At 63.6% G+C, this 57671-nt stretch carries 48 protein-coding genes (1 of these 48 running past the window's edge); 29 read left to right on the top strand and 19 right to left on the bottom strand.

Features of this window, described 5'->3' with window-relative positions; genetic code table 11:
- Positions 1–1546, top strand: partial view of a PHA/PHB synthase family protein gene (locus AC1RQC_RS21945; RefSeq protein WP_492884622.1) — the 3' portion only. It extends 230 nt beyond the left edge of the window; 1546 of the gene's 1776 nt are visible here — the last part of the coding sequence; its start codon lies off the left edge, out of view; its stop codon occupies positions 1544–1546.
- Positions 1547–1866: 320 nt separating this feature from the next.
- Here the strand turns inward: AC1RQC_RS21945 and AC1RQC_RS21940 are convergent, their stop codons facing one another.
- Positions 1867–2289 carry an Hsp20/alpha crystallin family protein gene (locus AC1RQC_RS21940; protein ID WP_043346129.1) on the bottom strand — a complete coding sequence of 141 codons (423 nt, stop codon included), beginning with the start codon at positions 2287–2289 and terminating at the stop codon, positions 1867–1869.
- Positions 2290–2668: 379 nt separating this feature from the next.
- Here AC1RQC_RS21940 and AC1RQC_RS21935 point away from each other — a divergent pair, with 379 nt between their 5' ends.
- On the top strand, positions 2669–5398 hold the full coding sequence (locus AC1RQC_RS21935) for a bifunctional acetate--CoA ligase family protein/GNAT family N-acetyltransferase (protein ID WP_492884620.1): 2730 nt from the start codon (positions 2669–2671) through the stop codon (positions 5396–5398).
- A gap of 101 nt (positions 5399–5499) precedes the next feature.
- Here the strand turns inward: AC1RQC_RS21935 and AC1RQC_RS21930 are convergent, their stop codons facing one another.
- The 4 genes from AC1RQC_RS21930 to AC1RQC_RS21915 form a co-directional block, all read right to left on the bottom strand.
- Positions 5500–6162, bottom strand: coding sequence for a phosphoribosyltransferase (locus AC1RQC_RS21930; RefSeq protein WP_492375055.1), 663 nt, complete (start codon positions 6160–6162; stop codon positions 5500–5502).
- A gap of 121 nt (positions 6163–6283) precedes the next feature.
- The gene (locus AC1RQC_RS21925; protein WP_492810301.1) at positions 6284–6787 is read right to left on the bottom strand and encodes a BCAM0308 family protein; all 504 of its coding nucleotides are present in this window, start codon (positions 6785–6787) and stop codon (positions 6284–6286) included.
- Between the two features lie 83 nt (positions 6788–6870).
- Positions 6871–7251 (bottom strand): TraR/DksA family transcriptional regulator, encoded by a 381-nt coding sequence (locus AC1RQC_RS21920; RefSeq protein ID WP_492375057.1) that lies wholly within the window; start codon positions 7249–7251, stop codon positions 6871–6873.
- Between the two features lie 276 nt (positions 7252–7527).
- A complete protein-coding gene (locus AC1RQC_RS21915; RefSeq protein ID WP_492375058.1) occupies positions 7528–8358 on the bottom strand; it encodes a universal stress protein in 831 nt (276 codons plus the stop codon).
- Between the two features lie 197 nt (positions 8359–8555).
- Between AC1RQC_RS21915 and AC1RQC_RS21910 the strand changes: the two genes are divergently transcribed.
- From AC1RQC_RS21910 to AC1RQC_RS21890, 5 genes are all read left to right on the top strand, one after another.
- Positions 8556–9563: a zinc-dependent alcohol dehydrogenase family protein gene (locus AC1RQC_RS21910; RefSeq protein ID WP_492810345.1), complete on the top strand. Its 1008-nt coding sequence runs from the start codon at positions 8556–8558 to the stop codon at positions 9561–9563.
- 226 nt (positions 9564–9789) lie between these two features.
- The gene (locus AC1RQC_RS21905) at positions 9790–10776 is read left to right on the top strand and encodes an HlyD family secretion protein (RefSeq protein ID WP_492375059.1); all 987 of its coding nucleotides are present in this window, start codon (positions 9790–9792) and stop codon (positions 10774–10776) included.
- 4 nt (positions 10777–10780) lie between these two features.
- On the top strand, positions 10781–13561 hold the full coding sequence (rbbA, locus tag AC1RQC_RS21900) for a ribosome-associated ATPase/putative transporter RbbA (protein ID WP_492884618.1): 2781 nt from the start codon (positions 10781–10783) through the stop codon (positions 13559–13561).
- A gap of 15 nt (positions 13562–13576) precedes the next feature.
- Positions 13577–14704 carry an ABC transporter permease gene (locus tag AC1RQC_RS21895; protein WP_492884616.1) on the top strand — a complete coding sequence of 376 codons (1128 nt, stop codon included), beginning with the start codon at positions 13577–13579 and terminating at the stop codon, positions 14702–14704.
- A 6-nt stretch (positions 14705–14710) separates the two neighbouring features.
- Positions 14711–16252, top strand: a complete 1542-nt coding sequence (locus AC1RQC_RS21890) for an efflux transporter outer membrane subunit (protein ID WP_492884614.1) — start codon at positions 14711–14713, stop codon at positions 16250–16252.
- A 33-nt stretch (positions 16253–16285) separates the two neighbouring features.
- Here AC1RQC_RS21890 and prpR read toward each other — a convergent pair whose 3' ends face one another.
- Entirely contained in the window at positions 16286–18232 is a 1947-nt protein-coding gene (prpR, locus tag AC1RQC_RS21885) for a propionate catabolism operon regulatory protein PrpR (protein WP_492884612.1), read from the bottom strand.
- A 204-nt stretch (positions 18233–18436) separates the two neighbouring features.
- On the opposite strand from prpR, the gene AC1RQC_RS21880 reads away from it, so the two are divergent.
- Positions 18437–19324, top strand: coding sequence for an isocitrate lyase/PEP mutase family protein (locus tag AC1RQC_RS21880; RefSeq protein ID WP_492375063.1), 888 nt, complete (start codon positions 18437–18439; stop codon positions 19322–19324).
- 40 nt (positions 19325–19364) lie between these two features.
- Here the strand turns inward: AC1RQC_RS21880 and AC1RQC_RS21875 are convergent, their stop codons facing one another.
- Together AC1RQC_RS21875 and AC1RQC_RS21870 are read right to left on the bottom strand one after the other, a co-directional pair.
- Positions 19365–21641, bottom strand: a complete 2277-nt coding sequence (locus AC1RQC_RS21875) for an FdhF/YdeP family oxidoreductase (protein ID WP_492375064.1) — start codon at positions 21639–21641, stop codon at positions 19365–19367.
- 72 nt (positions 21642–21713) lie between these two features.
- Positions 21714–24494, bottom strand: a complete 2781-nt coding sequence (locus AC1RQC_RS21870) for an ATP-dependent Clp protease ATP-binding subunit (RefSeq protein ID WP_492884610.1) — start codon at positions 24492–24494, stop codon at positions 21714–21716.
- 562 nt (positions 24495–25056) lie between these two features.
- Between AC1RQC_RS21870 and AC1RQC_RS21865 the strand changes: the two genes are divergently transcribed.
- On the top strand, positions 25057–25863 hold the full coding sequence (locus AC1RQC_RS21865; RefSeq protein WP_492810283.1) for a family 1 encapsulin nanocompartment shell protein: 807 nt from the start codon (positions 25057–25059) through the stop codon (positions 25861–25863).
- 83 nt (positions 25864–25946) lie between these two features.
- Here the strand turns inward: AC1RQC_RS21865 and AC1RQC_RS21860 are convergent, their stop codons facing one another.
- A complete protein-coding gene (locus AC1RQC_RS21860) occupies positions 25947–26144 on the bottom strand; it encodes a hypothetical protein (RefSeq protein WP_492375067.1) in 198 nt (65 codons plus the stop codon).
- A 97-nt stretch (positions 26145–26241) separates the two neighbouring features.
- The gene (locus tag AC1RQC_RS21855; RefSeq protein ID WP_416048501.1) at positions 26242–26397 is read right to left on the bottom strand and encodes a DUF2474 family protein; all 156 of its coding nucleotides are present in this window, start codon (positions 26395–26397) and stop codon (positions 26242–26244) included.
- Positions 26398–26602: 205 nt separating this feature from the next.
- Between AC1RQC_RS21855 and AC1RQC_RS21850 the strand changes: the two genes are divergently transcribed.
- Entirely contained in the window at positions 26603–27661 is a 1059-nt protein-coding gene (locus AC1RQC_RS21850; protein ID WP_492884608.1) for a Dyp-type peroxidase, read from the top strand.
- A gap of 80 nt (positions 27662–27741) precedes the next feature.
- Here AC1RQC_RS21850 and AC1RQC_RS21845 read toward each other — a convergent pair whose 3' ends face one another.
- From AC1RQC_RS21845 to AC1RQC_RS21835, 3 genes are all read right to left on the bottom strand, one after another.
- Positions 27742–28662: a bestrophin family protein gene (locus tag AC1RQC_RS21845; RefSeq protein ID WP_492884676.1), complete on the bottom strand. Its 921-nt coding sequence runs from the start codon at positions 28660–28662 to the stop codon at positions 27742–27744.
- A gap of 125 nt (positions 28663–28787) precedes the next feature.
- Positions 28788–29795, bottom strand: a complete 1008-nt coding sequence (gene cydB / locus AC1RQC_RS21840; protein ID WP_492375081.1) for a cytochrome d ubiquinol oxidase subunit II — start codon at positions 29793–29795, stop codon at positions 28788–28790.
- A 4-nt stretch (positions 29796–29799) separates the two neighbouring features.
- Positions 29800–31200 carry a cytochrome ubiquinol oxidase subunit I gene (locus AC1RQC_RS21835; protein ID WP_492827056.1) on the bottom strand — a complete coding sequence of 467 codons (1401 nt, stop codon included), beginning with the start codon at positions 31198–31200 and terminating at the stop codon, positions 29800–29802.
- Between the two features lie 481 nt (positions 31201–31681).
- Between AC1RQC_RS21835 and fdhD the strand changes: the two genes are divergently transcribed.
- From fdhD to AC1RQC_RS21815, 4 genes are all read left to right on the top strand, one after another.
- The gene (gene fdhD, locus AC1RQC_RS21830) at positions 31682–32551 is read left to right on the top strand and encodes a formate dehydrogenase accessory sulfurtransferase FdhD (RefSeq protein WP_492884606.1); all 870 of its coding nucleotides are present in this window, start codon (positions 31682–31684) and stop codon (positions 32549–32551) included.
- A gap of 283 nt (positions 32552–32834) precedes the next feature.
- Complete coding sequence (moaA, locus tag AC1RQC_RS21825) at positions 32835–33893, top strand: GTP 3',8-cyclase MoaA (protein ID WP_492884674.1); 1059 nt, start codon at positions 32835–32837, stop codon at positions 33891–33893.
- A gap of 46 nt (positions 33894–33939) precedes the next feature.
- A complete protein-coding gene (locus tag AC1RQC_RS21820; RefSeq protein WP_492810341.1) occupies positions 33940–34518 on the top strand; it encodes a molybdenum cofactor biosynthesis protein MoaE in 579 nt (192 codons plus the stop codon).
- Between the two features lie 43 nt (positions 34519–34561).
- A complete protein-coding gene (locus AC1RQC_RS21815; protein ID WP_492884604.1) occupies positions 34562–34819 on the top strand; it encodes a MoaD/ThiS family protein in 258 nt (85 codons plus the stop codon).
- A 74-nt stretch (positions 34820–34893) separates the two neighbouring features.
- Here the strand turns inward: AC1RQC_RS21815 and AC1RQC_RS21810 are convergent, their stop codons facing one another.
- Positions 34894–36318, bottom strand: a complete 1425-nt coding sequence (locus tag AC1RQC_RS21810; protein WP_492375074.1) for an aminotransferase-like domain-containing protein — start codon at positions 36316–36318, stop codon at positions 34894–34896.
- Here AC1RQC_RS21810 and AC1RQC_RS21805 point away from each other — a divergent pair.
- Positions 36318–36626 (top strand): hypothetical protein, encoded by a 309-nt coding sequence (locus tag AC1RQC_RS21805; RefSeq protein ID WP_492884602.1) that lies wholly within the window; start codon positions 36318–36320, stop codon positions 36624–36626. The two genes, AC1RQC_RS21810 and AC1RQC_RS21805, sit on opposite strands and share 1 nt — an antisense overlap.
- A 400-nt stretch (positions 36627–37026) precedes the next feature.
- Here AC1RQC_RS21805 and AC1RQC_RS21800 read toward each other — a convergent pair whose 3' ends face one another.
- From AC1RQC_RS21800 to AC1RQC_RS21785, 4 genes are all read right to left on the bottom strand, one after another.
- Positions 37027–37371, bottom strand: coding sequence for a DUF2950 family protein (locus tag AC1RQC_RS21800; RefSeq protein WP_492884600.1), 345 nt, complete (start codon positions 37369–37371; stop codon positions 37027–37029).
- A 219-nt stretch (positions 37372–37590) separates the two neighbouring features.
- Complete coding sequence (locus AC1RQC_RS21795) at positions 37591–37890, bottom strand: SMR family transporter (protein ID WP_492884673.1); 300 nt, start codon at positions 37888–37890, stop codon at positions 37591–37593.
- Between the two features lie 45 nt (positions 37891–37935).
- Positions 37936–38328 carry an RT0821/Lpp0805 family surface protein gene (locus tag AC1RQC_RS21790; RefSeq protein WP_150985900.1) on the bottom strand — a complete coding sequence of 131 codons (393 nt, stop codon included), beginning with the start codon at positions 38326–38328 and terminating at the stop codon, positions 37936–37938.
- A 240-nt stretch (positions 38329–38568) separates the two neighbouring features.
- Entirely contained in the window at positions 38569–40284 is a 1716-nt protein-coding gene (locus tag AC1RQC_RS21785) for a hybrid sensor histidine kinase/response regulator (RefSeq protein WP_492884671.1), read from the bottom strand.
- Positions 40285–40698: 414 nt separating this feature from the next.
- On the opposite strand from AC1RQC_RS21785, the gene AC1RQC_RS21780 reads away from it, so the two are divergent.
- On the top strand, positions 40699–40905 hold the full coding sequence (locus AC1RQC_RS21780; protein WP_492884598.1) for a hypothetical protein: 207 nt from the start codon (positions 40699–40701) through the stop codon (positions 40903–40905).
- 208 nt (positions 40906–41113) lie between these two features.
- Positions 41114–41239, top strand: a complete 126-nt coding sequence (locus tag AC1RQC_RS21775; RefSeq protein WP_492375077.1) for a hypothetical protein — start codon at positions 41114–41116, stop codon at positions 41237–41239.
- A 429-nt stretch (positions 41240–41668) separates the two neighbouring features.
- On the opposite strand, the gene AC1RQC_RS21770 is transcribed toward AC1RQC_RS21775, so the two are convergent.
- A complete protein-coding gene (locus AC1RQC_RS21770) occupies positions 41669–42334 on the bottom strand; it encodes a response regulator (RefSeq protein ID WP_492375078.1) in 666 nt (221 codons plus the stop codon).
- Between the two features lie 435 nt (positions 42335–42769).
- Here AC1RQC_RS21770 and AC1RQC_RS21765 point away from each other — a divergent pair, with 435 nt between their 5' ends.
- The 12 genes from AC1RQC_RS21765 to AC1RQC_RS21710 all read left to right on the top strand — a co-directional run bounded on the left by AC1RQC_RS21765 (position 42770) and on the right by AC1RQC_RS21710 (position 57652).
- Positions 42770–43924 carry an EAL domain-containing response regulator gene (locus tag AC1RQC_RS21765; RefSeq protein WP_492375079.1) on the top strand — a complete coding sequence of 385 codons (1155 nt, stop codon included), beginning with the start codon at positions 42770–42772 and terminating at the stop codon, positions 43922–43924.
- Positions 43925–44570: 646 nt separating this feature from the next.
- A complete protein-coding gene (locus AC1RQC_RS21760; protein ID WP_492376524.1) occupies positions 44571–45227 on the top strand; it encodes a response regulator in 657 nt (218 codons plus the stop codon).
- Positions 45228–45461: 234 nt separating this feature from the next.
- Positions 45462–46013 (top strand): fimbrial protein, encoded by a 552-nt coding sequence (locus tag AC1RQC_RS21755; protein ID WP_492376523.1) that lies wholly within the window; start codon positions 45462–45464, stop codon positions 46011–46013.
- Positions 46014–46126: 113 nt separating this feature from the next.
- Positions 46127–46906, top strand: coding sequence for a fimbrial biogenesis chaperone (locus AC1RQC_RS21750; protein ID WP_492884596.1), 780 nt, complete (start codon positions 46127–46129; stop codon positions 46904–46906).
- 177 nt (positions 46907–47083) lie between these two features.
- Entirely contained in the window at positions 47084–49708 is a 2625-nt protein-coding gene (locus tag AC1RQC_RS21745) for a fimbria/pilus outer membrane usher protein (protein WP_492884595.1), read from the top strand.
- 306 nt (positions 49709–50014) lie between these two features.
- Positions 50015–51076: a fimbrial protein gene (locus tag AC1RQC_RS21740; protein WP_492884593.1), complete on the top strand. Its 1062-nt coding sequence runs from the start codon at positions 50015–50017 to the stop codon at positions 51074–51076.
- Positions 51077–51158: 82 nt separating this feature from the next.
- Positions 51159–52271: a fimbrial protein gene (locus tag AC1RQC_RS21735; protein ID WP_492884591.1), complete on the top strand. Its 1113-nt coding sequence runs from the start codon at positions 51159–51161 to the stop codon at positions 52269–52271.
- A gap of 64 nt (positions 52272–52335) precedes the next feature.
- Positions 52336–53424 carry a fimbrial protein gene (locus AC1RQC_RS21730; protein ID WP_492884589.1) on the top strand — a complete coding sequence of 363 codons (1089 nt, stop codon included), beginning with the start codon at positions 52336–52338 and terminating at the stop codon, positions 53422–53424.
- An 84-nt stretch (positions 53425–53508) separates the two neighbouring features.
- Positions 53509–54546 (top strand): fimbrial protein, encoded by a 1038-nt coding sequence (locus AC1RQC_RS21725; protein WP_492884587.1) that lies wholly within the window; start codon positions 53509–53511, stop codon positions 54544–54546.
- Between the two features lie 87 nt (positions 54547–54633).
- On the top strand, positions 54634–54981 hold the full coding sequence (locus AC1RQC_RS21720; protein WP_492884585.1) for a hypothetical protein: 348 nt from the start codon (positions 54634–54636) through the stop codon (positions 54979–54981).
- A gap of 255 nt (positions 54982–55236) precedes the next feature.
- Complete coding sequence (locus AC1RQC_RS21715; protein WP_492884583.1) at positions 55237–56235, top strand: fimbrial protein; 999 nt, start codon at positions 55237–55239, stop codon at positions 56233–56235.
- A gap of 442 nt (positions 56236–56677) precedes the next feature.
- A complete protein-coding gene (locus AC1RQC_RS21710) occupies positions 56678–57652 on the top strand; it encodes a fimbrial protein (protein WP_492884581.1) in 975 nt (324 codons plus the stop codon).
- The last annotated feature ends 19 nt before the right edge of the window (positions 57653–57671 follow it).

The raw sequence follows: 57671 nt of genomic DNA, 5'->3' as shown, positions 1-57671 counted from the left end.
CGCGACCGGCGGTATGTTGCCTGGTCCGGCCACTGCGCAACCAGCGCCCGGCGCGACGGCGCCGCCGTCCGACCTGCGTTTCGCCGACCCCGCCTGGTCGCAGTGGCCTTTCCGCTTCTGGCGCGATGCCTTTCACAACAACGAGGCGCTATGGGCGTCGCTGACGCATGGGCTGCGTGGCGTATCCCCGCACCATGAGCGGATCGTGTCGTTCTGCGCGCGGCAGATGCTCGATACCGGCTCGCCCGGCAATGCCTGGTGGCTGAATCCCGTGGTGCTGCAGGCCACGGCTGCCAGTGCCGGCGGCAATTTCCTCAACGGGGCCCAGCACTGGCTGCACGATATGCAGGACGTGGTGGCGGACCTGTCGCGCGACCCGAAGCTGCGTCGCCCGCCCACCTTCAAGGTAGGACGGGATGTCGCCGTTACGCCCGGCAAGGTGGTGTTCCGCAATGCCCTGATCGAGCTGATCCAGTACGCGCCAGCCAGCGCCGAGGTATGGCGGGAGCCAGTGCTGATCGTGCCCTCCTGGATCATGAAGTACTACATCCTGGACTTGCAGCCGCGTGACTCGATGGTGCGCTTCCTGGTCGAGCAAGGCCACACGGTCTTCATGATCTCGTGGAAGAACCCGGGTGCCGATGCGCGCGACCTCGGGCTTGACGATTACCTGCGCCTCGGCGTGCGGGCCGCCTTGCACGCGGTGCAGGAGCGCTACCCCGATACGCGCATCCACGCCGCCGGCTATTGCCTGGGCGGCACGCTGCTGTCGATCTGCGCAGCGGCGCTTAGCCGCGACGACAGTGGCTTGCCCCTGCAAAGCCTGACCTTGTTCGCCAGCGAAACGGACTTCACCGAGCCAGGAGAACTCGGCCTGTTCATCGACAGCAGCGCCTTGTCCACGCTGGACGCGATGATGCGCCAGCAAGGTTACCTGGACGGTCCCCAGATGGCAGCCGCTTTCCAGATGCTGCATTCGCGCGACCTGGTCTGGTCCCGCATGATGAGCGAGTACCTGCTCGGCAAGCGGCTGCGCCCGAACGACCTGGTGTCGTGGAACCGGGACGTCACCCGCCTGCCCTTTCGCATGCATTCGGAGTGCCTGCACAAGCTGTTCCTCAACAACGACCTGGCGGAAGGACGCTATTGCGTGGATGGCCGCCCCGTCGCCCTGTCGGACATCGGCATGCCGATCTTCGCGGTCGGCACGGAGCATGACCATGTCTCGCCCTGGCGCTCGGTCTACAAGCTGCATTTGCTGACGTCGGCGCCGTTGACGTTCCTGCTGACCTCGGGCGGCCACAATGCCGGCATCGTGGCCGACCCTTCGCATCCCGGCCGCCGATACCGGGTGGAAACGCGCGCGGCGCAGGCAACCTATGGCAGCCCCGAACGCTACCTCTCGACTGCGCAACGGCATAAGGGATCCTGGTGGCCCTGCTGGCAGGGCTGGCTGGCGTCGCACTCCACTGGACGGGTCCCCGCGCGCGACGCGGCGCACGGCGCGCTCGCCGACGCCCCCGGGAGCTACGTGCTGGAGGGCTAGGAATAAGCGTGCCTCCCGGCTTGAGCACACGCAACGCGGCCTCAAAGGTCCCTTGCATGCCCGGTGCCTCAATGTGGCCGCGTCGACGCCCCGTTCACCGGTCAGCCTCAGGATCCCGCAGCAACTCTCGCTCGATCCATTGCCGCGGGGGGCGCTCGCAGCCGGCTCGACATGCGCCACAAAGTGCCGTGGATGCGCAGTCGGGATCCACGCCGAGCGCGACCAGCACGGTCCGGTGGTCCATGATGTGCTCTGTGCATCGGCTGCATCGGCTGCGTTGGCTGTATTAACGCCCGTGGGCGGCCCCGGAAAACACCATGTCAGCGGATCGTCACACGCTGTTGCGGCGAGGCTTCTTTCTTGGGCAGTACCACCCGAAGGACACCGTTCTCGTAGCTGGCATCCACCTTGCTTTCGTCCACGGAGCTGTCCAGGGTAAAGGCGCGTTGCATCGAGCCACTGTAGCGCTCACGCCGGATCACACGTTCGCCTTCCTTCTGCTCGGAAGACTTTTCCACCTTGGCCGAGATCATCACCGTGCCGCGATCGACGGACACCTCGATATCTTCCTTCCTGGCGCCGGGAATCTCGGCGACCACGTTGTAGGCCTTGTCAGACTCGGTCACATCGACCTTGAACGCGAATCCTCCTTCATAGTTGCCGCGAAACGCGCGCAACATGCCTTGCAGCATGTCCCCAACCGGTTCGATCGACAGCGGATCGTGAATCCTGAGATTGCTCATTGTCGCCTCCTTGGAGTGAAGGGCCCGCATGAGGAGCGGACCGCCACTTCATGGTGGCACAGCGCGCCTGCCGCATCTTGTCCCAGATCAAGCGCGGTGTTGCCCGGCAGAGAGAGATCGTGGGGGGGCCGGGGGCTGGCCCGCAGCGCCAGGTGCCAGGTAGTAGAGGCTTTGGAAATCCCGGTCCATTGATACCTCTGCTGCCCGATCGGCAGCATCCTTGTCCTGCATCAAGACCGATGCCCCCAAGCTGAACAATGCTGGCATATTGGCGTCCACGCGATGGCGCATCCGGCCTGACGCGCAGCCCGCCTTGCAGCCCGCCTCGCAGCCGGATACGGAACTGGCGCCCCCTCCCACCCCGACGACCCCGAGCACGATGAGTATTCGTAACCTGGAACATCTGTTTCATCCGCGCTCGGTCGCGGTGATCGGCGCGTCCGCACGACCGCACAGCGTAGGGGCCACCGTGTTTGCCAACCTCCGTGCCAGCGGCTTCGCCGGCCCGGTGTATGCGGTGAACCCAAAGTACCGTGCGCTGGAAGGTCGGCCTTGCTATCGCTGCGTCGCCGCGCTGCCCGATGCGCCCGAACTGGCAGTGATCTGCACGCCGCCCGATACGGTGCCGGGCCTGATTGCCGAACTGGGCGAACGTGGCACCCTGGCCGCCGTGGTCCTTACCGCGGGCATGGCGCGAGCGGATGGCGCGGGCGGGCAAACCCAGCAGGATGCAATGCTTGGCGCCGCCAGGCCATATCTGCTGCGCATCCTTGGTCCCAACTGCGTGGGGCTGCTCGTGCCAGGCCTGGGGTTGAACGCCAGCTTTGCGCACGCGCCCCCCCTGCCCGGCAAGCTGGCCTTCGTCTCGCAGTCCGGCGCCCTGACCACGGCGGTGCTGGACTGGGCAAGATCGCGCCAAATCGGCTTTTCTCACTTCGTCTCGCTCGGGGACAGCGCCGACGTCGACGTGGCGGACGTGCTCGACTATCTCGGCAGCGACCCGGGCACCCAGGCGATCCTGCTCTATGTGGAAGCGGTCAGGTCCGGGCGCAAGTTCATGTCCGCCGCGCGCGCGGCTGCCCGCAACAAGCCAGTGCTGATCATCAAGGCCGGCCGGGTGCCAGAAGGCGCGAAAGCGGCAACCTCGCATACCGGTGCCCTGGCAGGCGCCGACGATATCTACGACGCGGCGATCCGCCGGGCCGGCATGTTGCGCGTGGGCACCACCGAAGAGATGTTCGACGCAGTGGAAACGCTCGCTCGCGCGCGAGCGCTCGCCGGCGATCGACTGGCGATCATGACCAACGGCGGCGGCGCTGGCGTGATGGCCACCGATGCCTTGATTCTTGGCGGCGGCCATCTGGCCACCCTGGGAGACGCCACGCTGAAGCTGCTGGACGCGGCCTTGCCACCCACCTGGTCGCACGGGAACCCCGTCGACATCGTTGGGGACGCTCCCGTCGAACGTTACGTCGACACCTTGAAGCGACTTGCGGCGGACCCCGGCAGCGATGCGATCCTGATGATCCACGCGCCCACGGCGATCGTGCCAAGCAGCGACATCGCCATTGCCCTCACCAGCGCCATCACGCCAACTGCGCCGGCCACACCGTCGACGGTATCGCGCCCCGTCTTCACAAGCTGGCTCGGCGGCGACTCGGTGACCCGCGCCCGCCAGATCTGCCGGCATGCGGGCCTTCCCACCTACGACACGCCGGAACAGGCCGTGCGCGGCTTCCTGCAGACCGTGGCCTACCGCCACAACCAGGAACTGCTGATGGAGACGCCGCCATCGGTTCCGGCCGGCGCCGAGCCCGACAGCGAACGTGCGCGACAGTGCATCCGCGACGCGCTCACCACCGGCCGTTCGATGCTGACTGAGCCCGAAGCCCGCACGGTCCTGACCGCCTATGGCATCCCTGTGGTGGAGACCCGGACCGCTGCCAACATCGATGCCGCCGTCGCCGCTGCCGAAGGCGTCGGCTTTCCGGTTGTCGCCAAGATTCTGTCGCGGGACATTACGCACAAGTCCGATGTCGGTGGCGTGGCGCTGGACCTGCAGTCTGCCGGCCAGGTGCGGCAGGCCCTGGAGCAAATGGAAGCCCGCATTCGCAGCGAACGGCCCGGGGCGCGCCTGGATGGCTTCACGGTCCAGCGCATGATCAGCCGGCCGGGTGCTTTCGAATTGATCCTGGGCGCGACCACCGATCCGGTGTTTGGCCCTGTGGTGCTGTTTGGACACGGGGGTACCGCCGCCGAGTGCATCGCCGACCGTGCCATCGCCCTGCCGCCGCTGAATGTCAACCTGGCAAGGGATCTTGTCGCCCGCACGCGCGTTGCGAAGCTGCTTGCAGGCTATCGGGACCAGCCGCCGATCTGCCATGACGCCCTATACCAGGTCCTGATCCGGCTGTCGCAACTGCTATGCGACCTGCCGGAAATCACCGAACTCGATATCAATCCGCTGCTGGCCGACGGCGCGGGCGTGCTGGCCCTGGACACGCGCATCGGCGTGGCGGCGGCTACGCAGCCAGGCGCCGCCCGCCTTGCCATCCGGCCCTATCCCAAGGAACTGGAGGAGACCGTGGCGTGGCACGGCGCACCGTTGCTATTGCGCCCGGTGCATCCCGAAGACGAGCCCGCCTACCAGGCCTTCTTTGCCGCCATGACCCCGGATGACATCCGCATGCGCTTCTTCTGCATGATCCGCCAGCCGCCGCACAGCCAGCTCGCACGCATGACCCAGATCGATTACGCCCGTGAGATGGCATTCGTCGCCGTCGGCGCGGCAATCGGCGAGCAGCCGGCCATCCTGGGCGAAGTGCGGGCCGTAGCCGACCCCGACAACCTGCGCGCTGAGTTCGCCGTGGCGGTGCGCTCCGATTGCAAGCGCCAGGGCATCGGCAGCCTGCTGCTGGGCAAGATGGTGGCCTACTGCCGCGCACGCGGCACGCGGGAGCTGGTCGGGACCACGCTGGCAACCAACAGGGCGATGCTCAGGCTCGCCGAAAGCAGCGGTATCCACGTTCTGCGCACTGGCCAGCCTGCCAGCGACGGCGTGGAACTCCGCCTCTTGCTGACGGGGTCGAACTCAGGCAATGGGCCATGACATTGCGCTAGCCGCCCGCCTTTCCCTAACTGGCCAGGCTGCCAGAGGCTGGCAGCAGCCGGAAAAGACCAAAAGCACCGCCTCCAGAACGCCCACCCCTACTACCGTCCCGCCAAACGCCCCACCCCGTGCTGCCCCGGATCGCCCTCCAGGCAAGCCACCACTTCCTCATCCTCAACCTGCGGAAACTCCCGATAATGCTCACCGACAGCGGAAAAATTGGCCGGCGATCGCAGGCAGACCACCTCGTCCGCGTAACGCCGCACCTCGGCGAGCGAAGCCGGCGCGGCCACGGGCACAGCGCATACCAGCCGGGCAGGATGCTGCTGCCGCACGGCATGCAATGCGGCAATCATGGTGGCGCCCGTGGCAAGCCCATCGTCCACCACGATCACCGTGCGCCCGTCCAGCGCACGCGCGGCGCGCCCCGGCGTGTATTGCTTGCGGCGGCGGCGCAGCAATGCAAGCTGTTCGTTGCGCTCCTGGTTGAGATAGCTGGAGTCGGCGCCAACTCGTGCCGCGTAGGGCGTCACGTAGACCCAGCCGCTTTCATCGACCGCGCCGACCGCCATCTCGCGGTCGAATGGCGCCCCTAGCTTCCTGACCAGGACCACGTCCAGTTCGCCGCCGAGCCGGTCGGCGAGTATCTTGCCCATCGGCACGCCACCCCGTGGAATGGCCAGCACAAGGGGATGGGCGTCGCCGTACCCGGAGAGCGCTTCGGCTAGCCGCTCGGCGGCCTCGTTCCTGTCCTGGAAAGTCATGACATCACCTTTTGCCGGTGAGGGACCAGCTAGCTGGCTAGCCGGCTAGCGACTTCCATCGACGCCGTAAGGCGAGGTGTCTGTCAGACTGGACGGCCCCCAATGCGCGCCATGACGGTCCTCAAGCGCGGTGCCAATGAACATAGAGGGTCTCGTCGGCGTCGGGATAGTCGATTTCCAGCTTGCCACGATACGCATGATGCACGGCAGAGCCGATATCGCGTGCCAGGTGAAAGCCCGTGGTCGTGATGGTGATGCGATCCTCCTGAGTCTGCGTCGCCATGATGCGCTCCATCGGATGACTCTCTCTCATCAGGGCTTCGCGGTGCCGCACCAGCCCGAGAATCTCATCCCGGTGCTCCCGCTGGAACGCCCCATCCAGCGTCAACTGCGCCGCGGGCACATGGTCGGCGATGCGGTGGCAGGCCGGGCACATCAGCGCCTTGGCGCCGGGCGGCACGGCCCGCCATTGCCAACGTCCTTTCAGGAGGACCGCGTGGCAAGCGGGACAGGAAGCGATGGCGGGCGCCTGCTCCGGCTGCTTGTAGGCATCGTGGATGGGATCCTGGGGAAGCCGGTCCCAACGGGCCGGCCTGACCTGGCTCGAACGCTCACGGACTTTCATGTCTGGCTCCTGAAATCGAATCGGGCAGCGCCCACGCGGCCTGCCTGCAGTATTGCGGACTCACCTGGCGAGCCCGCCCATGCTCATCGCATACCGCTCGGCGCCCCGAACATGTGCTCGTGCTTGCGCTGGCACGGGGTGCAGCGTTTGGCCGTGGGATACGCTTGCAGGCGCGGATAAGGAATGGGCTCGCCGCAGTCCACGCACACGCCGTAGCTGAGCCTGGCGATCCGCTTGCGCGCCACCGCTATGTCGGCCAGTTCCATGCGGTAGTGTTCGGCCACGGCATCGTCCATGCGCTCCTCGGTGCCATGCTCAGCGAGATCCGCGTCGTCGCTCGCTTCGCGCTCGGCGGACACAGTACGGGAAACGGCTGCGGCGTCCATCTGGCCACGGATTCTCTGCTCTCTGCTGTCCAGCAAGGCGACGAGGCTGGAGAGCTGCTCTTTCGTTAAATCGGACATCGTCGACTCCCGGGCGCGGCAAGGTGGATCCACATCCATGATGCGATGACATCGGGCAGGCCGCTTGCGCCAGATCAAGTGATGGGCCGCCGGCACGAAGTGCCTGCGGCGTGGCGCGCTGAACCCTCGTTCCGCTTCAAGCTTCAATATAGGTGGGTGGTTGCCGGTTAGCATGATCTGCGTCAATCTCACTTCCGGCCATGCGCGGAGCCGGCCGCAGCCATGGTGCGCGCGGGCGCGGATATCGCGCCCGCGCCATGCCGGCAGTTGATGTGACTAGTGTGACATCAGGACGGGCACCGTCATGGTGTCCAGCAAAGCCCTGGTGACGCCACCCAGTACCAACTCGCGCAGGCGGCCGCGCCCGTAGGCGCCCATCACCACCAGATCGGCGCCAAAATCCGCCGCGCGCGAGAGCAAGGTTTCCCCGATGGCGATGTCCGATCCTTCCTGGCAGTGTTCAAACTCTGCCTGGACGCCATGGCTTGCCAACGCGGCCATGGCATGGCCCGGCAGGCTCGCATCGGGCCGCGCGCCGGTACCTTGCGCGCAAAGCACCTTGGCCTGCCCGCCGCAGATCAAGGGCATGGCGTCGTGCAAGGCGCGCGTGGCCTCGCGTCCGCCGTTCCAAGCCACCATGACACGTGCGCCGGGGACAGCGAACTGGCCTGCGAATGGAATGACAAGAACCGGCCTGCCACCGTCGAGGATGAGGGTTTCCAGGAACTGGGTCGCGACAAAGCTGTCTGGGTCGGCCGGATCGTATTGCCCGGCAACCACAAGGTCGGCCTCGCGCACTTCGCGCAGCGCCATCATCAACGGATCGCCATCCACTGCCCGCCACTCGGTTTCGATCCCCAGGTCCTGCGTTGCCGCCAGGAAGCGCCGGTGCACCGCCTCGCGCGCCTCACTGCGCCGCTGGCGGTCCTCGTTGATATAGGTCGCGGCACCCTCCATCAGGTAAAACCAGGCGACATCCGGCATAAAGCCGGCAAACAGCCCGATCAGCCGGGCATGGCGTGCCACGGCGAGCCGGGCAGCGATTTCAAGCCGGTCCAGCGCGCGTGGGCTGGTGTCCAGGTGGACCATGATGCTGGCGTATTCCATAACATTCCTGTGCGGTTTAGGTTTGGGTTTGGGAGCCTGAATCCAGTCTAGGAAGCGTTTGGACGTGGCTATTGACTCAGGTCAAGCCGATACCTTCTGCACAGGGGCTGGCGCCTCGCGTACGCCATGGATACGGATCAAGCGGCAACCGTCAGCGTGACCTAGGCTAAATGCTGGGCACCGCCGAGGACGTCACCATGCACGAGACGATGCGCGCCATGATTTTCGACGGCACCGGGCCGGCCTTGCGCCTGGCGCGCGTCCCCGTGCCAGACCCCGGCCCAGGCGAAGTGCGTATCGCGGTGAGCACCTGCGGCGTCTGCCGCACCGACCTGCACATTGTCGACGGCGAACTCGCGCACCCGAAAGCCGCCCTCATTCCCGGACACGAAATCGTTGGCAGGGTCGAGTCCTGTGGCGCAGGCGTGACGGGCCTTGCCCCGGGCGACCGGGTCGGCGTGCCGTGGCTCGGGCAGACCTGCGGGCACTGCGGCTATTGCGCGGCGCGTCGCGAAAACCTGTGCGATACGCCGCAGTTCACCGGCTATACGCGCGACGGCGGCTACGCCGAGTACGTAGTGGCCGACAGCCGCTTTTGCTTCCCCATCCCGGAGCACTACGACGACGAGCATGCGGCGCCCTTGCTGTGTGCGGGCCTGATTGGCTACCGCACGCTGCGCATGGCGGGGGACGCCCGCAAGGTCCGGTCTATCGGCATTTACGGATTTGGCGCCGCGGCCCACCTGGTGACGCAGATCGCCGTCGCCCAGCAGCGCGAGATCTTTGCCTTCACGCGCCCCGGCGACACCGCCGCCTGCCAGTTCGCGCGTGACACCGGGGCGTGCTGGGCCGGTCCAAGCGACCAGCCCGCACCGCAGCCGCTCGATGCCGCGCTGATCTTCGCGCCGGTGGGTGCGCTGGTGCCGATGGCGCTGCAAGCCGTCGCCAAGGGCGGCACCGTGGTTTGCGGTGGCATCCACATGAGCGATATTCCGGCCTTCCCCTATCGCCTGCTCTGGGAGGAGCGGTCGATCGTGTCGGTGGCCAACCTCACGCGCGACGACGGGCTGGAACTGATGCGGATCGCCCAGGCCACGCCGCTGCGCACCACCACCACGGTCTATCCGCTGGAGCAGGCCAATGCCGCGCTGGCCGACCTGCGCGCGGGCCGCCTGGCCGGCGCGGCGGTACTGCGCATCGCTTAATCGCCTAATTAGAACTCCCCCTCCAAAAAGTGCCCCCTTCGGCACCAACTTGCGCTAGATCAAGTCCACGCCCCACCCCGCCGGATAGCATTGGACCCTACGCCGTCGCCCCGCGGATCAAGGTCTGTCTTTGTCGTCTCCCCTTCCCCCCTTTGCCCGACACCCTGAACCCCCTGGCGCGCCCGGCGGCATTCCATCATTCAGCGCACAGGTGCACAGGTAGCCGATGAAACTCAAACCAGGCTGGGGTATAGCGGTATTGTTCGTTGCTGGCGCCATTGGAGCCGCCGTGTGGTGGCTTGGCAGCCAGCGCGACCCGTGGCCGGCGGATGTGGCCCACAGCAATGGGCGCATGGAGATCGGCCGCCTGGACGTGGCGGTGAAGTATCCGGGCCGCGTCATCGATCTGCCGGTTCGCGAGGGCGATGCCCTGGCTGCGGGCGCCGTGGTGGCCCGGCAGGATGACGCCGAATTATTGACTCAACTCAGCCTTGCCACCGCAGCCCGCGAGCGTGCCGTGCAGGCGGCGTCGCGCGCGCAGGCGGAGATCGAGGGGCGCGCGAGCCGCCAGCGGTTGGCGCGGCTGGAGTTGACCGAGGCGGTCAAGCTCTACCAGGACCGCCAGATTTCTGCCGTCGAGCGCGATCGCCGGCAGCTTGGCCTGGATGGCGAGAGCGCGGGCGTGACCGGCGCGCGCGCCGCGCTTGGCGAGGCTAACGCGGCGATCGCGGAGGCCGATGCCCAGATTGCCCGCCTGAAGATCCTGCAGGATGAGGCAACCATCCGTGCCCCGGTGGCCGGGCGTGTGGAGTATCGCGTGATCGAGGTCGGCACGGTGCTGCCGGCGGGCGGCCGCGTGGCGTCGCTGCTGAACCTGGCCGATATGTATTTCACGGTGTTCCTGCCCGCGGGTGCTGCCGGCAAGCTGGCTATCGGCGACGAGGCGCGCATCGTGCTGGACGCAATGAAGGACGAACCGATCCCGGCCCGCGTCAGCTTTGTGGCCAGCGAGGCGCAGTTCACCCCCAAGTATGTCGAGACCGATGCCGAGCGGGCCAAGCTGATGTATCGCGTCAAGCTGCAGCTGGCGCCCGAGGTTGCCCAGCGCTACGCGGCCAAACTGAAGGCCGGCATGACGGGCGATGGCTTTGTGCGCCTGGATGCCAGGCAGCCCTGGCCCGCCGCGCTGACGCTGCCCCCGCAGCCGGCCTGACGCCATGCCGAGTCCGCACCCCGACGGTGCCGCGGCCATCCGGATCGATGGCTTGTCGCACCGCTACGGCGCCAGCGTGGCCCTGGACAATGTGTCGCTCACGCTGCCCGGCAATGCCACCATCGGCCTGATCGGCCCCGATGGCGTCGGTAAATCGACGCTGCTCGGCGTGATTGCAGGCGTCAAGCGTATCCAACAGGGCCATGCCACCGTGCTGGGCGCGGACTTGCGTGACCGGCAAGCGCGCGAGGCGCTGTTGCCGCGCGTGGCGTTCATGCCGCAGGGGCTGGGACGCAACCTGTACCCGACGCTGTCGGTCTACGAGAACGTGGACTTCTTTGCCCGGCTGTTCGGCCTGGGCGGCACGCAGCGGCGCCAGCGCATCGAGCGCCTGCTCGCGGCCACCGGCCTGGCGCCTTTCCCGGACCGTCCGGCGGGCAAGCTCTCGGGCGGCATGAAGCAGAAGCTGGGCCTGTGCTGCGCGCTGGTCCACAACCCGGACCTTCTGATTCTCGACGAGCCCACCACGGGGGTGGACCCGCTGTCGCGGCGGCAGTTCTGGACCCTGGTGGAGGACCTGCGCGCCGAGCACAGCAATATGACGGTGATCGTCGCCACCGCGTATATCGAGGAGGCGCAGCGCTTCGAGCATCTGGTGGCCATGGATGCAGGCAAGGTGCTGGTGTGCGACCGTACCGCCGATGTGCTGGCGCGCGCGGGCACCGGCGACCTGGAGCAGGCCTATATCTCGCTGCTGCCGGCGGCCCGGCGCGGCGATGCCACGGGACTGGTGATCCCGCCCCGCCCGCCGGATGGCGACGAACCCGCCATCGAGGCCGAGGGGCTGACGCGGCGCTTCGGTGCCTTTACCGCCGTGGACAATGTGAGCTTTCGCATCGAGCGCAGCGAGATCTTCGGCTTTCTCGGCTCCAATGGCTGCGGCAAGACCACCACCATGAAGATGCTGACCGGGCTGCTGGATGCCACCAGCGGCACCGCGCGCCTGCTCGGCCAGACCATCGACGCCGGCGATATGCGTACCCGCATGCGGGTGGGCTATATGTCGCAGGCGTTCTCGCTGTACGAGGAACTGACGGTACGGCAGAACCTGGACCTGCATGCCAGGCTCTACCGGATGGAGGGCGAGCGCGCGCAAAAGGCGGTCGGGCAGGCCCTGCTCGATTTCGAGCTGGACCAGCATGCCGATGCGCGGCCCGCCGCCCTGTCGCTCGGCATCCGCCAGCGCCTGCAGCTGGCTGCGGCCTGCCTGCACCATCCGGAAGTGCTGATCCTCGACGAGCCCACCTCCGGCGTGGACCCCGGCGCGCGCGACATGTTCTGGCGCCATCTGGTCCAGCTGTCGCGCCGGCAGCGCGTCACGATCTTCGTTTCCACGCACTTCATGAACGAGGCGGCGCGCTGCGACCGCATCTCCTTCATGCACCGCGGCCGCGTGCTGGCGGTGGGCAGCCCGGACGCGCTGCGGCAAAGCTGCGGCGCGCGGACGCTGGAGGATGCGTTCGTCAGCTACCTGGAGCAGGCGGAAACCCCGGAGAACGGCGCAGCCGCCGCGGTCGCCGCCGCTTCGGCTGCGGCGGCCGCGCCCGCGCAACCCGCGCCGCCCCCCGCGCCGGTCGGCAGGCCAGCCGCGCATGCCGGCGGCTCGCGGCTGGCGCGGACCTGGGCGTTCGCCAGGCGCGAGGCCATGGAGCTGGCGCGCGACCGGCTCCGGCTGGCATTCGCCATCCTTGGCCCGATCGTGCTGCTGTGCGCCGCGGCGTGGAGCGTGTCCTTCGATGTGGAGAACGTGCGCTTCGCCGTGCTGGACCGCGACCAGAGCCATGCCAGCCGCGAGCTGGTGGAGCAGTTCTCCGGCTCGCGCTACTTTGTGCAGACCGATGGCGTGCACAGCGAGGCGGACGCGGACCGGCGCCTGCGCGCCGCGGCCGATATGCTGATCGTCGAGCTGCCGCCCGGCTTCGAGCGCGACCTGCTGGCCGGGCGCCAGCCGGAGCTCGCATTCCGCGTCGACGGGTCCAGCCCGTTCCCGGGCGCCACCACGCGCGCCTATGTGAGTGGCGTGCTGCTGGCCTACGCCAATGCGCAGATGCGCGCGCAGCCGGAGCGCCCGGCCGCGCTGCCGGTGTCGATCGAGACCCGCTTTATCTACAACCAGGAGTTCCGCAGCATCTACGCGATCACGCCGGGCATCATCATGCTGGCGCTGATCCTGATCCCGACCATGCTGACCGCGCTCGGCGTGGTGCGGGAGAAGGAGATGGGGTCGATCACCAACCTCTACGCCTCCCCGGCCAGCGTGGGCGAGTACCTGATCGGCAAGCAACTGCCCTACGTGGGGCTGGCGATGATCAGCTACCTGACCCTGGTGGCGCTGGCCATCGTGCTGCTGCAGGTGCCGCTCAAGGGATCCTTCCTCGCCTTGTCGATCGGCGCCGTGCTGTTCGTGCTGGCGGCCACCGCGCTCGGGCTGCTGATGTCGACCTTCGTGCGTTCGCAGGTGGCGGCCATCTTCGGCACCGCGATCCTGTGCCTGATTCCGTCGGTCAACTTCTCCGGCCTGCTGTATCCGGTGTCGACGCTGACGGGCAGCAGCTACTGGATCGGCCTGGGTTTTCCGTCGTCGTGGTTCCAGCTGGTCAGCCTTGGCAGTTTTACCAAGGGGCTTGGCGTGGGCAGCTTCGGCACCATGTACCTGGCCTTGCTGGGTTTCGCGCTGCTGTACCTGGCGGGCGCGCGTCTGCTTCTGCGCAAGCAGGAAGCGTAGCCGGGAGATGCCGCGATGAATCAATGGTGCAAGAACGTGGCCAGGCTGTGCGGCAAGGAGTTGCGCAGCCTGTTCAGCGATGTGACGCTGATGGCACTGATCGTCTTTGCCTTTACGCTGGCCGTGCATTCGGTCGCCAAGGGCATCAAGGCCGAGGTGTCGAATGCATCGGTGGCCATCGTGGATGCCGACCACTCCGAGCTCTCGCGCCGCCTGCGCGATGCGATCCGGCCGCCGTATTTCAAGACGCCGGTGGATGTGGACCGGCACGCCGTCGATGCGGAGCTGGACCGGGGGCGCTACATCTTCGCCATCGAGATCCCGCCGCGCTTCGAAGCCGACGTGCTGGCGGGAAGAACGCCGGCGGTGCAGGTGCTGGTCGATGCCACCGCGATGACCCAGGCGGGCCTGGGGGCCAGCTACCTGCAGCAGATCTTCACGCATGAGGCGCTTGAGTTCCTGCACGCGCGGGGCATCGAGGCGCAGCTGCCCGTGCGTGCGCAGAGCACGGTGCTGTTCAATCCCAATACGGAGTCGCACTGGTTCACGTCGACCATGCAGATCGTGGTGAATATCACGGTGCTGGCCATCATCCTGGTAGGCGCGGCGGTGATCCGCGAGCGCGAGCACGGCACCATCGAGCACTTGCTGGTGATGCCGGTGCGCGCCAGCGAGATCGCGGTGGCGAAGATCCTGGCCAATGGCGCGGTGATCTTCCTGGCGTCCCTGCTGTCGCTGTGGCTGGTGGTGCATCTGTGGCTGGATGTGCCGCTGACCGGTTCGATGGGGCTCTTTGCGCTGAGCACCGCGCTCTACCTGTTCTCGGTGACGGCGCTCGGCATGTGGCTGGCGACCATCGCGCCGGCGATGCCGCAGTTTGGTTTGCTGGCGGTGCCGACCTATGCCGTTGCCTACCTGCTGTCCGGCGCCGCCACGCCGGTGCAGAGCATGCCGCAGGCCATGCAGCACGCGGTGCAGTTCCTGCCGACCACCCAGTTCGTCACGCTCACGCAGGCCATCCTGTTCCGCGGCGCGGGCGTGGATGTGGTGTGGCCGCAGTTGCTCGGCGTCACAGCCGCGGGCGGGATCTTCCTGGCCCTGGCGCTGACACGGTTCCGCTCCATGCTGGCGCAGCAAGGATAGACCGCCATGCCTGACCACACTTACCACGCTTACCACGCTTACCACCCTTACCACGCCCGCCTTTCCTCCAGCCCGCCCACCCAACGGATTTCCGCCTTGAGTACCTATCCACGACGCGGCATCCTCGCCGGCCTCATTGCAGGCATCGCAAGCATCGCCGCGGCCGGCCTGGCCGGCTGCACCACGGTCGACGTCGCCGTGCCCGACAGTATCGCGGCGCCGGCCGCGTTCAGCGAAGCCCCCGCCGAGGGCACGCCGGCCGCGGCGCAGGACCTGGCGCAGTGGTGGCAGAACTGGAACGACCCGCAACTGACGCAGCGCGTGACCGAGGCGCTGGCGGCCAATCTCGATCTGCGCGTGGCCCAGGCGCGCGTGGCGGAGGCACGCGCGATCGGGCAGGTTGCGGATTCGGCGCTCTACCCGACGCTGTCGGCGCAGGCGCGCGCGGCGCGCGGCGTGGCCGACTTGCGCAGCCCCCCGGGCCTGCCGGATACCTCGCCCGGCCTGGACGGCCATCTTGCCGGACTGACCGTGGCCTGGGAGGTCGACGTCTTCGGCGCCCGCCGCAGCGACGCGCAAGCCGCAGCGGCCGTTGCCCTCAGCGCGCAAGAGCGCCTGCGCGGCACGCGCCTGGTGATCACCGCCGACGTGGCCGAGAACTACCTGGCGGCGCGCGGCCTGCAGCGCCGCCTGCAGCAACTGGACCGGAGCACGGAGATCGTCGCTCAGTTGCTGAGCTATACCCGCGCGCGCTATGCGGCCGGACAGGCGCTGTCCTACGATGTCGACCGCGTGAGCGAACAGCTTGGCGCGTTGCAGGCGCAGCGCCCGGTGCTGACGAGCCAGATCTCGATGCGGGAACGCCGCCTTGCGGTGCTCGCCGGCCAGGTGCCGCAGGCCGCGGCGGCGCTTTCGCCGCCGCCCGCGTACTTCGTGCCGTCGCCGCCCGCCGGGCAGGTGCCGTCGGACGTGATCGAGCGGCGCCCGGATGTGCGCGCCATGGCCGCGCTGGTACGCGCGCAGGCTGCCAGGCTCGGCAGCGCCAAGGCGGAACGGTTTCCCCGGTTTTACCTGACGTTCCTCGGCCAGGACGGGCGCCTGCACGTGGACGGGCTGCCGGCGCTGAGCGGCACCGGCGGGCTGGTGGGCGTTGGCGTGCAGTTGCCGATCTTCACCGCGGGCCGCGTCCAGGCCGGCATCGATGCTGGCGACGCCCGCCTGCAGGCCGCGCAGGCCGAATACAACCAGACGGTACTGCGCACGCTGGAGGAAGTGGATAACGCCTACAGCCAGCGCAGCAGCCTGGACCAGCGCGGCGCCCGGCTGGCCGACGTGGTCGCCACCGCGCAGCGCAACAGCCAGAACGCCACGCGCCTCTACGAAGGCGGACAGCGCACGCTGCAGGATGTGCTGGACGCGCGCGTCGGCGCGCTGCAGCGGGCGGACGAACTGATCCAGACGCAAACGGCGCAGGCGCTGGCCGCCGTGCAGCTGTATCGGGCGCTCGGCGGAGAATGGCCGGGCGATCCGGAGTCAGCCCGGCATTGAGCTTGATGCATGCGCGTCCGGCGCGGAATCCGCCTACCCTCCCGTTTTCAGCATCCGCCACAGCGTGGTGCGCCCGATCCCCAGTTGCCTGCTGGCTTCGGCGCGGTTGCCGCCGGCTTGTTCGAGCGCAAGCAGTACGTCGGCGCGGGTCAGCGCAAGCCGCTGTGCATCGCTGCCAAGCGCCGGCGGCTCCGGGCGCATTCGCTCGAATTCGGGAAAGACAGCGCGAATCTCCTGCATGGATCCGGCCTGGGGATCGCCAAGGTAGATCGCCGCGCGGGTCAGCAGATTTTCCAGTTCGCGCACGTTGCCGGGCCATGCGTAGCCGTGGAACAGGGGGGCCAGCAGTTCCAGCGCACGCGCCATGACTTCGTCCGGCAAGCCATATTGCGCGATGCTCCGCTTGACCAGGTGGCGCGCCAGTTCCGGTATATCGCTGCGCCGCTCGCGCAACGCCGGAAGCGCGATCTGCAGCAGGTTCAGCCGGAAGTAAAGGTCTGCGCGAAACAGGCCCTTTGCCACCAGGGCGTGCAGGTCCCGGTGCGTCGCCGCGATGACGCGCACATCGATCGGCGTGGCGCGCCCAGAGCCTAGCTTCATGACCTCGCGTTCCTGCAATACGCGCAACAGCCGGCTTTGCAGGGCCGCCGGCATCTCCCCGATCTCATCGAGGAAAATCGTCCCGGTGTGGGCGGTCTCGAACAATCCAGGCCTGCCTCCGCGCCGCGCGCCCGTGAACGCACCCTCTTCATGCCCGAACAGTTCACTCTCTATCAGGCCTTCCGGCAAGGCCGCGCAATTGAAGGCGACGAAGGGGTTGCCGCGGCGGCCGCTCGCGTTGTGAATGCCCTGCGCGACCAACTCCTTGCCTGTCCCGCTCTCGCCCGTCAGCAGTATGGTCGCGTCATGCGCCGCGCCGGCACGGGCGAGGCGCCGCACCCTGTCCAGCACGGCGGAGCTGCCGCTCAGGTCGTCCAGGCTGTGCCGTGCGACCAGTTGCGTCGGGCGCTGGGTGGTCCGCAATGACCGGTCGATGCGCTGCGCGGCCTGCGCGTCCTGCACCGTCACCACCGAGCCGGTACGCAAGCCATGCTCGACGATGGGCAGGCAGGTCACGATCAGCGCCCGCCCGCCGATGCGCGCGATCCGTTCTTCCAGCGGGCCTTCGGTGCTGATGGATTCGCGCAGGAAGGGCCCCACCGCAGCCGTCAGTTGACGCGGGATATCCCTGTCGCCAGCCAGCCCGAGCAGGCCGACCATGGCGGGATTGACGGCTTCGAGCTGCCCGGCGTCGTCGAACGCTGCCACGCCATCGCGCAGGTGCGCCACGATGGTGTTCAAGCGCACGCGCTTCGACTCCTTGTGCCGGCTGACCCTTGCCAGCTCGATAGAGCGCTCGAAGGCTTCCTCGACCGCCCCAAGGGAGTACAGGAACACGCTTTCGAGGCCGGCCTGCTGTGCGAAGTCGCACGCCATGCCGGGTCCGATGATGACAGTGCAACCCTGCGCGGCAAGCGATGCGACCGCGGTCCGTACCTCGTCGATCGAGCGATAGGCGCGTTGGAGCAGATCCACCTTCAACCAGGCCCGCAGATCGTCAAGCTCATGCGAAACCGTCTCATGCAGGACGAGCCCGACCCGCTCTCCCGGCCAGGCCGAAGCGGCTTGCGCGATCGCGCTGAGCACGTCAAAGCCGTTTACCTTGACCATCACCACGGGCACGCTCAGGTGATCGCGCAGATAGGCCCCGTTCGAGCCCGCCGCAAGCACGACATCCACGGTGCCCGCGTCGACGTATGCCTGCAGCGCGGCGACCGCGGCGCCATACCCTTCTCGTACCGCAAGTATCTTCGCCCGGTCGCTGTAGCGCGGCGCCACGGTTTCGCACAACGCTTGCAGGCGGCTGATGCTGACCAGGGCAATGCCGGGCCGATGCGCGTCGTGCCGCGAAACGGAAGTGAATGGAGAGAGCGTCGGCACGAGAGGTTTCCTCCAGCTGGTGTGAGATGTTCCACGAAACGTTTCGCGAAACGTTCCAAAAAATGAAGGAACATTCTCGCACGAATCATTCGCTGGAGCGCGCGCGTAAGTTATTGATTTATCGGGAGATATGAAAAAGCCAGCCTTTGGCATGGATTGTGCTGAAAGGGTGTCTCCATTATTCAGAGTCCAGAGGTAAGTGCCATGTCATCTCATTCAGCCATCCGCCGCGCGGCATTGCGCCGCAAGGTCGACGAGCGCAGGGGCCTGCTGGTGCCCGGCGCGTTCAACGCGCTAAGTGCCCGCATCATCGAGGACGCCGGCTTCGAGGCGCTCTACCTGACGGGTGCAGGCGTGACCAATATGTCGTTCGGGCTGCCCGATCTGGCCTTTATCGGGCTGCAGGATATCGCCGAGCATACGGCCCGCGTGCGCGATGCCGTTGACCTGCCGCTGATCGTGGACGCGGACACGGGCTTCGGCAATGCGCTGAACGTCCGCCACGCGGTGCGCACGCTTGAGCGCGCAGGTGCCGACGCCATCCAGATCGAGGATCAGGTGCTGCCAAAGAAATGCGGCCACTTTGCCGGAAAGGCGGTGATTTCGACCAGCGAGATGATTGGCAAGCTTCACGCGGCCGTCGATGCGCGGGAAGACAGCAACCTGCTGATCGTGGGCCGCACCGACGCCTGCGCCGGGCACGGCATCGAAGCCGCGATCGAGCGCGGCCATCGTTTCGTCGAGGCCGGTGCCGATGTTCTCTTTATCGAGGCGACCGAGTCGCTCGCCGATATCCAGCGCCTGCCCGCGCTGTTCGATACACCCCAACTGATCAATGTCGTGATCGGCGGCAAAACGCCGACCCTGCCGCGCGACGAACTCGGCAAACTGGGCTATGGCATCGTGCTGTACGCGAACGCGGCGCTACAAGGCGCGGTCCACGGCATGCAGCAGGCGCTGACCGTGCTGCGCGACAGCGGGCGGCTGGACGAGGATCCGTCGCTGGTCGCATCGTTCAGCGAACGCCAGCGACTGGTGAACAAGGTGCTGTTCGACCGCCTCGAGCAGCAATACAAGGCGGGCGAGGAATAGCATCGGCGCCAGGCTATGCCCGGCGCATCCATCGTCAATTTCAATTGCCAGCCGCACGTGTCACGCGAACGGGAATGGATTTGTATGACGGCGTGCCGCTCTCCTTGTCGATGTAATCGAGCGGCACCAGTACGTTCGCCTCCGGATAGTAAGCAGCCACCGATCCCCGCGCGATGCTGTAGGCGATCGCCGTGATGTTCTTGAGCCGCAGCGGCCTGTCCGAGACGATGGTTTCGATGTCGACCAGGTCTCCGTGTTCCAGCCCATGCGACGTCAGGTCAGCCTCGTTCATGAACAGGACGTCGCGGCGCCCGAACACACCACGATAGCGATCATCCAGAGCGTAGATCGTGGTGTTGTACTGGTCATGGCTACGGATCGTGATCAGGCGCAGCACGTTCTCACCCCCGAGAACCACGGCATCCTCGTGCACGCCGCCGTACACGGAGAACTCGGCCTTTCCCGAGGGCGTAAGCCACTTGCGCTCGGTCGGCGGCAATGGAAGGCGGAATCCGCCCGGCGTGCGGATGCGTTCATTGAAGGCTTCGAACCCCGGGATGGTCCTGTCGATCAGGTCACGAATCTTGTCGTAGTCGGCAATCAGCTCCAGCCATGGCACCTTGCTGTCCGGCAAGGTGGCGTGCGCGATGCCGGCAACGATGGCCGGCTCCGAGCGCAACTGCTCGGATGCGGGAGCAAGCTTGCCGGCGGATGCGTGGACCATGGACATCGAGTCTTCCACCGTGATCGATTGCGGCCCGCTCTGCTGCACATCGAGCTCGGTACGGCCAAGGCACGGGAAGATGTAGGTTTCCTTCGCCACCAGGAGGTGCGTGCGATTGAGCTTGGTGCCGACGTGCACGCTCAAGTCGAGCTTTGCCATCGCCGGAAAGGATTGCTCGGGATCCGGAAGTGCCACGGCGAAATTCCCGCCCAGACAGATCAGGGCCTTCGATGATCCATGGATCATCGCTTCCATGGCATTAACGGCGTCGTGGCCGTGTTCGCGGGGAAGCTGGAAACCGAAGACGCCTTCGAGCCGCTTGAGGAAGTCCTCCGACGGCTTCTCCGTGATGCCGACCGTGCGGTTTCCCTGGACGTTGGAGTGCCCGCGCAGCGGGCATATGCCAGCGCCAGGCTTGCCGAAGTTACCCCGCAACAGCAGCAGGTCGGCGATCAGGCGGACATTGGCCGTGCCCTTGTTATGCTGGGTGACGCCCATGCCGTACGTGACAATCACGGCGTTCGACTTCGCATAGGCAATGGCCACCTGTTCGAGATCGGCTTGCAATAGTCCGCTCGCCTTTTCGATGTCCTCCCATGTCGTGGCCTCCAGATCCGCAGCGAAGGCGTCGAAGCCGGTCGTGTGCGCGGCGATGAATTCACGGTCAAGCACGTTGCCCTGTTCCGCCTCCATCGCCATCAGCGACTTCATGATGCCCTTGAGCGCGGCCGCGTCGCCGCCGGCATTGACCTGGAAATAGGTCGAGGCAATCCGGGTCGAGCCGTAGGTGGCCATCTCAAGCCAGTTCTGCGGATCGGCGAAGCGCTCCAGGGCACGTTCGCGCAGCGGATTGAAGACAATGATCGGCACGTTGCGCCGTGATGCCTCGTGCAGCGTGCCCATCATCCGCGGATGATTCGTGCCCGGGTTGTGGCCGATCGCGATGATGAGATCGCACTTGTCGAAGTCGTCAAGCGATACCGTGCCTTTGCCGATACCGATCGATTGCGGCAGCCCGACACTGGTCGGCTCGTGACACATGTTCGAGCAGTCAGGGAAATTGTTCGTGCCGTACTCCCGCACAAAGAGCTGGTACAGGTAGGCGGCCTCGTTCGACGCCCTGCCGGACGTATAGAACTCCACCTGGTCCGGCGGCAAGCTGCGCAGGATCTGCCCGATCCGGCCGAACGCCTCCTCCCACTCGACAGCCCGGAATGTATCCGTGGCGCGGTCGTACACGAGCGGATGCGTCAGCCGGCCCATGTCCTCCAGCTCGAAATCCGACCGCTGCAGCAGCGATGACACGGTGTTGTTTGCAAAAAACTCCGGGCGCACGCGCTTGGTTGTCGCCTCCCACGTGACGGCCTTCGCGCCGTTCTCGCAGAACTGGAAGTTGGAGCGATGCTCCTTGTCGGGCCAGGCGCAACCCGGGCAATCAAAGCCGTCGGGCTGATTGGTCCGAAGCAGCGTGATCGGGGCCTTGATGGTTTCCATCTGCAGCCGGATGGCCTGGGCCGTCGCTCGCAGCGCTCCCCAGCCGCCAGCAGGGCCGTCGTATTCCCTGATGCCGGGCACTTCGCGTCGATTGGTCATTTGATCAACTCCATGGATGAAAACTGTGGCGCTACGCAATCGAGCCGATTTGACGCGCCTCGCTGTCTACGACTATGCGGCCGACTTCTTCGGCCTTGATCCGGCACGACGATCCGGATCCGCGTCCTTCGACGTGGTTCCATCGGAAGGCGGGATGTCCTTTGCCTTGGGCTCGGCCGGGAGCTTGTCGAACCGTATGTCGCCGCTGTCGTTGTCGTAGTCGATCATGGCGCTGTCGCCCGACTTCAGCGCGTCACCGAGAATCTCCTTCGCGAGACGCGTTTCGATGATCTGGCGAATCTGGCGCTTCAGTTCGCGTGCGCCGAACTCGGGCTGGTAGCCGACGTCGACCAGATGGTCGACGAGCGCCTCGCCAAAGCTGAGCGTGATGTCCTGTGCTGCCGCGGTACGCACGATGCGATCGAGCTGGATGTGCACGATCGCGCGGATATTCTCCTTGGCCAGTGCGTTGAACACGATGATCTCGTCGATCCGGTTCAGGAACTCTGGACGGAAGTGCCCCTTCAGCACGTCCATCAGCGCCTCGCGGACTGCCTTGTCAGGTTTGCGCGCGGCCTCGGGCCGCGCCAGGTTCTCCATGATGATGGAGGCCCCGAGGTTGCTGGTAGCGATCAGGATCGTGTTGCTGAAGTCGACCACGCGGCCTTTGCCGTCGGTGAGCCGCCCGTCGTCAAACACCTGCAGCAGCACGTTGTAGACGTCGGGGTGCGCTTTCTCGATCTCGTCAAGCAGGATCACGCTGTAAGGACGCCGCCGCACGCGCTCGGTCAGCTGGCCGCCCTCTTCGTAGCCCACGTAGCCCGGTGGCGCACCGATCAGGCGCGCTACCGCGTGGCGCTCCATATACTCGGACATGTCGATGCGGATGATCGCCTGCTCGTCGCCAAATACGGTTTCGGCCAGAGCCTTCGCCAGCTCCGTCTTGCCCACGCCGGTGGGTCCCAGGAACAGCAAGGTCGCGATCGGCCTGTGCGTCTGGCCGAGGCCCGCGCGCGACAGACGTACCGCATCGCTCACCGCGACCACCGCATCTTCCTGGCCAACCACCCGCTCGCGCAGCTTCGCCTCCATGGCAAGGAGCTTCTGCCGCTCTGCCTGCGTGAGCTCCGCGACCGGAATGCCAGTGAGGCGAGACACCACCTCGGCCACTGTTGCCACCGTCACCTCGAGCGTCTCCGAGCCTGTCTTTCGCTGCCACGCCTCCATCGCCTCGTCGAGCTGCTTCTGCTTCTCGCCGATGCGCTCCTCGAAGCGCTTCGCCTCGTCGAAGCGCTTGCGCGACGACGCATAGTCCTGCTCGCGCTTGAGCTGCGCGGCTTCCGCTTCCAGTTCCTGGATCGCGGCCGGACGGGATGTCGCACCGATCCGCACCCGTGCCGCGGCCTGGTCGATCAGGTCGATCGCCTTGTCGGGCAGGAAGCGCGACGTGATGTAGCGATCCGCGAACTCGGCCGCCGCGACAAAAGCATCGTCGGAGAAGGTCACCTGGTGATGTGCCTCCAGCTTGTCACGCAAGCCGCGCAGGATCACGATGGTCTGCTCGACGCTCGGCTCCGGCACGAGGACCGGCTGAAAGCGCCGCTCGAGTGCCGCGTCCTTCTCGATGTACTTCTGGTATTCATTCAGTGTCGTTGCGCCGATCAGGCTGAGCTCGCCGCGCGCCAGCGCAGGCTTGAGCACATTGGCGATGTCGAGGCCGCCCTCGCCCCCGCCCTGACCGGCCCCGACGATCGTGTGCAACTCGTCCACGAACAGGATCAACGAGTCCTGCTTCGCGGTGACCTCCTCGATCAGCTTTTGCGCGCGCTCCTCGAATTCGCCGCGGTACTTCGCTCCCGCAACCATCGCGTTGATATTCACTTCGACGAGCCGCTTGTCGCGCAGCACCTCCGGCACGTCGCCGTTGACGATCCGCTGCGCGAGTCCTTCCACGATGGCTGTCTTGCCGACGCCCGGCTCGCCGATCAGCACGGGATTGTTCTTCTTGCGCCGGGCCAGCACCTCGATCGTGCTCTCGATTTCCTGCGCGCGGCCCAGCACCGGATCGAGCTTGCCCTGACGCGCCATGGCGGTGAGATCGCGGCCGAACTTGTCCAGGTTAGGCGTGCCTGTGCCGCCTTCGATGCGGCCATCCTCCGCGCCCTTGCCCACCACCTTGACGACCTTCTGGCGCAAGCCTTCCGGTGTCACGCCATACTTCTTGAGCAGGGCTCCCGCGATGCTCTCGGGTACCGCGGCAAGGCCGATCAGCAGATGCTCGGGCCCGACGTACGAGTGGCCCAGCTCATGCGACGCCTGGAAGGCAAACTGAAAGGCCTTCTTCAAACGCGGCGAGATCGTCATCCGGTCGAGCGGCGCGTCGGGGGCCGCTTCCCCAGTGCGCGCGTGCTCGTCGATGTAGGTCTTGATGTCCTGCGCCGATATTTTGAGCTCCTTGAGCAGTGCGCCAGCAATGTCGTTGTCGGCAAGCACGTACAGGAGATGCTCCGTGTCGAGCTCGGCGCGGTGCAACTCGTGCGCCTTTTCTGCCGCGTGCTGCAACAGTTCTAGTGTCTGCTCGCTGAAGGCGTCCGTGGCATCGACGGATTCGCGCGGCACCTCGGCGGAGAACGAGCCCGCATCGCCAGGCTCGCCGCCCATGCCCCCAAACAGATGGGACAGCCCGCTTGCTCCGCTCAACAGGGAGTCGAACGGGTTCAGCATGTTCTGGTGCCGCAACATCTGCCGGTAGTGATAGTCACAGATTGAGAGCGTCCTGCGCTCGCCGTTCTCCATCACGGTGACACGGGCAACCGCGGGGCGTGCATTACAGATATCGCAGAGGTCTGGCATGGCGTGAGGATCCTTGTTGGTCGAAGCGTTCAGACTGTTCGAATCGGATGCGGCATGGCAGCCGGGCTGTTCTGGCGTTGCGAGGCCGAGAGGCCACTGGAATCATCCAGCTGTTGACTGATTCTTCTGCCCCTGTCTTGGCAAGTTTCCGACTTCGTCGCAGTGAGATCAGCCTGTGGCTAACATAGCTGATCGCCAAGCCGGCGCAAAGATACAGTTGATAACGATCGGTGCGCGTCGACTGTGCTCTCCCTCTTTTCCGTCTGTTCGGTGAGGGAAATCGGATGAAATTGAATGGTGCGGCGGCGCTGTTCCTGATTCCGGGCGTGGCAGCGAGCACCGTTTAGAGCACAGTGGGATCGGCTTGCACAATACGATGCGGCAGAAGCCTTGCTGTGCTCTTGCCCGGTCCGTGACGTTCATTGAGAATGCTCGAGCAACGACGCAACGACGCGCTCGACCGGCACCCAGGAGGTCGCGGTTGAAAGAATCGAACACCAGACATGCAACGAAGACGGCATGACGATACGATGCGTAGCGGCCAGTCAAAGGAAGCCTTCAAATGAACAATCTCCATCGGCAGTTGGCGCCAATCTCCGAAGGTGCTTGGGAGCAGATTGAGCAGGAAGCATCTCGCACCCTCAAACGCTACTTCGCCGCTCGGCGTGTTGTCGATCTGATTGGACCGAAGGGTCTCGAATTCTCAGCGGTTGGCACTGGCCAACTGCGGGAAATCGCACCGCCGGGCGACGGCATCGAAGCGGTCCAACGCGATGTGCGGGCGCTGGTGGAACTACGGGTCCCGTTTGCGCTGTCGCGCCAGGAGATGGATGGCGTCGAACGTGGGTCGAACAATCCCGACCTGCAGCCACTGAAGGATGCGGCGCGCAAACTCGCACAGGCCGAGGATCACATTGTCTTCGAAGGCTATGTGGCGGCCGGGATCCAGGGGATCTCTCAGGGTGCCAGCCATGCCGCGCTGGACCTTCCACCCGATATCGGCGGATATCCGGCCGCGGTGGCGCAGGCCGTAGACCAGTTGCGCCGTGCTGGTGTCGATGGGCCCTACAGGCTACTTCTGGGCGACAAGCCATTCACGGCCGTGAGCGGGGCCACTGACAACGGATATCCCGTTCTACGCGACATTCGCCAGCTTGTGGACGGCGACATCATCTGGGCGCCAGCGATGGACGGCGGCATGGTGCTCACCGAGCGGGGCGGCGATTTCGAACTGCACATCGGCCAGGACGTATCCATTGGGTACCTTGACCATACCGACGCCACCGTTCGATTGTATTTTCAGGAAACGCTCACCTTTCTCATGCTGACCGCCGAGGCGGCCGTCGTGCTTGGACGTTCGGGGCGGTAGATGACCCGCCGAGCGGCGCGTTTGCCTGTCGACCATCTGATGGCAGTGGCCACCGCCGCCACATGGCGGGACCGCGAGCATGCTCACCCGCCCAGCTCTTGAAACGCGTGGCCGTTGGCTTGCAGTTCCTTCAGGAGTCCGGGCGGCAGCTCGCTCTGCCAGACATGCCCCTCGAGCTGCCACTGACTTGCATCCTGGAGGTCGGGCAGGCCTGCCCCCTTCAGCACGTAGAGTCCCAGCGTCGGCTTCTTGAGATGGATGTAAAAGTCAAATTCCTGCATGTTCGGGCTCCCCACTAAAACGCAAGGGCCTGCCTTGGCCAGGCCACACGCGTCAACAGACACCGCCGATCGATGAACACAGGGTCCATCCTTGTATTCAATGAGACCTGAATCCAATGGCCCCCATCGCGAGCCGGATGAGTGCCGCGACCAAAGCGACTGAAAGCACGCCGGCGGCCCAGAGCCCGACTAGCCAAAATAACTGGCTCCAGCGGCTGCGCCACCTTGAAGCCCGATTGAGCAAGTTGTTCATCTCTTTGATCCTCCGGAGTGACCAGCAACGCTTGCGTTCGGCGAACTTAACCTTCCCGCGAGACAAGTGGGCCATCCACCCAGCATTGGCACCTTTGAATGATAGGATAGACAGCGGTCCGGCTATCGCGAACAGTCATAACAGTCATAACAGTCATTTATCATTCCACCATTCTTGAAACTCGTCCTGGAATACACTCGTCAACATGGCAAACACGATCCCCGAACAGCAAGCCGTATGCAGTCCGATCACCCGTAGCGCGATCTTCATCGTCGCGGTCCTGTCCGCGGGCGAGAACAGCGCGGATACCGTGCGTGAATTGTGCGCGGATATCGGCGCCCTCGTTCGTGCCGTAGGAAAGCGAGTCCCCGGTGGCAACCTCTCGTGCGTCTGCGGATTTGGTTCGGATGCCTGGGACAGACTGTTCGGAGACCCCCGTCCCGCTGGCTTGCACGCCTTTCGCGAATTCGGTGCCGGCGATCGCCGCGCCATGGCGACGCCGGGTGACCTGCTCTTGCACATTCGCGCCGACCAGATGGACCTGTGCTTCGAACTCGCAACTCAGTTGATGAGCCGGCTTGGCGCGGCCGTGTCGGTGGTTGACGAAGTACATGGCTTTCGCTACTTCGACATGCGCAGCATGGTCGGCTTTGTCGATGGCACCGAGAACCCGACGGGCGCCGAGTCCGTCCGCTTCACGATCATTGGCGATGAGGACTCCTCGTTCGCCGGAGGCAGCTACGTGATGGTGCAAAAGTACCTGCATGACATGGCTGGCTGGAACAACCTCTCCGTCGAGGCGCAAGAGCGAATCATCGGCCGCACGAAGCTGTCGGACATCGAGCTCGATGCAGCGGTCAAGCCGTCGTCGTCGCATAGTTCGCTCACCACGCTTGAGGAAGACGGGGAGGAGGTGAAGATCCTGCGCGACAACATGCCTTTTGGACAGCCAGGCAAAGGTGAGTTTGGCACGTTCTTCATCGGGTATGCCCGCTCGCCCAAGCCGCTGGAGCAGATGCTTGAGAACATGTTCGTCGGGCGCCCGCCTGGAAACTATGACAGGCTGCTGGACTTCAGCAGGGCAGTCACCGGCGGCCTGTTCTTCATTCCATCGGCCACGCTGCTGGAAGACCTTGCCGAGCGTCGCCCGAATGCCAATCAAGCGGATAGCGGTGGTCATGGCTCCCCTTTGTCGTCGCGGGCGCAGCGCCAGGACGGTTCCCTGAAGATTGGTTCGCTCAAAGCGGCATCGCAAGCCGATTGACCGGGTTGACCTCGTTGGCATGCTCGGCACCTGTTGACTCCTGTTGACTCCTGCTGACTCTTGCCAATCGGGAAGATCGGCTACGTGAATTGATAAGGCCGGACCGCTACCGTTTCCGCCGGTAGCTCGCGATCGCAAAGCTCGAGAATCGACCGCTCGATATTGCGCGTCATGGCATCGAGCGCCAGCGCGTTCGGTGCTAATCCGAACGGCTCGGCGACTTCACTTGCGATCGCCTCCAGCGCAATCAGCGTGTAGGAGATGAAGACGCATAGCAATGGCGTGAAGAACTCCGTCGAGTCGACCAGGCCAAACGGAAGCAGCACGCAGTAGGCGTAGACCGTGCGATGCAGCAGCACGTTATAGGCAAACGGAATCGGCGTGGAGACGAGCCGCTCGCATCCCCCAAGCGCCTTACCCAACTCGTTGATCTGGGTGTCGAGTATCCAGCGCGTGGTGTCGGCTCCAGCGGCTTGTCCCTGGCAACGGGCGAGGCCGCGGCGAAGGTCATTCAGCAAGGCCGTCGGCGTGTAGGACTTCCCATGCAACGCCGCCATTTGCTCAGGGGCGAGGAAGCGGCGCAGGTCCTCTGTCGGGTCGGTCGCGCGCAACCGATGCTTAAGCGCATAGATGAACGCGATCAGCGTATTGGCGAGTCGGGTGCGATCCACCGCCTCCAGATGGTCTGGCAGATAGCAGAGCATCTGCGAAGTGAGCGAGCGCGATGCGATCAGCAGGTTGCCCCACAAGTGGCGAGCCTCGTTGAAACGGTCGTAGCTCGCGTTGTTCCGGAACGCGAGAAAGATGGCCAACGCCAGGCCGAACAGCGTGAATGGCGCCGTATTGAGCGGGATCTTCTCGCCAAACACCTTCCCATGGGTAAACACGGCCAGGCTGCTGACAGCCCCCATGAAAACAAGTTGGGGAATGATGGTTTGCAATACCGAACCGTTCCAGACGAACAGCATCAGGAACCAGTTTTGTCTCGGCCTCACAATCATGGCGTCTTCTTCTCCGGCATTGCTGCGGGTGGGGGATGCTCCAGGGCTAGCGGGAGCGAACTGCGGTGCGGCCACGCAGTCCGGCAAAGGACCGGAACGCCGGCGCGACCGGTATCTGGCATGGGTCAGTGATAGCCGGCATCGCCCTCGCGCACCTTGCCCCGGAATACCCGGTATTGGAGTGCGTTGTAGACCAGGATGACCGGTAACACAATGACGGTGCCAACCAGCGCGAAGAGCTGGCTGGACGGGCTGGAAGACGCTTCCCAGATCGTCAGCGACGGCGGAAGAATGTTCGGCCAGATGCTGATGATCAAGCCGCTATAGCCGAGAAAGCACAGCGCAAGCGTCAGGAGAAAGGGGGTCGCTTCGTGCCGCAGCCGGACTGCGCGGAAGATGCCCCATGCACAGGCCAGCACCAGGACAGGCACCGGCAGGAACCAGCCAAGGTTGCCGCTGCCGAACCAGCGATGGGCCACCGCCGGCAATCCCAGTACCGTCCAAAGGCTGACGATCGCGATGGCACCCAGCAGCACGCACACCAGAGGCCGCATCAGCAGCCGCATCTTGCGCTGCAGTTCACCGTCCGTCTTCAGGATCAGCCATCCGCAGCCCAGCGCGGCGTAGGTAAGGAGAACGCCGATGCCGCAGAACACACTGAATGGCGATAGCCAGTCGAACGGTCCTCCGGCAAAACGGCCGTCGACGATCCTGATCCCCTGCAGGAGCGAACCGAGCACGATCCCCTGGCAGAAGGACGCCAGCGCGGAGCCGCCAATAAAGGCGAGATCCCACAGATGCTGCGTCCGCTTTGCCTTCGCCCGCAGCTCGAATGCCGCGCCCCGGAAGATCAGGCCGACGACCATCAGGATCAGCGGCAGGTAGTTCGCCGGCAGCAGCGTCGCGTAGACGACCGGGAAGGCGCCGTACAGCCCTGCGCCCCCGAGCACCAGGAAGGTCTCGTTCCCGTCCCAGACCGGCGCGACGGTATTGAGCATCACTTGCCGGTCTCCCTTGGCTTCGAAGAATGGAAACAGGAGGCCAATGCCAAGATCGAATCCATCCAGCATCACATAGATAAAAACGCCGAGGCCGATGATGGCGGCCCAGATCACGGGCAGATCGATTGACATGGATTCATTCTCCTTCCAGCGCGTCCGAGGGTGCGGCCAGTGCGCGACTACGCAATCCTGGGTGCTTGAGCAAGGCGGCGGCATGCGAGTTCAGCACCGGTCCGCGCGTCATCAGCTTCATCATGTAGTAGACGCCCATCCCGAAGACCAGGAAGTAAACGATGACGAAAATCAGCAAGGAAACCCCGGCAAGCTGGGCGCTGATCGGAGAGACGGAATCTTCCGTGCGCAGCACGCCATATACGGTCCAGGGCTGGCGGCCGACCTCGGTCGTGATCCAGCCCGCCAGCAGCGCGATCAGCCCGGATGGCCCCATGCACAGCACGAGCCACTGATACCAGCGCGTTTCATAGAGGCGGCCACGCTTTCTCAGCAGCAGGCCGAGCAGCGCGGTCAACAGCATCAGCATGCCGAGTCCCGCCATGATCCGGAACGTCCAGAACAGGATCGGCGAGTATGGCCGGTCCTGCCGCGGAAATGCCTTCAGGCCGCGAATCTCGCCATCCCAGCTGTGCGTCAGGATCAGGCTGCCGAGATGAGGGACCTTCAGCGCGTAGTGTGTCTCTTCCGACTCCATGTCGGGAAGACCGAACAGATTGAGCGCCGTGCCGCCCTTCTCCGTTTCCCAAAGACCTTCGATCGCTGCGATCTTGGCCGGCTGATACTCGCGCGTGTTGAGGCCATGCGCGTCACCCACGACGATCTGGACCGGTGTCACCAGCAGCAGGATCCACAACGCCATCGAGAAGCTGCGCTTGACCGGCACATCGCGCCGCCCCTGCAACAAATGCCAGGCGCCGCACGCGGCGACCATGAATCCCGCCACGATGAACGCCGCGATTGTCATGTGCGCGAGGCGATAGGGAAAGGACGGGTTGAACACCACCTTCAGCCAGTCGACCGGGACAATGCGGCCGTTCTCCATGGCGAATCCTTGCGGGGTATGCATGAAGCTGTTTGACGCCAGGATCCAGAATGTGGAAATGAGCGTACCCAAGGCAACCATCAGTGTCGCGAAGAAGTGCGCGCGAGCACTCACCCGCTGCCAACCGAACAGCATCACGCCGAGAAAGCCTGCCTCGAGGAAGAAGGCCGTCAATACCTCATACGTCAGCAGCGGTCCCGTGATGTTGCCCGCAACCTGCGAGAACCCGCTCCAGTTCGTGCCGAACTCGTAGGCCATCACAACGCCGGAAACCACGCCCATGCCGAAACTGACCGCGAATACCTTCGACCAGAACAGGAACATATCCTTGTAGCTGCTATCCCCCGTCGCCAGCCAGCGCCATTCCAGCACGGCGAGGAAACTCGCCATGCCGATGCTGATCGCTGGAAAGACGATATGGAATGAAACGGTGAAGGCAAACTGCAGCCTGGCAAGATGTAAGGCATCGAAGATTTCCATGATTCTCACTTGCACCTGGAAGGAAGGGTCCACGGCATCAGCCAGGACCGCGCGATTCAAATCGAAGATGGCCCTTCCGGATCGCGCGAGGCCGGAGGGGGGCACGCCGAACCGGCTAACCGGAGACACACCGGAGCGCGAGGGCATCAAATCTGGATACGACGATAGTGCAGTTTTGAGAGGGCATGCAAACGAATGTCGCTGCACGAGAACTGTGTTCCGTCGATTCGTATTGAGCTGTGCCCGAAAACCGGGTGCGCATCGCGATAGCATGCAAACTGTGTTCTGCCTGACCGAAGTCGTGGCGTTCGCATACAGCTTGCAGCAACAGCAGCGGCCATCGGATCTGTGCTCTAGCGATTTGGCGCGGCGGCGCATATAAATCCAACTGTCAGGCTTGACGCGGACTGCCCACGGCATGCGGCATGCCGTACTCACGAATGTTCTGAACTGCTGAATTAATGCCTTCAAGGGGTCCCCAATGTTGCAATGCCCGTCCGTCATGGATCGAACCGGTAGCGTCGAGTGCACGGTGATACGCCACAGGCACGGCGACGAGTTTCCGATCTCGGATCACGTTGCGGAAGAACTGCCCGTTGCGCTGGTGTTCAATGGCATCTCGCACGCCGTGATGATGGCCACGCCCATCCATCTGGAAGTATTCGCGCTGGGCTTCTCGCTCAGCGAAGGGATTGTCGAGCGCGCCTCCGACGTATTCGATATGGAATTGCTCTTCCATGCCGGCAGCGCGGAAGTGAGGCTGACAATTTCCCAAGAGGCGTTCGCCACCCTGAAAGGAAGGCGGCGATCACTCGCCGGGCGTTCGGGGTGCGGCGTCTGCGGAATCGAGAGCATCGCGCTGCTGGACCTGGAGCCGGCGCGCATTCTTCACGCGGGCTCGGCGGCTGACATCGGCACCGAAGCCGTCTGGCGCGCCACTCGCGAGTTGCCCGAGCACCAGATGCTCATGCGCAAGACGGGGGGCGTCCATGCCGCGGCTTGGTGCGCCAGGGACGGTGCCGTGCTCGAGGTCTTCGAGGACGTCGGCAGGCACAACGCACTCGACAAGCTGATTGGCCAGCTTGCACGAAGCAAGGCAGACACGCGCGCCGGCTTCGTTCTGCTTTCCAGCCGCGCCAGCTACGAGCTTGTGCGCAAGGCCGCGCGCCTCCATATCCCGATGATCGCGACAATCTCGGCTCCCACGACCCTCGCGATCGACATCGCGCGCCAGGCGGGGATCCGGCTGCTCTGCTTCTGCCGTGGCGACGGCTTCGTGGAGTACACGCCTGCGGCCTGCGACGCGGCAATCGATGCCATGGCGCCGAGCAGACAGCACGGGATGCGGTGAAGGGCCATGCACAGATGCTCTTCCCGCAGGCCATTCTCGAGCTTTGCGATGCGTAACTGTACTCTTCGGATCCTCGGCGAACTGTATGCGCGACCCCGCCCGGGTCCGGCTTATGCTGAGTCCAGGCCAGCCGCATTGGCAGACCGGCCGCGCTCGCCCTCCTGCCCGAAGCCTTAAGACAGATGCCGGAGACCGGCCCTTCCACAGTCTCGCCTCGCATGCCACCGGATAGATCGTGAGCGCCATCAAGCAGAACGTTGCCTCCCTCTTTGCCGACACCCGCATATCGGCTGACGTCGATGCCGATGCCAATGTGCTTGACCGGCTCGGTCGCCCGCTGCGCGATCTGCGCCTCTCGGTCATCGACCAGTGCAACTTTCGCTGTACGTACTGCATGCCACGGGAGGTCTTCCCTGCCGACTACGCATTCATGCCATCGGCCGACCGTCTGTCGTTCACGCAGATGGTCAAGATCGCAAAAGCATTCACGTCGCTCGGTGTCGAGAAGATCCGCATTACCGGGGGCGAGCCACTGCTGCGGCGCGGCCTGGAAGCACTGGTGGAGCAGCTTGCGAAGCTGACGACCGTGTCTGGCAAGCCGTTGGAAATCGCGATAACGACAAACGGCACGCTGCTCGCCGCCAAGGCCCGCGCGCTCAAGGACGCCGGCCTGAGCCGCGTGACCGTCAGTCTCGACGCGGTAGAAGACGCCGTATTTCGGCGTATGAGCGACGCCGACGTGCCTGTGTCGCGCGTCCTGGACGGCATCGAGGCCGCGTCCGCCGCCGGGCTTGCGCCGGTCAAGGTCAACGCGGTGGTGCAGCGGGGCGTAAACGAAAGCCAGATCCTCCCACTCGTGCGCCTGTTCAAAGGCACTGGCGTGGTGGTGCGATTCATCGAATATATGGACGTCGGCGGGGCCGACTTCTGGTCCGATGCCGCGGTGCTCACGGCTCGGCAGACTCGGGATAGGGTCGAAGCCGAGTTTCCCCTGACCCCCGTCGAACCGGGGCCGGGATCGAGCACCGCGCTCCGCTACCGTCACACGGACGGCGGCGGCGAGGTGGGTTTCATCGCAAGCGTATCGCAGCCGTTCTGCGGATCGTGCTCACGTGCGCGCGTTTCGGCTGACGGCCAGCTCTATACCTGCCTGTTCGCCAGTCAAGGGACCAGCCTCAAACCCTGGCTGTCGGAGAGCGCGTCGGAGGCACAGCTGGCGCAGGCGATCCGTCACCAGTGGACCGGCCGCGCCGACCGCTATTCCGAGCTGCGCGCAACGGCCCGCAGCAACAGGCAGAGTCAGCGTTACCCGACTGTCCGCATGTCGCTCGTCGGGGGTTGAGTCTTCACCAGTGGGTACGAAGCGAGCCGATACCTGGAGAACAACAATGACATCAACGTTCCATCCAAAGATGACAGCCGACGACGCACCCGGCACGGGCAGTGAGGCCCGCGCCGAGGACGACGCGCAGAGCACGGAGAGCGCGGACTTTGCGCAGCGTGCCATCGCCGCCGGCTTCGAGGTGCGCGTGCAGCACCAGCCGATCGACTTCGCAGCGCAGATCGATCCCATCATGCGCAATCCCAATGTGGGTGCGGTTGTGAATTTCCTGGGGGTCGTGCGCCAGTTCGGTGACGCCGACGATGTTGCGGCGCTCGAGATCGAACACTATCCAGGGATGACCGAACGGGCACTATGGAGCATCATCGAGGAGGCAAACGCGCGGTGGCGACTGGATGCCGTGAAGATCGTGCATCGGATCGGTCGTATCGCGCTCGGCAATCCGGTGGTCCTTGTCATCGTCGCATCTCAGCATCGTGAGGCAGCGTTCGATGCATGCGAGTTCCTGATGGATTTCCTCAAGACCTACGCGCCCTTCTGGAAAAAAGAGATCCGACGCGACGGCACAGCGGAATGGGTCGAATCCAAGGCACGAGACGAGCTGGCTGTGAACCGCTGGGGCTGACCCCCCGCCCATCCAGCCAGAAACCAAAAACAGGACAGCGCACATGAAACTCACCATCAGGTACTTCGCCAGCATTCGTGAACATCTTGGCGTCACGCAAGAGATCGTCGATATCCATGCGCCCGGGATCACCGTAGAGGGCATCAGGGAAGCGCTCGCATCGCGAGACGCCCGCTCGGCGCAAGCGTTGCAGACCCACCGGCCGGTACGGGCCGCTGTCAACCTGGAACTGGTCGATGGCGCCTTCGTGGTGCGCGAGGACAGCGAGATCGCGTTCTTTCCGCCTGTCACGGGCGGCTGATCGATGCCAGACCGATGCCAGACGGCAGGGCCCTGGACGCAGGGCCACCCCGGTATCGCCCCACCCGCCTTCCGTCAGCGGGCACACATCGCGACGAGCTTGCCGACCTCGATCACCGCTTCCTCGATCCGACTCGACCACGGGCTGCTGTAGTTGAGGCGGATAAAATTCCGGTAGCTGCCGGAGTTCGAGAACATATACCCTGGCCCGATCGTGATGCCGCGGTCTAGCGCTAGCTGATAGAGCTGCATGGCGTCGACCTTCGCGGGTAGCTCGATCCAGAGCACGTAGCCGCCGGCCGGGCTGGACATGCGCGTTCCCTCCGGAAAGAAGCGGGAAACCATGGCGCGCATCAGGTTGGCCTGCTGCGCGTAGGCCTTGCGAATCCTCCGCAGATGATGCTCGAAGCCGTCACGCTCGAGATACTCCGCGATGGCAAGCTGCGGAATCGTCGGCGTTGCCAGGGTATTCAGGAACTTGAGCTTCTCGACCTGATCGCGGTAGCGGCCTGGCAGCGCCCAGCCAATGCGATAGGCTGCCGTCAGGCTCTTCGAAAACGACGAACAATGCAAAACGATGCCCTTGCGGTCATAGGTCTTCAACGTGCTGGGATGCGTGTCGCCGAAGTACAGCTCGTTGTACACGGCATTCTCGATGACCGGAATGTCCGCTCTCGTCAGTAACTCGACGAGTTCCCGCTTGCGCTCATCCGGCATCTGGAAGCCAAGCGGATTCTGGAAGTTGGGCATGACCATGCAGGCTGCGATCGGCTGCGACTTCACAATCCCTGCCAGAGCAGCAATATCGATGCCGTATTCGGGATGCGTCGACACCTCGATCGCCTTCATGCCCATGCGCTCGATCGCGTGCAGCATGGCGTAGAACGTTGGCGACTCGACGGCAATCACGTCCCCTGGCTTTGCCACTGCCTGAAGGCAGATATTGATCGCCTCGGTCGCGCCGACGGTGACGATGATCTCGTTCGGGTCGACCGGCATGCCGTTCTCAAGGTAGCGGCGCGCGATCTGCCGGACCAGGCGCGGATTGCCGGGCGGAAGCGCGTTCGTCACGTTCCAGAGCGTCTTTTCGCGGCCCGACATATAGGCATACCGGTTCAGCTTCTCGAACGGGAACATAACGGGATCCGGGTACGGTGAGCCGAGCGGTACGGCATCGCCGGCGCCGATCGAGCGCAACGTCGAAAGCACCAGCCGGCTGACGTCCACCGAGGCAGACATGGCGATCGGCTTCGAGGCTCGCAATTCTTGCATTTGCCGCTCGTCGCTTCCGCGCTGCAGGTCGACGAAGTAACCGGACTGCGGCCGGCTCACCAGCAGGCCGCGGCTTTCCAGCAGCAGGTAAGCATGAAGTACCGTGGTGATACTGATCCGGTGCTGCTGGCTAGCCTGCCGTACGGAAGGCAATCGTTCGCCATGGCGGTAGACACCCTGCTGGATCAGCCGCTCGATATCATCGGCGAACTTCTCGTAGAGCTTCAATGGACGCTCCTTCCAACCGGGTCACCGCCAAGCGCATCGCGGCGGCGGAAATCTTGATCGTCCGATTGCAACTGCGCGGCCGAACAGCATGTGTCAAATCTGATGGCGCTGATGCCGGGCAGCGCAATGATGTCGATTCGTCCGGGGTGCGACCCAGCGACAAGGTGGGGGCGGACTTCGCTTATCTTCCCTGCTTCGTCTCTCACGACGGTAGCTCCAATGAATGCGCGTCAGCGAGCCTTGGGGACTGGAACTGGCCACGCGTGATTTTGTTGGAAGGAATAGTAGGGGCGAAGCTGTATTCATAAGAAGCACACATGCGTGCGTCGAAATAGAACACAGTTGCAGTCTAGGCGCGAGATATGGAAAGCTGTACTTCACATCGCGATGCGGTGCCTAGATCGCCACGTGACAAGCTATGCGGAAGGGAAGTTATTTGGTTTCGCCGCAGCCGGCGAGCACTTTGAGCGCGAAAATCGAGGCAGCGCGTTTAGCGCAGCATGTCTTGATCGGCACTTCTTCTGGCAAGGGCCAGTGTGCCTGTCCGGCGTTGGCGCCAAGGATCGGCAGCGCGTGCAAGAAGAAGCGGATCCGGTGCTGGGTTCAGGGCCAGGTTGTGGTCCGGCGTGGTCCGGCGTGGTCCGGCGCGGTCCGGATTAAGCGCTCGCCCGACACGAGGGAGCGGGTCAAGGAGTGCCCGCTTCAGCCCTACTCCACCTTCTCCCAGCCTGCGTCCGGCGCGAACACGCTCATGGCCTTGGCCCGTGAGGTTGTGCCGGCGCCAAGATCGCGCTGGTACAAGGTGCCGCTGCTGTCGAGCGCGAAGGTCTGCGTGCCGGTCTTGCCGTACGCCACCGGCCACGCCAGGAACACGTATTTTGCCTCGCTGCCTTTGCCAGGCGTAACGATGCGGTAGTGGCAGCCATGGAATGCTTCGGCGGCGGGCGTATCGGGGCCCATCACCAGCGCATCCGGCCCCAGCGGGCTTTTTTCGGCATCGGAGTCGGCGGGCCAGTACAACCCGTCGGTCTTGCGCCGGTTGTTGACGTTCACGTTGTTCTAGAACATCTTGCGGAGATTGCCCCACTTTTCCCGTTGCTTTCCCGCCGCTTTGGTGCCTGCGCCACGCCCATGGATAGTGCAAGCGAGAGAATTCATCTCGTCACAAGGTAATTTGCATCCCCGCTGGCGGGCGCCCACCGGACTGCGTGCCCTGGACCGCCCGGTGCGCTATGTGCTGGAGCTGTCGCACTCGCGCTATTTGCGCAGCCGCTATTCGACCAATGAGAGAACGACTACGGCCACGATCACAAAGGCGATCCCTATCCATCCGATCGGCTTCAAGCGGCGCCCGAAAAGTAGCCGGCCGCAAACTGCGGTTCCCAGGATGCCGATGGCGCCCCACATTGCATAGGCGACGGCGATATCCATGCTCTTGATGGCCTGGCCCAGTAAGAGGAAAGCTGCCCAAAGGAGCAGGATTGCACCAACTCCCCACCAAGCCTTTCGAAATCCATCGGATTTCTCCAGCATCATATTTGCCACGATATCAATCGCAGCCGAACCGCCAATGAAATGCCAGACGGCGCCATTGCGGATGCCGAGCCAGACAGGTGCTCAACCGTCGCTGAGCTTGCGCGAGCGCCAGCGCCCGTCGCCCTGCTTGCAGAACCAGCCGGTCCAGTTGTCTTCCTGGTCCGCGCGTTTCAACTGAAGCTTCAGTTGGCGGCAGGACTGGCCTTTATCGGTCTTGCCGTTCATCGGCGTTAGATTTCCCTCGATTGGCTTGCGTTTTCCCGACGCCGGGTAGGTCCATGGCACCACCGCACCGTCGGCGCCATCGTCCAGCGTCTTGCTGACCGTCTTGTATAGTGCGGCCGCTTCCTTCTGGCTCATGCTCCCGATCACGGTGCCATGGATGAACGAGTCGAAGTATGCGAGAGCCGGCGCGGCAGGAACAAGCGTGACGGCGCAGAGCAGCGCGCGTCGGAGAAACAGGCGAAGCGACATGAAAGGTATCCTTAAGTGGGTCGCTGAAAGAGCGGGGAACATGACCCGGCAAACGTCTGTCGACTAGGCCGCCAGCTCTTTGCAGAATATGAAAAAGCTGCCTATGGTAGCGCAATAGCCACGCATGATCGAGTGCGTATTCCGAGCGCTAGCCTGCATCCCCGCAAGGGGGATTCTGCCGCGGCTCGTGGCGAGCCGATTTGCCGCGGCCGCATTCGCAAGCCGCCGCGATGACCGCCGTCAGGCCTTCAACTCCCCCAGCGCATCCTCGATTTCCTGCTGGAACGCCGGCCATAGCCCCTGGAAGCTCTCGAGCCCCTCGCTCCTGACCAACTGCTGCAGGCCGTTGCATAGTTCCGCCAGGGTCGCATTTCCCACCAGTGCGAAGCCTCCGCTCAGCGAGTGCAGTGCATTGAGGACGGCGTCGGCGTTGCCCGCCCGCAAGGCATCTGTCATGGCCGCCATGGTCTGCCGCGTGGCGGAGTGCATCGCCTCACAGATCTGCGGGGTGATCGGCAATTCCGGCAACTCGGGCCATGTCTTGCCGCTATCGGATTCCTTTGGCGCGCTTCGGCCAGCATGCGAGCGCAGAACGCGCCCCAGCACCGCGAGCGGCAAGGGCTTGACCAGCACCGTGGAAATGGACGATTCCAGGCTGCGCTGCGCCTGTTCCGGTGTGCTATGCGCGCTCATCGCTACGACGGGCAAGCCTGGATATTGCTGCCGGATGGCCGATGCCAAGGCATAGCCATCCATCACCGGCATACCGATGTCCGTCAGCACGATGTCGTATTGCCTTTGCGCAAGCGCCTCCAATGCCTTCGCGCCATGCTCGACAATCGTCGCGTCAAAGCCGAGTTGCTCGAGCTGGTCGGCCAGCATGGCACGGGTTGCGGGGTGGTCTTCCGCGACAAGCACCTGGATGGGCCGCTCGCCATCACCGGACTCCACCGCGCTGGCGGCGTCCGATGCCTTGGCTGTCGCCGCTCTCCCGGCCTGTGCGACTTGGGGAGGCGCCTCCGTGCGTTGCAATGGCCACCTGACCGTGAAGGTGCTGCCCTGCCCCGGCGTGGAGCTGACCGAAATATGGCCTTGCGCTGCCTCCACGATGCGCTGGCACAGCGGCAGCCCGAGGCCGGTGCCTCCGTAACGTCGATGGATGGAACTGTCAGCCTGCGTGTAGAGCGCGAACAGGGTTGGCACGACGGCTGGATCTATCCCGATACCGGTATCCGCAATCTCGAACTGCACGACAGATGTCTCGTTGTCCTGCACAAAGGCGGCGCGGACTACCACTTGGCCGGATTCCGTGAACTTGATCGCGTTGCTGACCAGGTTGGCGATCACCTGCCGGATCCGGGTCGGATCGCCAAGAAAGTAGCCGGCGGCACCGGGCGAGATTTCACAAGCCAGCGCCAGGCCCTTGGCCTCCGCAAGCGGCGCGAACGTGTCGCGCACATTCTGCAGCAGCTGGTCGCAACGCAAAGGAATGGATTCGAACGTCAGCTGCCCCGCTTCCACCTTGGACACGTCCAGCACGTCATTGATGATGCGAAGCAGCGAAGCGGACGACGACTCGACGATCTCCAGCCTTCGCCGCTGGCCGGCAGACAATGGCGAGCGCCCCATCAGCTCCAGGCAGCCGATCATCGCATTCAGCGGCGTACGGATCTCGTGGCTCATGATGGCAAGGAACGTGGACTTGGCCTTGTTGGCCTGGTCCGCCGCCTGGCGCGCCTCCCTGAGCTTTTGCTCCGTCTTCTTCTGCGCGCTGATGTCGTGCAACGCGCAAAGCAGCGCCGCCTCCCCGCGATACTTGACATGGGTGAAGTTCACCAGCAGATGCGTCAAGGCTTGCGTGTCCGTCCCAAGGGTCAGCTCCTGGCCGATCAACGGCCGGTTCCTGTTCGGACGGCCCGGACGCGCCTCCGACGCGCGCCGATAGAGCTCCCACATGCGCTGGCTCAGCGGCGGCGCGCCAACCTGCTCGGCATACCGCGCCATCACGTTGTTGCCCACGATCACACGGCCATCGGCCTGCGCAAGCAGGCTAAGGCCCACCGGTGCGGTATGGATCAGCGCGCGGTTGAGCTTCTGGCTCTCCTTCAGGCGCACTGCGCGCTGGTAGCCCGGAATGAGGATCTTGCGGCGGTAGATGACAATGCGGACCCACAACGCCAACCATCCCACCAAGGCAAGGGCGCTGATCGTCAGCAGGCGATACTTCAGGCCGGCCAGGATGGTGTAAGGCGTGTAAGCATAAACGAGGGTCCAGTCCGTCCCTGGCAGGCGCTCACTGATCTTGAAGACGCCGTCCCTGAAGGCCTGTTGCACGCCCGGCCGCGCCGCGGCGGTATGCGTGGCAGCCACATGGTTGATGAAGTCGCTGCGCTCGGCGTCAGGCGTCAACAGCACCTTGCCGTGCCCGTCGAGAATGGCGAACTCGCCCCCATCGACCGGATTCTGCAGGCCATTCAGGAACCGGCCTGGACGCCTGTTGGCAACGACGACGGCGAGCGGCCTCCTGTCGCTGTCGAACAGGAACTGTGCGAAGCGGACCACCAGTTCACCCGATAGCGGATCGAATTGCGGCGCCATCCAGATCACGTCCGCCGGCGTGGCTTCGGGATGCTCCTGCGCGGCCTGCGTGAGGCTGACGACGTCTGGCCAAGCCTCCTTGAACAATCGGAGCGCATCGGGCAGGCGGGACACCGGTACCGCGTAGCCGCTTCCCGACCGGAGCAGCGTGGCCAGGAAATCCCCCTGTACTGAAAGGAAATAGGTGTTGGCGGAAAGCTCGGGCGTGCGCGTCAGCACGACACTGGATTTGAGCTGCTTCTCCACCATTGCCAGAAGCGGCAAGAAGCTCGCAGCGGGCCGGGCGTCGCTGACCTCGGTGGTCACGGCATAGACCCGGCGGCCCGAATCCTGAATGATCCGCAACTGGCCATGATTGGAAAGGTACTGTTCACGCAAGGCTGGCGACGGCAGCGCATGGCGGTCCCACACGCCTTCCGCATAGCCCGTGCCCCGCTTCAGGACCGCGCTGGCCCCCGTCATGCTGACCAGGAGCCTGGATTGCTGCGTCAGAAAGCCCGCGCGCGCGGCCGCATTGTAGTCACTGGCCGCCATCCACACGGCCAGCACCGAGCACAGCAGGATGAAAGCCGATAGTGCGGCACCACCGCCGTACAGCAGGGTGAGCTGATACCGCTTCATCAACTCTGGATTGAAGTCGCGGCGGCCGCGGGAAATGCGGTGCCTGACAAGGGGCTTCAGTTTCACGGCGACGTTGAGATTATTCTGCTTCTGTTGGACCTATCAGGCGCACAGCCCGGCGTCACGCTTCCTGTTGGCCGTCTTCCGGCTCCGGCTGCGTCTCGTTGCCGCTGTAGCGGATCAGGTCCGCATCGCGCGTGACCCCGAGCTTTTTCATTGCCGCAACCTTTTGCGCGCTGATGGTCTGCTTGCTACGATGCAGCTGGGCAGCAATCTCGCCCACCTTGTAGCCCGCCCGGAACAATCTCACGATTTCCGCCTCCCGGGCACTCAGCTTGCGCGTGGCGCCCGGGTCCTCCTGGTCTTCGAGCAAGGACGCCACGGTGGGCGACACGTATTGCCCACCGGTATAGGCGGCATGCACGGCGGTGACGATATGCGCCATGGCATCGGACTTGCTCAGTATGCAGGTCACGCCAAGCGTCTGGATGGCGCGCAGCACCGCGGGATCGTCCACCATGGTGATGGTCACGATGCGCACCTCGGGGTACCGCCGCAAGATCATCGAGATGAGTGCTTGTCCGTCGCCGTACTTACCGTCCGGCATGACATAGTCGAGCACCAGCACGTCGCACGGCTGCTTGCCGAGCGCATCGACCAGCTCCGTGGAATTCGAGGCTGTGCCGGTTACCTCAATGCCGCCGGCCCCCTGCAGCGAATGGGCAATCCCAAGCAACGTGACTGGGTGATCGTCCGCCACCATGACACGCAAATGAAAGTCATCCATCAAGCCCACGCTTGTAGAAAATTGCACAAGACCCCATGGTACGAATGGCAAACAGCGCAACGTCGCCACGTACCGTTCTTGGTCCACACGGCGCCAGGGGTTTCAACCCTGGCCGCAATGATACTCTTCGATCACTTTTCCGCCTATAAGTGCGAAGTAGACCATATCCATGGTATACGATCCGTACCGATGCCCCCTCAATTGCCAGCCGGGCATGGCTGACGCGTCGATTTCTTTCACTCTGACCTGCAGAATCAGACTCGTCCTATTTAGTAATGCCTGCCATCCTTTTATCCTGTCGGTATGAAAGGATCTCTCAGCACCCTCGCTCTGCATCAAGCCCAACTCCATGGCACGCCATTGCATGGTTGCGGCGCACGCACCCACGATAAGCCCGCGGTTCCGGGCAATGCGAGCCGTCATCGCATCCTGGTCGTGGAAGAGACTCCGCTGCATCTCTCCACCACGATGCAGATGTTCGCCTGTCAGGGCGACCATCATGTGGAAGGCTACACCGATGGAGCCAAAGCCTTGCAGCGCCTGGGCGAATGCCCTTTCGACCTGGTTGTCACCGGCCTCAATGTGGCCGGCGTTGACGGCATCCAGATCATCCAGAGCCTGCCTACGTCCGCGTTCGCGCCGGCGCTGGTCATCACCAGCACCGCGCCGCGGCCGATACTGGTGGGCGCCCGCAAGGTCGCCGAGTCGCGGGGCATCGCGGTGATGGCAACGTTGCCGAAGCCGCTCACCCAGCAAGGCGTGCATGCGGCGCTTGGCGCGTATGGCGAGAGCGTGAAGCGTGTCCGTCCCGCCCGCCCCGGCAACACCCCGGATTTTCACCGCGACGCCCTGATCGCCGCCATGGAAAACGGCGAAATGCAAGCCTGGTTCCAGCCGAAGTACGCGCTGGTCGATGACCTGGGCCATGCCGCGGAGGCGCTGGTGCGTTGGGAACACCCGGAATTCGGGCTACTGCTGCCCGGCGCCTTCCTGCCCGCCATCGAGCGCGAGGGGCTTGAGGACCGTTTGCTGCAGGCCATGCTGGCACAGACGCTCGCCGCCCAGCAAGACTGGAAGGCCTGCGGCCACGATATTGCCGTCTCCGTGAACCTCACGACCAGGCTGCTGGATGACCCGGATCTTCCCGATCGGTTGCATGCGCAGGTCAAAGCGGCCAAGGGCGATCCACGGCGCATCTGCTTCGAGTTGACCGAAGACTCCATGGAAACGCAGGAAAGCAACTACTACGCTGGCGCATGCCGCTTGCGCATGCACGGCTTTGGCCTGGCCCAGGATGATTTCAGCAGCGGTTTCAGTTCGTTCTACCGACTGGTGGCGACGCCCTTCACGGAGCTGAAGCTGGACCGGTCCATGGTCAAGGACGCCATCATGATCGACGCCTTCCGTGCCGCCCTTTCAAGCGTGGTGCAGCTTGGGCGCAAGATGGGCCTGACCGTGGTGGCAGAAGGCGTGGAGACCGAAGCCCAACGGCGGCTTCTCCAGGAGCTTGGCTGCCACAGGGCGCAAGGCTTCCTGATATCGCCCGCCATCCAGCAAGACGCCGTCCCACGCTTCTTCTCCGCAAGCTGATCCGGCGCATGGCGCCGCCGCCGACCGTCAATTACGGTCACCTGTCGTCGTTTTGACCTTTGCCTGGAAGCGGATCGTGGTGATTCGTTGTGATTCGTTGTGATTCGTGGCGATCCTTGGCGCGCCCTCCCCTTTAGCGCTGCCGTTTCCCTGGCTGCCGCCATATAGGCAACCGCCCTCCCGCCCTTGCTGACCGCCTCCCGGCTCGCATCGGCCACAACAAGGCCTTGCCTCATGAACCGCCCTGAACGCCTCGCCGCGGGCGCCCTGCCAGCCATCCTGGCGCCTCGCTCAAGCACCAGCCCGTTGGGTACAGCCGAACACAAGCCCGGCAAGACGGCCACCTGCGCGCTGTTATGTAGCGTCCGCAACACTGGCTGCCACCCCGAAACCCGCGCCACAGTGCGCCCTGACGTCGCCGGAGATGCCGGGCCGCAGATGAAAAATTGATGGAATTCCCGCCTGTGACCCTGGAGATGAAAAGTGTCAACAATTGTAAAAATTAGGACTTGTCCTATTAAGCCCTGAAAATTTCGTACATGTCCTATGTATCTGGGACGAAGAATCGTAGAAGATACACATATTGCAACTCCACACGCCACCATCGCTATAGGGGATAACCAGACAATCAGCAAACAAAGGGGCCATGGTTAATATGCGTAGATTAAATATAAACGTGGTGATAGCCGACGACACTCCATTGATACTGGATGGCTTGAAATGCGCACTAAATTCAATTCCGACGATAAATGTCCTGGCGTCATGTGAATCGTCAGCTGAACTCTTCAGCACTTTGTCCGACATCAGTTGTGATGTTGTTGTAACCAACTACTCCATTCGTGGTGGAGAATCCGGCGATGGGCTGTCTTATTTATCCCGCCTCCGCCGGCTTCACCCAAACGTGAAAATTGTTGTACTGACCAGATACAAGCAGCCCGCCATCATCAAGTCTGTTCTGGCCCTTGGCGTCTCCGCCATCGTGGGTCGGCATGATGATGCAACCGAGGTAATCACTGCCATTCATGTCAGCGCTTCAGGCGGGGAATATATTTCTCCACGGGTCCGCCTGGCGCTAGCTTGCTTGCAGTCCAGCATCGATCGGTCACAACCGCTCTCGGCCCGAGAAACCGAGGTAATGCGCCTCTATATATCGGGCTTGACCGTCGGTGAAATCGCAGTCCTTCTCAAGAAGGGCAAGCAGACAATCAGCTGCCAAAAGATGAGCGCCATGCGAAAGCTCGGCATAAAGAGCAATGTTGATCTCATCAAGTATGGCAATGACATTAGTCATAGCCAGCATTGATGAACTGCATTCGCAGCGGCACCCCGCCATCTTCTGGCTGGCTTCCCTGATACCGGGTCGCCCACAGTACCGGCTGTGAGCCACTCAGTACCGAGGTAATCACTCATGAAAGAGTGTGCAGCCTCGCCCCTTGCATGAATGCAAAGCCGTTCGCTCGCGATATTGCTGAGTGGCCACGCATTTCAAGCAACCTTTGCAACTTACTTTTAACAACCTCCGAGAGGAAACTTGAAAATGAAAACGAAAATTCTGGCAATCACCCTGGCAACGGCTGGCCTGATGACCGCAGCCGGTTCGGCGCAAGCCGCCGACGGCACGATCAACTTCACCGGCAACGTGATCGCCTCCACCTGCAAGATCAACGCCGGCACCAACGACCTGACCGTGGCGCTGCCGCGCGCGAGCACCAGCGCGCTGTCCAAGGCTGGCGCCACTGCGGGCCGTACGCCGTTCGTCCTCGCGCTGACGGGCTGCAGCGTCGCCAAGGATGCACCGACCAAGGTCTCGGTTACCTTCGAACCCGGCACGAGCGTCAACGCCGACACCGGCCGTCTGAAGCTGCAAGGCGCCGACGCCGCGGGCAACGTGGAAATCAGCCTGCTGAACGATCAGTTCAAGCCGATCAAGGTGGGTGCAGCCAGCGCCGACCAGAACTCGCAGATCGTGGACATCGATGCCACCAGCGGTGCCGCGAAGATGACCTACGCCGCCGAATACACGGCAACTGGCGTGGCAACGGCGGGTACCGCGAACTCGTTCGTGCAATACACCCTGATGTATCCCTAAGCGCGAAGACGGATCCCTGATTTCCGGGGATTGATCGTACCAGCTTTGCAAGCCGCCCGGCCTGAACGGGTCGGCGGCTTGCGACAGGAGGTATAACTCAAAGGACAGTCAAGATGAGACACAGCATTCCGAAGTTGTTGAGCGCGATGGCGATCGCGTCGGCATCGATTGTTTCCGCATCGATCGCGACAACGGCCAATGCCACGGTCGTGGTGTCAGGAACCCGCCTGGTCTTTCCCGCCGAAGAGCGCGAGATGACCATCAAGCTCACGAACGATGGCAAGCTCCCTTCGCTGGTTCAGGCCTGGATCGACAAGGGCAACGGCAATGAAAATGAAGTGCCGGACAAGATCGACGTGCCGTTCACGCTCATGCCGACCATGTTCCGGGTCGAGCCGGGCAAAGGCCAGACCCTGCGTGTGATCCATACCAACGAGCCGATGGCGACTGACAAGGAAACGCTGTTCTGGCTCAACGTGCTGGACGTTCCCCCGAAGCCGAGCGCCGAGGATGAGCGCAACCTGCTCCAGGTCGCCTTTCGCACACGGATCAAACTGATGTACCGGCCGACCGGCCTGCCCGGCAGAGCCGAGGAAGCCCCCGCCCAGCTCAAATGGCAGCTCACCAGGGGCGCAGGCGAGCACCAGTATGTCCTGAAAACCGTCAACCCGACCCCTTATGTCGTCAGCCTTGGCAGCGTCCAGTTGAAGATGGGTGGGACGACACTCGATGCCGGCATGGGCCATGTGCTGCCCGGCGCGTCGCAGACCTTCCCGGTCAAGGGGCTGGAATCGATGCCCACCGCGCCAGCGACAGTCGAGTTCAACAGCATCGACGATTGGGGCGGCAGCAAGAATACCCAGATGCCCGTCGTCACCGACCTGCGGCAGTAGCCTGGCCGGTCAGCACGTCGTCACCCGCCCCACTGCTGGGGGCACAGAAATCTCCCATCAATCAGCGTTGCGCGCCCGTGCGCCACGTACGCATGTCGGGCGGCAAGATCGGACCCTGGATTCGATGTCGTGGTCCGATCCATGATCGCCTGAAGTCTCACTCCCGGAGTGTTTTGTATGCCGCCGATTCAGCGTCCGAATTCCGATATTGGTCACATGCCGCAGCTGCGGCCAATATGCGCATTGCTGCTGACCAGCCTGGCCGGCTGGCAGAGCAACGCGCACGCGGACGGCGGAACACCGGAGGCACCGGAGCCGCTGCATGTCGCGCAGGTCGAGTTCGAGGGCGGCTTTCTCAACAACAGCGCCGGCACCGTTGACCTGTCGAAGTTCCAGCGCGCCAACGTGGTCCAGCCTGGCACGTACAGCGTCGACCTTTATGTCGAGCAGAACTGGGCCGGGCGCGCCAGCGTTCCGTTCAAGGCCGTGCCCGGCACGGCCGATGCCCAGCCCTGCTTCAGCGAAGCGCTGCTGAAGCAGGCCGGTGTCAATCTCGGCAAGCTGCCTCACCATGTGAAGGTCTCGCTCGCCGAGCCCGGTGCCTGCGTTCGTCTCGGGCAAGCCATTCCGGACGCGAGCAGCAGTTTCGATTTCAGCGAACAACGGCTCACGCTCAGCATTCCGCAGGTTTCGCTCGTGCGTAACCCGCGCGGGTACGTGAGCCCGGATCAATGGGATCAGGGCGTCCCCGTCGGGATGCTCGGCTACAACCTCAACGTCTACAGCACCAAGAACCAGGGCAGCAGCACCCAGACACAGGGATACCTCGGCCTGAACACGGGTTTCAACCTGGGGGCCTGGCATTTCCGGCACGACGGGTCGTACAACTGGGATGACAAAGGACGGCAAAAGTACCAGAACGTTGCAACCTATGTGCAGCGGAGCCTGCCGTCGCTGTCGTCGCAGCTCGTCATCGGCGAATCCTATACTTCGGGCGAGCTGTTCGATTCCACCCAGTTCCGCGGGGTGCGCGTCTACACGGATGACCGGATGCTGCCGGATTCGTTGCGCGGCTACGCGCCGGTGGTGCGCGGCGTGGCCAAGAGCAATGCAAAGGTCACGATTTCGCAGAACGGCGTCAAGCTCTACGAAACCACGGTGGCACCGGGCGCGTTCGAAATCGACGATCTTTACCCGACCGGGTACGGCGGCGACCTGAACGTTTCCGTCACGGAAGCGGACGGCGTCGTGCACTCGTTCTCCGTGCCGTATGCGGCCGTGCCGCTGTCGCTGCGCCCCGGCACCAACCGCTACAGCGTGGTGGCGGGAACGGTGCGCAACCAGCAGAGCTCGAAGAATCCCCTCTTCACCCAGGCCACCTGGCAGCGCGGCTTCACCAACCTGCTGACCGGCTATGGCGGCATCACCGTGGCCGAAGGCTACGTGTCCGTGATGGGCGGCGGCGTGCTGAACACCTCGTTCGGCGCCATGGGCGCCGACATCACGCAGGCACGCACCTTGATTCCGGGCGTGAAGCGGTTCGACGGCTCCAGTGTGCGGGTGAGCTATGCGAAGAACGTGGTGCAGACCGGCACCAACGTTTCGATTGCGGCTTACCGCTATTCGACAGCCGGGTACTTCGGCCTCAATGACGCCATGCTCGCACGCGAGCAGGCCGAACGCGGCAACTCGATCGACACGGTATGGCGGCAGCGCAATCGCGCATCGCTGACGCTCAACCAGCGCCTGGGCGAGCGCGGCGGCAACCTCAGCGCGACCGCCTCCACGGCAACGTACTGGAACCGCAGCGGCTCGGACGTGAATTATTCGGTGGGCTACAGCAATGCCTACAAGAATATTTCCTACAGCGTTTCCGCGACGCGCCAGCGCAGCCCGAGCGGCGGCATGAGCACGCAGTACTACGTCGGCGTGACGATTCCGCTGGGCCGCAAGACCCCCGTGACGCTGTCGGGCAACATGGTGCACGACAGCAACGGGAAAACCCAGCTGCAATCGTCGCTCTCCGGTTCGGCCGGCCTGGACAACAATTTCTCCTACGGCCTGAACGCCAATCACGCGTCCGGCGACGGCAGCTCGACGACCAATGGCGGCGCCAACGTGATGTATCGCGCGCCCGTCGCCGAGCTCAGCGCCAGTGTCAGCGGCGGCGCGGATTACCAGCAGGCCTCCGTGTCGGCGCGCGGCGCCATGGTCGCGCATAGCGGCGGGATCACGCTGTCGCAGCCGCTGTCGGAGACGTTCGCGATCGTCGAAGCGCCGGAAGCGGCCGGTGCGCGCGTGACCAATGCATCGGGCGTGCGGGTGGACAGCCGGGGCTACGCCATCGTGCCGTACCTCACGCCGTTCAATATGAACATGATCGAGCTGGATCCGAAGGGCTTGTCGACCGATGTCGAGCTCAAGGAGACCAGCCAGCGCGTGGCGCCGCTGGCGGGATCCGTCCCGCTGCTGAAATTTGCCACGGAGTCCGGGCGTTCCGCCCTGATCCGGTCCCGGCGGCCGGACGGCTCGCCGCTGCCCTTTGGCGCAACCGTGCTCAACGAGCAAGGCAAAGAGGTCGGCTCGGTCGGCCAGATGGGCAAGATCTTCGCGCGCGGCCTGGAGTCGCAGGGCGAGCTGACCGTCAAATGGGGCAAGGACAAATCGGCGGTGTGCCATGTCCCGTACAAGCTGCCGGAGCGGAAGAAGGAGAAGGGGCTGCAGCCGCTGCAGCGCATCGATGCGGCTTGCGCGGACGGAGCAGAAAGGCCGTCCTATGCGGTGAACCGGCCGAATCGCTAAGAAGGCGGTTCGGACGAGCAGGACGCTGCGCGATGTGGGGGGCTACGCGCGCAGCGAAAACTTAGGGATCCATCAATCTTCAAAGACATACGATATCGACCCTGATGAGTTGGTGGAATTGGCCTCGCTGGGCCGCATCTTCATTTGATGCAGCGCGAAAAAACTATATTGGCAATTAAAAAATAAATTGCGAAATACAAACAACATAGCATGTTGGAACAGCGATGAACAATTACGACATGAAAGACATGCAGGGGAAACAGAATGCGCTATCCAGATACTAAGACGAGTCTCGCTGGATCGTACATGAAGAGACTGTTCAAATGGCTTCTGCCGCTGCTGCTTGTCTTGCCGGCAGCGGTCCACGCGCAGCTATGCTCTTCGGGTGGTACTGGCTTTGCGGTGCTAACTGTACCGAGCAGTCTTAGCACTGCGGCGGACACTTACCGCCCGGGGACCATTCTGCCATCATCGTCGCCCGTTACAGCAAAGAGTGGCGATTACTTTTACGACTGGTGTACTCCAGCTAGATCAATCCAAACCGTAACATTTGACCCGCTTGGAAAAGTGGTCAGCGGGGTGACCTATACGGAGAACGGCCAGACTTACCCCATCTTTGCAACGGGCGTACCGGGAATCGGTTATGTCCTTGGCGCGCGTGCAACCCGCGCTACCCCAACTCCTCCTGCCTCTTCAGCGTGGGTTCCGGTTGGTCCCGGCTCAACGGTGGTATATAACGGGCCAGGGAATAACATGGCGTTTCAGCATCGGATAATCCTGGTTATTTCAGGACGTCTTGCCGCTGGCAGTTACACCATTCCGTCTCAGGAGATCGCCATCATGAGACCGAGGGATCAAAACGGTAAACCGTACACTGAAGATAACATCGCTTTTCGAGCCCCAGGGACGATCCAGGTGACAACGCGGGGATGCAAGGTGACGTCGGGGGCGACCAATGCCGTCACGTTGCCCACCTTGGTTTCCCATAGCCTGAGGTCGGTCGGCGCGGTGTCGGATGCATCGGCGTCCTTCTCCATCGGGGTGAAGTGCGATGGCGATGTGGGCCTGTACGCGACCCTCACGGACGCCTCGGATCCGACCAATACCAGCAATACACTGACGTTATCCGGCAACTCCACCGCGACCGGCGTGGGCATTCAAATGTTCCGGCCGGGCGAAACGACAGCGCTGGGACTCGGCCCGGATTCATCGGCGAAGGGAAACACCAACCAATGGTATGTCGGCAGCACGTCGGCGTCGGGCGGCACCCTCAACGTTCCCATCGTTGCCAAATATGTGAAGACCCTTCCGGTCATCAAGCCTGGCTCGGTCAGCGCGCGCAGCACGATTACGTTTTCGTATCAGTAGTGCAAATCAGATCTTGAAAGAGATGCAATGGATTTTTCGGCCGCACAGGCGGCCCGCACGGTGAGATGAAAACATGCACCCGATGGCGTATTCCGACGTTCGGCTGGCATTAGAATGCTTTGGTGGATCCACCGCGCATCTGGCAAAGGGATTTATTATGCTATTTAAAATGACTTCGCGCGCTCTAATCCTGGGCGTCATGTTTTTATCTGAATCAGCGTTTGCTGATTGTGCGATCACTACACCGATCAGTCAGGCATCGGCAAAACTTCCGCCCTCGCTCAGCACTGTTCGAGATTCGGTAGCCCCGGGGATTCAGTTTCCGTCATCGACGGCCGGATACGCCCGTCACAGTGTCAGCAGAACCCGCGATTGCAATTTCGATGAAATCATCGTAACGCCGCTCGGGAAAGTGGTTCCGGGTGCGACGTTTAAAGGCGAGAGGGGCAGCGCTGCTGTATTTGAAACCGGAATTCCCGGCATAGGTTATGCCGTGGAAACGGGGAATCTCAACGAGCCTCTTTACCCTCTTGGGGCTGGGCCAACTGTGCTTCCACCCGGCCCCCCCGGCTCTGGCGGTTGGGGTTACAGCCACAAGGTGACTCTCGTCGTAACGGGGGCTATCGAAACGGGAACCTATAGTGCCCCGGCTAAAAACATCCTGACCATCATCGCCACGCTGGGTGGAGCTGTCGTGTCGAATAGGCAGGCGGCAAGTCTGGCCGCATTGAGCATTGCCGTTACGGCAAGAACATGCAAGATCACGTCCGGCGCGGCCAACACGGTCGTTATGCCGCAGTTGGTGACGTATAGCCTGAAAGCGGTAGGCGATGTCTCTGCCGCCAAATCGACGCCGTTTTCGTTGGGACTCCAATGCGATGCGAACCTCAGTGTCTATGCAACGTTGACGGATGCGACCAATCCCGCGAATACCGGCAATGTCCTTAGCCTGGCAAAGAATTCGACAGCATCTGGCGTGGGCATTCAAATCATGAAGCAAGGCACGACCAGTCCATTGAATTTTGGGCCGGATTCCTCGGCCAAAGGCAATACCAATCAGTGGCTGGTCGGTAAATCCGGGACATCCGCTAGTGTCATCAAGGTGCCCTTCGAAGCGCGCTATATCAAGACGGAAGAGACGATCAAGCCGGGTACCGTGAGTGCGATCAGCACGATTACGTTCTCGTACCAGTAGTGCCAGCGCGAAAAAATTAAATACGAAATTTTGAAAATAAAAAACATATCAGGTTGGAACATCAATGAAATCTCTTACCAGTTATGTCAATAAACATATCAATACACCGATCCTGCGTCGGTATTTGATGGCATGCCTTGGCACGCTGACGCTAGGTGCGACGTTCTTGCCAAACGCTGCGCATGCGGTCTGCAAGACCACCAATACGGGATTCCCCATCAACCCCGCCTATCCCAGTTCCATTAGTACTTCCCGAGATGCCACCATCCCGGGGACTCAGCTTCCGTCAAGTAAGATTGGGGCCAAGGTTTCTGGCTACTTCAACGGTTGTGTCGTAGATACGCTAACGTCGACCCCCTTGGGAATCTTGGTCCCCGGCGTTACGTTCCGAAACGGGGGGCTCACCTATCCTGTTTATGAAACCGGAATTCCCGGCATCGGCTACGTAATGGATGGGGGCCGGGACAATTTTGGGTCCGTCTCCGAGCAGAGAGCTATAGGCCCGGGAACGACGCTACTCATCCCAGAGTCGGGTACGAGTCCCATTCACAGGGTGTACCTGGTTATGACCGGGCCGCTTGTTACCGGCTCCTTCAGCACGCCGACGCAAAGGATAGCGAGCTTGCAGGGGACGAACAAAGGGGTCGAAGTCGATTTCAGCCCTCCAATGTACGCACTGTTGGGGCCTCTGAATATTACGGTGACGGCACGGGCGTGCACGGTGACCTCCGGCGCGAACAACGCTGTCACGATGCCCACCTTGCTGGCACATAGCCTGAAAACGGTCGGCGCGGTATCGGATGCTTCCGCCTCTTTCTCCATCGCGGTGAAATGCGACGCCGACCTGGGGCTGTACGCGACGGTCACCGATGCCTCGGATCCCACCAATACCAGCAATACGCTGACGTTGGCCGGCAATTCCACCGCATCCGGCGTGGGCATTCAGATGTTTCGGTCGGGCAAGACAACGCCACTGTTGTTCGGTCCGGATTCGTCGAAAAAGGGAAACACCAACCAATGGCTGGTCGGCAACGCATCGGCTTCGGGCAGCACCTTCACCATTCCCATGGTTGCCAAATATGTGAAGACCCTTCCGGTCATCAAGCCTGGCTCGGTCAGCGCACTCAGCACGATTACGTTCTCGTACCAGTAGCGCCAGCCGATTGCCTCGCACTTCATGCCATGCCCGGCCGCCCTCCCGGCTGGCCGTTAGCAAAACGTCATAAGGAGAATCAAGATGCCACGACAGCAACGCGTTGTTCAGAAGAGCGCCGTGCGGTGTCGCCGGGCAATACTTGGAATTGGCTGCACCGCAGCGTTTGCCCTTCCTGTTTCGGAGGCACTGGCGAGCTGCTCGATCATCGCCAGGGACGGCGTCGGACCCGTCGAGTATCTCGAGGTCAGGCTCCCCGCCTGGTCGCCCTCCTCGTTTGACCCCACGGTTCCAGACGGCACGGTTCTTTTTTCCGAAAAGGGGACGGCAACCGGGCCCAGTGGCGACCTTACCTGCACATCCCTGATTGGCACGGTCAAATACGAGGGAAAAGGGGCTCCAGGGGCCTTTAATACCTATGCCACCGGCATTTCCGGGATCGGTGTGCGCATTGACGGAGGATGGATCGGATGGTGGCCGCAACAGACCTATGTCGCAAAGGACAAGGGCTGGTACCTGGGAGGCGGGGATTTCAAGGTGGAACTGGTCAAGACCGGCCCGATCACGGCGGGCGGGGCACTGTCGGGCGAAATCGGCACGACTACCGCGGTCGATCACGGCTTCGTCGTCCGGCGTGTCTTCATCAACGGTTCGCTCCCCATCAGGCCGCAAGTCCCCGCATGCAGGGTGATGACACCGTCCATCTCGGTGCCGCTCGGCCAGATTCCGATCCGCGCGTTCAAGGGCGTCGGCACGACCACCGACGCGCAGCCGTTCGAGATTCGGCTGCAGTGCTCAGGGGGCACGCAGGGAACGTCCACGCGGATGTATTTCACGATGACGGACGGCACCAACTGGTCGAACCGAAGCAACCTGCTGTCCCTGTCGCGTGACTCCAAGGCAACGGGCGTCGGCATTCAGGTACTGCGCGGCACCGATAACAGCCTGGTCAGTTATGGCCCCGATTCCTCACAGAGCAACAATCCGAACCAGTGGTTCATCGGGCAGTTCGGCAATGTGCCGGTGACGATCCCGTTCAAGGCGCGCTACATCCAGACCGCCTCTACCGTGACACCCGGCGAGGCAAAAGGCTACGCCACGTTCACGATGAGCTACCAGTAACCGCGCGGCAGGCGGGCACGCTGCCGCGCCCTCCCGATTTCCGGTTTCCGGTTCGCAACGACTTCGCAACGACTTAAGGACTTTCAGATGCGCTCTTCGCACTCATGGCAGTTATGGCAGCTTGCCTCGAAGGGCAGCGGATACTGCGCGCTGGCGACCGCGTCCCTGGCAAGCCTGCCGCCGCAGAAGCAGGACATGGCCCGGAACATCGTGGCCAGGCTCTTGCCACGCGACCGCTACTCCGACATCAAGGCGGCGCTATTGGTCCTGGTCACGCTGGAGTTGGGCAACGCGTCGGGCGACAGGGTGCGCGATGGAGGCCGCCCGCAAGCCGCCGGCACCGCCGTGGGGCGAGCGCTGCACTACGTCTACGCGCCCTGGAGCCTGCAATTTGCCTATCGCCAGCTCAATCACACTGGCCCGCTGCCTCGCTGACGGTTGATCGCACATGGGCCCGGCTGGCAGGCGCGGCGGGTCATCGATCGGGAGCATCTCGCCCTCGACACGCCAAGGACGCAGCGTATTCACGTCGGCGGCACGCATTCTAGTACGCGTCCAATTTTAAATGGCCTGCAATCCCGATAGCATCCGAGATCAAGCGCGTGCGTCCCGTCCACGCAATGCATGATCCGAAAAATGGGAGCACAACAGTTTCCCTCGTTTACAGAAGGGGCAAGGAAAATATCTGCTATGCAACAGTTTCATCAAATCCTGCGCGGTCTCGCTGCGCGACTGATTCCGGCAATCGTTCTTGTCGTTTTCGTGTCGATTTCGCCGAAAGCGGCGGCTACGCTCTCTCAGATGACGGCGTTTGGAACAACGCTCAATCTGCCGAACAGCTTGCCAGCAGGCACCGTGGTCAGTCGCTACACGATTCCGTTGAGTCAACTCTGCAGCCAGGTGCCGTGCAAGGTTGATTCGATATCGCTCTGGCCGAACGGCGGGGGTGCAACCAACCCCGGACCGCTAATCCAGACCAACGTATCGGGCATCTCGACTCAGCTGCTGGTCAACGGCCAGCCCGTCACCGGGTTCAACGTCAACGCCAGTCCTGGCAACGATCTCATGGTCAATTCGCCACTCGAAGTGCAACTGGTGCGCGACAGCCGCCCGCTGTTGGCCGGCAGCCTGGCGGGCCAGCAAGGCGGCAACCCGTCCTATTTCTATGTGTGCCTGCGCCATGATTGGTCAACCACTGGCAAAATCTGCACCTCTTACGATACCGGTCTCGCGATCGCTCTGGCGGCCACCGTCAGGCTGGTCAACGGCACCTGCTCGGCGCCGGATCAAAGCGTCGCGCTGTCCTCCATGGTCTTGTACAAGTTCAAGGGCGTGGGATCGACCGGCGACCAGTCGGGCACGAAGGGGTTCGACCTTCGCTTCAACAACTGCCCGCCCGGCTTCGCGCGCGTCGGTTACACGCTCACCCCGATCGGAGGCCCGCTGCCCGCCCTCGCCGGCGCGCTGCCGGTCGCCGGCGGCTCGACTGCGAAGGGCGTGGCGATCCAGATCACTGGCACGAACGGCACGCCCGCGACGTTCAATCAACGGTTTGCGCTCAGCGCCTATAACAGCTCGACCGGCGGCTCGTACACGATCCCGATGAACGCGCGCTACATTCAAACCGAAGCAACGGTCACGCCCGGCACGATTTCCGGCATGATGTCCGTGCTGGTGGATTACCAGTAAGCGCGCGCTGCCCGCGCGGCATGCCGCATGCCGTCGCGGCGACGGGCATACCGCACAGTCACTGACACCGCATGCGGCCGCCGAGACCACCGAAATGACACGCCGCCAGGCGCGGCAGGTTGACGAGGCGCTGACGCGCGCCTCGTCCGCGGCGCCGGTGCTGTCGGGCAGCGAAGCGTCCCCGCACGCGACACTCGCCTTTCCCGCCGAGTCGCCGTGCTTCGCTATCTCGCGCCTTCCGCCTATGACGGCGACCGTATCAGGACGCAGCGTATTCACGTCGGCGGCACGCATTTTAGTACTCGTCCGATTTTAAATGGCCTGCAATCCCGATAGCATCCGAGATCAAGCCCGCGCGTCCCGGCCACGCCATGCATGATCCGAAAAATGGGGCAATAACGGTTTCCCTCGTTTACGGAAGGGGGCAAGGAAAATTTCTGCTATGCAACAGTTTCATCAAATCCTGCGCGGTCTCGCTGCGCGACTGATCCCGGCAATCGTTCTTGCCGTTGTCGCATCGATTTCGCCGAAAGCACTCGCGCTCACCATTGTCACTGCGTTCGGATCCACGCTTAACCTGCCGAACAGCTTGCCAACAGGCACCGTCATCAGTCGCTATACGATTCCGTTGAGTCAACTCTGCCGCGCAGCATCGTCGTGCGAGGTTTCCAGGGTAGCCCTTTTTCCGGATGGCGGGTCTGCCACTGCATCCGGACCGCTAGTCACGACCAACGTATCGGGCATCTCGACTCGCCTGCTGGTCAACGGCCAGCCCGTCACCGCATTCTCCAGCAGCGGTAGCAACTTCCTCATCGTCAATTCGCCACTCGAAGTGCAACTGCTGCGCGACAGCCGCCCGTTGTCGGCCGGCAGCCTCGCGGGCATGAGCAGCGACCCGGCCTATTACTATGTGTGCTTGCGCGGCAGCACCAACTGCACTCCGACGAGCGATGGTCTCGCAATCAGGCTGGCGGCCACCGTCAGGCTGGTCAACGGCACCTGCGCGACGCCGGATCAAAGCGTCGCGCTGCCCTCCATGGTCTTGTACAAGTTCAAGGGCGTGGGATCGACCGGCGACCAGTCGGGCACGAAGGGGTTCGACCTTCGCTTCAACAACTGCCCGCCCGGCTTTGCGCGCGTCGGTTACACGCTCACCCCGATCGGAGGCCCGCTGCCCGCCCTCGCCGGCGCGCTGCCGGTGGCCGGCGGCTCGACGGCGAAGGGCGTGGCGATCCAGATCACTGGCACAAACGGCACGCCCGCAACGTTCAATCAACGGTTTGCGCTCAGCGCCTATAACAGCTCGACCGGCGGCTCGTACACGATCCCGATGAACGCGCGCTACATTCAAACCGAAGCAACGGTCACGCCCGGCACGATTTCCGGCATGATGTCCGTGCTGGTGGATTACCAGTAAACGCGCACTGTCCACTCCG

The organism is Cupriavidus sp. GW822-FHT03E04, from assembly GCF_058801495.1.
The sequence above is the reverse complement of the archived record's forward strand: the minus strand, read 5'-3'. Positions and strand labels throughout refer to the sequence as shown.

What these genes read in the sequence shown, in the direction of transcription:
- AC1RQC_RS21815 (WP_492884604.1), top strand. Translation starts at nt 34,562, where the DNA reads ATGAAACTCACCATCAGGTACTTCGCCAGCATTCGTGAACATCTTGGC.
- AC1RQC_RS21725 (WP_492884587.1), top strand. Translation starts at nt 53,509, where the DNA reads ATGCCACGACAGCAACGCGTTGTTCAGAAGAGCGCCGTGCGGTGTCGC.
- AC1RQC_RS21720 (WP_492884585.1), top strand. Translation starts at nt 54,634, where the DNA reads ATGCGCTCTTCGCACTCATGGCAGTTATGGCAGCTTGCCTCGAAGGGC.
- AC1RQC_RS21895 (WP_492884616.1), top strand. Translation starts at nt 13,577, where the DNA reads ATGAATCAATGGTGCAAGAACGTGGCCAGGCTGTGCGGCAAGGAGTTG.
- rbbA (WP_492884618.1), top strand. Translation starts at nt 10,781, where the DNA reads ATGCCGAGTCCGCACCCCGACGGTGCCGCGGCCATCCGGATCGATGGC.
- AC1RQC_RS21760 (WP_492376524.1), top strand. Translation starts at nt 44,571, where the DNA reads ATGGTTAATATGCGTAGATTAAATATAAACGTGGTGATAGCCGACGAC.
- AC1RQC_RS21860 (WP_492375067.1), bottom strand. Translation starts at nt 26,144, where the DNA reads ATGCAGGAATTTGACTTTTACATCCATCTCAAGAAGCCGACGCTGGGA.
- AC1RQC_RS21745 (WP_492884595.1), top strand. Translation starts at nt 47,084, where the DNA reads ATGCCGCCGATTCAGCGTCCGAATTCCGATATTGGTCACATGCCGCAG.
- AC1RQC_RS21755 (WP_492376523.1), top strand. Translation starts at nt 45,462, where the DNA reads ATGAAAACGAAAATTCTGGCAATCACCCTGGCAACGGCTGGCCTGATG.
- fdhD (WP_492884606.1), top strand. Translation starts at nt 31,682, where the DNA reads ATGTTGCAATGCCCGTCCGTCATGGATCGAACCGGTAGCGTCGAGTGC.
- AC1RQC_RS21820 (WP_492810341.1), top strand. Translation starts at nt 33,940, where the DNA reads ATGACATCAACGTTCCATCCAAAGATGACAGCCGACGACGCACCCGGC.
- AC1RQC_RS21750 (WP_492884596.1), top strand. Translation starts at nt 46,127, where the DNA reads ATGAGACACAGCATTCCGAAGTTGTTGAGCGCGATGGCGATCGCGTCG.
- AC1RQC_RS21855 (WP_416048501.1), bottom strand. Translation starts at nt 26,397, where the DNA reads ATGAACAACTTGCTCAATCGGGCTTCAAGGTGGCGCAGCCGCTGGAGC.
- AC1RQC_RS21730 (WP_492884589.1), top strand. Translation starts at nt 52,336, where the DNA reads ATGAAATCTCTTACCAGTTATGTCAATAAACATATCAATACACCGATC.
- AC1RQC_RS21835 (WP_492827056.1), bottom strand. Translation starts at nt 31,200, where the DNA reads ATGGAAATCTTCGATGCCTTACATCTTGCCAGGCTGCAGTTTGCCTTC.
- AC1RQC_RS21940 (WP_043346129.1), bottom strand. Translation starts at nt 2,289, where the DNA reads ATGAGCAATCTCAGGATTCACGATCCGCTGTCGATCGAACCGGTTGGG.
- AC1RQC_RS21865 (WP_492810283.1), top strand. Translation starts at nt 25,057, where the DNA reads ATGAACAATCTCCATCGGCAGTTGGCGCCAATCTCCGAAGGTGCTTGG.
- AC1RQC_RS21780 (WP_492884598.1), top strand. Translation starts at nt 40,699, where the DNA reads ATGGTTGATGAAGTCGCTGCGCTCGGCGTCAGGCGTCAACAGCACCTT.
- AC1RQC_RS21910 (WP_492810345.1), top strand. Translation starts at nt 8,556, where the DNA reads ATGCACGAGACGATGCGCGCCATGATTTTCGACGGCACCGGGCCGGCC.
- AC1RQC_RS21925 (WP_492810301.1), bottom strand. Translation starts at nt 6,787, where the DNA reads ATGAAAGTCCGTGAGCGTTCGAGCCAGGTCAGGCCGGCCCGTTGGGAC.
- AC1RQC_RS21880 (WP_492375063.1), top strand. Translation starts at nt 18,437, where the DNA reads ATGTCATCTCATTCAGCCATCCGCCGCGCGGCATTGCGCCGCAAGGTC.
- AC1RQC_RS21735 (WP_492884591.1), top strand. Translation starts at nt 51,159, where the DNA reads ATGGCGTATTCCGACGTTCGGCTGGCATTAGAATGCTTTGGTGGATCC.
- cydB (WP_492375081.1), bottom strand. Translation starts at nt 29,795, where the DNA reads ATGTCAATCGATCTGCCCGTGATCTGGGCCGCCATCATCGGCCTCGGC.
- AC1RQC_RS21850 (WP_492884608.1), top strand. Translation starts at nt 26,603, where the DNA reads ATGGCAAACACGATCCCCGAACAGCAAGCCGTATGCAGTCCGATCACC.
- AC1RQC_RS21915 (WP_492375058.1), bottom strand. Translation starts at nt 8,358, where the DNA reads ATGGAATACGCCAGCATCATGGTCCACCTGGACACCAGCCCACGCGCG.
- AC1RQC_RS21770 (WP_492375078.1), bottom strand. Translation starts at nt 42,334, where the DNA reads ATGGATGACTTTCATTTGCGTGTCATGGTGGCGGACGATCACCCAGTC.
- AC1RQC_RS21905 (WP_492375059.1), top strand. Translation starts at nt 9,790, where the DNA reads ATGAAACTCAAACCAGGCTGGGGTATAGCGGTATTGTTCGTTGCTGGC.
- AC1RQC_RS21845 (WP_492884676.1), bottom strand. Translation starts at nt 28,662, where the DNA reads ATGATTGTGAGGCCGAGACAAAACTGGTTCCTGATGCTGTTCGTCTGG.
- AC1RQC_RS21740 (WP_492884593.1), top strand. Translation starts at nt 50,015, where the DNA reads ATGAAGAGACTGTTCAAATGGCTTCTGCCGCTGCTGCTTGTCTTGCCG.
- AC1RQC_RS21715 (WP_492884583.1), top strand. Translation starts at nt 55,237, where the DNA reads ATGCAACAGTTTCATCAAATCCTGCGCGGTCTCGCTGCGCGACTGATT.
- AC1RQC_RS21890 (WP_492884614.1), top strand. Translation starts at nt 14,711, where the DNA reads ATGCCTGACCACACTTACCACGCTTACCACGCTTACCACCCTTACCAC.
- AC1RQC_RS21930 (WP_492375055.1), bottom strand. Translation starts at nt 6,162, where the DNA reads ATGACTTTCCAGGACAGGAACGAGGCCGCCGAGCGGCTAGCCGAAGCG.
- AC1RQC_RS21790 (WP_150985900.1), bottom strand. Translation starts at nt 38,328, where the DNA reads ATGTCGCTTCGCCTGTTTCTCCGACGCGCGCTGCTCTGCGCCGTCACG.
- AC1RQC_RS21870 (WP_492884610.1), bottom strand. Translation starts at nt 24,494, where the DNA reads ATGCCAGACCTCTGCGATATCTGTAATGCACGCCCCGCGGTTGCCCGT.
- AC1RQC_RS21785 (WP_492884671.1), bottom strand. Translation starts at nt 40,284, where the DNA reads ATGTGGGAGCTCTATCGGCGCGCGTCGGAGGCGCGTCCGGGCCGTCCG.
- AC1RQC_RS21920 (WP_492375057.1), bottom strand. Translation starts at nt 7,251, where the DNA reads ATGTCCGATTTAACGAAAGAGCAGCTCTCCAGCCTCGTCGCCTTGCTG.
- AC1RQC_RS21935 (WP_492884620.1), top strand. Translation starts at nt 2,669, where the DNA reads ATGAGTATTCGTAACCTGGAACATCTGTTTCATCCGCGCTCGGTCGCG.
- AC1RQC_RS21710 (WP_492884581.1), top strand. Translation starts at nt 56,678, where the DNA reads ATGCAACAGTTTCATCAAATCCTGCGCGGTCTCGCTGCGCGACTGATC.
- AC1RQC_RS21805 (WP_492884602.1), top strand. Translation starts at nt 36,318, where the DNA reads ATGGACGCTCCTTCCAACCGGGTCACCGCCAAGCGCATCGCGGCGGCG.
- AC1RQC_RS21875 (WP_492375064.1), bottom strand. Translation starts at nt 21,641, where the DNA reads ATGACCAATCGACGCGAAGTGCCCGGCATCAGGGAATACGACGGCCCT.